This is a genomic window from Flavobacterium branchiophilum NBRC 15030 = ATCC 35035 (assembly GCF_002217205.1).
Taxonomy (GTDB): domain Bacteria; phylum Bacteroidota; class Bacteroidia; order Flavobacteriales; family Flavobacteriaceae; genus Flavobacterium; species Flavobacterium branchiophilum.
The window spans coordinates 1-57,671 of record NZ_MUGT01000047.1; the positions used below are offsets into that span (position 1 = coordinate 1).

Consider the following 57,671-nt stretch of genomic DNA (forward strand, 5'->3'; position numbering starts at 1 on the left):
TATATTTGGTATTATTAATTCATGAAAATATAACGTAAAATTTATTAATTTATTTAACATTTATTTGAAGTAGTTATCTTGACATTATTCAATCAATTGCTCCAAAAAAGGGGCAATTAAAAGGATATCGCCTCTATCCCTAACGCAGTTTACGGTAAGTTGGGGATTTCAGTAAAAAAGTTAAAAAAAAACAATTTATTAAAATGTTTGTTATTTAAAACAAAATGTTTAATTTTGTACAGAATAACAATCATTATGCAATGGATACTAAAAAACAAACCATTTTTCCAAAGTACAATTTACTACTTGTAAAAATGGGAGAAAACATAAAGCTAGCCCGTAAAAGACGTAAGTTAACCATGATCCAAGTTGCGGAGCGTGCTGACATTTCTCGCTCCACATTATATTTAATTGAATCTGGGAATTCAGGTGTGGCTATGGGGGCTTACTTTAATGTATTGAGAGTATTAGGGCTTCAAGACGACTTTTTAAAATTAGCCGCCGATGATGTATTAGGTAGAAAACTCCAAGACCTTGAACTTTTAAAATAATACAATATGGCACTAAATAATACAAACATCTATGTTTATGCTGATTGGGTTGGAATGATAGAACCAAAACTAATTGGAATACTAACCGCTCAACAAGCAAAAGGTAAAAAAGCCTTTAGTTTTGAGTATGATGCTATTTGGCTTAAAACAGAACAAAAATTTTTATTAGATCCAGACATAAGTTTGTTTACGGGTTCGCAATATCCAAATCAAAAAGAAAATTTTGGTATTTTTTTAGATAGTATGCCCGATACTTGGGGAAGAACACTTATGAAACGAAGAGCAGCACAATGGGCAAAAGAAAATAATACCAAGACACCAACACTTTATGATATTGATTTTCTTTTAGGCGTTTTCGATGAAAGCAGAATGGGTGCGTTACGCTTTAAAACCGACCCAAATGGTGCTTTTTTAGATAATAACAAAACGGCTTCAACACCACCTTGGTCGTCCATCAGAGAACTTCAAAACGCAGCAGAGAACATTGAAAATGATAAAGATAATGATGAAATAAGAAAATGGCTTTCCATATTAATTGCACCCGGTTCTTCTTTAGGAGGTGCCAGACCCAAAGCCAATATCTTGGATACTGATAAAAGTTTATGGATAGCTAAATTTCCATCCAAGTCAGATACAATAGATAAAGCAGCATGGGAATATTTAGCCTATAAATTAGCCATTCAAGCTGGAATTGATATGGCTCCATGCAAAATAGAAAAAATAATGGGTACTTATAATACCTTTTTTACAAAACGTTTTGATAGAGAAAATGGAAAAAGAATTCATTTTGCATCTGCAATGACGATGACTGGAAATAATGAAGAAACAATAAAAGAGAATCATCCCAGTTACTTAGAAATAGCCGAATTTATTAGTAACTACGGGGTTGCTATTGAAGAAAATTTACATCAATTATGGCGAAGAATCGTATTTAATATAGCTATTTCAAATACCGATGACCATTTACGCAATCATGGCTTTATTTTAACCAATGAAGGGTGGATTTTGTCACCAGCTTATGATTTAAATCCTTCAATTGATAAAGACGGTTTATCATTAAATATCGATATGGATAACTATGCATTAGATTTTGAAATAGCAATAAGTGTTGGTGCCTATTTTAGACTTAACAAAAATCAGATGGTTTCTATCATTGAAGAGGTAAAAAGCGCTGTAAGTAAATGGGAAGAAGTGGCTAATAAAATTGGAATCTCAAGAAGTGAACAACAAATAATGGGCAACGCTTTTAATTATTAATTTCAAACATATTTGGGCGTTCCCCCAATTGCCAGAAATCTAGCATGCACATAGCTGGCAATTGGGGTCGGGCTATCGGCTTTATCTTTTACTTGCCCCAAAAAAGGGCAAGTAAAAGGATACCGCCTCTATCCCTAACGCGGTTTACGGAACAAAAGATATTTTGTTTTTCAATTCAAATTTTGTTAAAAATTTATTAGTTAAATTTAATTGTGAAAATATCTCATTATTTTTAATAATTATTATTTTTTTAATATTTATTGTGAGCCACTTTTGACCAAGGATTTACTACGGTTGAATATTTAGCAGCATCGTTGTTAGACATGGAATACCACACACAAAAACAAGCGATTACAACAGATGCCGCTACTTTTGAAAGTACAGCAATGCAAAAAATCGGGTTGATTGATGCTATAATTCCACGATACAAATCCACTTATTTCAATCATATATTTGCAGGAGGCTATTCAGCGGGATATTACAGTTACATTTGGTCAGGTGTATTGGATACCGATGCTTTTGAAGTGTTCAAAACCACGAGTTTATTCAATCCCGAGAAAGCATTATCCTTTAGAAAAAACATATTAGAAAAAGGAGGCACTGAAGAACCAATGGAATTATACAAACGATTCCGAGGCACCGAGCCAAGCGTTCAACCCCTATTAAAAAAACGAGGATTAAGCAAAAACTAACAAAAAAAAGCCAGTAACAAAAATTACTGGTTTTTTTATTAAATTAAAGTGGTTGAATTATTTACTAATAATAGACAAATAGCGTTCCATACATTCTTTTTCAACTTGAGCAACAAACATAATAAAATCTTCTTTGTTGTGGTTAGTTTGAGCGGTTTCTAATGTTTGATAATATTTCATTCGTGTATCATAATCTCCTTTTATATTTGCAATTACATAACCGTGTTGCAATAAGATAAAATTCATTATCAACCGAGAAGTTCTACCATTACCATCAATAAAAGGGTGAATGGTTACCAATCTTTCGTGCATTTCTGCAGCTAAAACAACAGGATGCAATTTGTTTTTTTGTTGTTCCATCCAAATAAAATAATCTTCCATTTGCTTGGCAACAAGATACGGTTGTGGTGGCAAATGGCTGCTCCCCTTAATCATGACTTGAACATTTCTATACCGACCCGCATCTTCTGGCATAATACCTCTCAAGATTAAATTGTGAACCGATAACAGCTCTCGTTCATTTATATAAAAATTTCTTTCCACCAATTGCTTTATATACGCTATTGCCTCCACATGATTGATGGCTTCTAAATGTTCACGCATACTTTTACCCGAAACCGTAAGTCCTTCATTAATAACTAAATCGGTCTCGCGCAGCGTTAAAGTATTGCCTTCAATACGATTACTTTCAAAAATGTATTCTAATTCTAGTGCCTGAGAAATTCTATAACTGTCAAATTCTCGATATTTGTTTAGTTTTTCTTTTAACACATCAATTTCATCCAAAATAGCTTGAAGATTGTTTGAAATTGTTATTTTTTGTACAGAATAGTAGTTTTCAATTTCTTCACGAACCAAATCCATTGCACGGATTGTTAAATCATCGGAACCTATTTCGTATAAAATTTTTTCTTTTAGCCAAGCAACCATTAAAGTATCATAATCTAATTCTAGCAATTGAGCAAGTTTGAATACTTGTTCGCGGGTTGGCTTTCTTGTACCGTTTTCAAACTTGCTAATAAGTGCTTGGTCAATTTGCATTAATTGAGCTAACTCTCTGGTTTTGATGCCTTTTTGTTCTCTAGCGGTTTTTAGTAATATTTTCATTCGTAATGATGACTTTTAATTTCTTGACAAATTTAGTCATATTTTTATTCAAAAAAAAGTTTTTCTAATATTTAACTAAATTCTTTTTTAATTCTAGCCAAGTCTCGTTTGGTATCTTGTTCTTTTAGTGATTCTCGTTTGTCGTAGGTTTTTTTACCACGGCATAAACCAATTTCTAGTTTTGCCAACCCTTTTTCGTTGGTAAATAATCGAAGAGGCACTATAGTAAGACCTTTGGTTTCTACGCTTCTGGCAAGAGATTTTAGTTCTCTTTTGTTTAATAATAGTTTTCTTTCACTTCTTGCTTTGTGATTAAATTGGTTACCAAAAGCATATTCCTCTATGTATGTGTTGATTGCAAATAATTCACCATTACTAAATTCGCAAAAACTTTCGGCAATTTGTGCCTTTCCTAGTCTGATGGATTTTATTTCTGTACCTGTTAAAACTATTCCAGCCGAAAAGGTTTCGATAATTTCAAAATCGAAGCGAGCTCTTTTATTTAATATGTTGGCGGTTTTTATCATAATATTGGATTGCAAAAGTACTACAAAAAGAAAAAAAAGAACAAAGTAAACTTCATTTTTTTTGTAGAAAGAAAAGAAAAGAAAAAAAGAGTAAATTTGTGCCATGGAAAAAAGAGCAACAAAAGACCCATTGCACGGCATTACACTTAAAAAAATAGTAGAGCAATTAGTTGATTTGTATGGATTTGAAAGTTTGGGAGATCAAATAAAAATAAAATGTTTTATAGAAAATCCATCCATAAAATCGAGTTTAACTTTTTTGCGAAAAACCGATTGGGCTCGCAAAAAAGTAGAAGAGTTGTATGTGAAATCATTGACAAAAAGAAATTAAACTTTGTTTTTTGTCTCAGATTTCAAAAATTTTATTTGATATTATTTTCGTCTAATTTTTTATTAGATTCTTTGTGAATTTCAATTTCAAAAATTAATTTAAATTCCTCTTTGAATTTTAAAACTAAAGTATCCCCTTTACCCCTTACTTGTCCAACAAAATTAATATAACCTTCTAAGCGGTTCATGAATTGTGATGAGTATCTTTTGTCAATTTTGTTAAGTTTAAAATGGCGTTGGGCTGCTTTTTCTATGCCGTTTATAGAAACGTCATGAAGCATGGCTCGTATTTTTTTTAGTAGTTTTTTGTCCACGTTTACCTTTTGGTTCACTGTTAATCCTGTAACGATTTGCTTTCTATTTTGTGTTTTTAAATGAATTTTTTTTGAGTTTATTTCAAAGAAATTCTTTTTAATCAAGTTTATGATGTCAAGAGTGATGTCATGTGAAATTTTAAAGTTAGACGAAAAGGTTAAATCGTCTGCATAGCGGGTAAAAGTTAAATCATTTTCGGCACTAAAACGAAGCAAATCATCATCAAGTTCGTGGCAAATAAAATTGGATAGTACTGGTGATGTAGGTGCACCGATTGGTAGTTTGCCTTTGTAGGTAGTAAGCAAGGTTAATGCTATTGCAATGGGTTCACTGAAGTTAAAGAAGTGTGAAGAGAAAATGTCTTTTACCTGGTTTGCAGTTATGCTATGGAAAAAATCTTTAAGATCAATGTTTAAGACAAAGTTTTTTGAAACATGAACTTTTGCGTTCTCCACAATATTGCAAGAAGTTCCTAGATAATGTGGGTTTATAACAAAGCCATGCACATGATGTGGTTTTAACCATAAATAGTAGGCCTGTAAAAAATAATTCAGCCTTTTTTGAATCCCTTTTAGCGAATTTTCGGGTGCAAAAATCTGTCTTGTGCCACCCCTTTTCTTTTGGATGGTGAAATGCTTGTATGGTGGATTATTAAGTAGTTCTTCTAAATGATAGATTGGTGTTGTAAGGAATTTGGCTAATTCAAATGGCTCTTCGATGGAAAGAAGACATAGCGCGTTTAATTCATGCTTCTTAAAATCCTGCAAAGCAAGATTAGTAAGATAAAAATCATCAGAAAAATATTTTTTAAATTCTTTTTTATGTCTTTGAACGAGTTGCTGAATTTCAGGTACTGTCATCCTATTTTTATTTAAAAAGAGCCGTTGTAAATTATCTTTGGTTTTCTTGCTATTTATGAGAAGCGGAACGCAGTGAGCATCGCAATAAATAGCAATATTTTCTTGCTTACAGCTCGATTTGGGTTGCAGGAACACAACCGCAATGTTGTAAATGTTTGACATCATAATTTTTAAAACAACGGCTCAATATCTTCATTTTTAAAAGGGAGTATTATCTGCATCTAAATTAAAGTCATTAACCAAATTTATTAAATTTGGGTTTTGGTCATATAACTCTTTTAGTCTTTCTTTTGAAAACGTAAATTCATTTTTGTTTGGGTCAAAAGCTTGAAAACTTGTGAAGTTTTCGTCTCTTAGAAGATGTACCGTGCCTAAAACGCCATTTTTGTTTTTTGCAAGGATTAATTCCATCCTTCTATCGGTGCTTTCCCCTTCCTCATCTTCATCAATTTTATAATATTCGGCTCTGTAAACAAAGAGTACTTTATCGGCATCTTGTTCAATGGCTCCACTATCCCGCAAGTCAGAAAGTTGCGGTCGTTTTGAACCACTCCTTGTTTCTAAAGCTCTACTTAATTGACTTGATATTATAATACAAACATTAAATGTTTTAGCTATATTTTTTAATTCTCTGCTAATATAGCTTATTTCATACTCGCGATTGTGTCGGTATTTGTTGGTACCCATCAACTGTAAATAATCAATAACAATTACTTTTATGTGGTTTTCTTTAATTTGATTTTCACAAAGTGCTTTGAATGCGGAGATAGAGTGGTAACAACTGTCGTTAAAAAACAGTTGGTGGTTTTTAAAATTACTTTCAAAAGAGGCTACTTTTTGTTTTTCATCATCGCTAAGTTTGTTTTGCATGATTTTTTCAACGGCTATGCCAGAAACACACGAAAGAAAACGGCTACTTAGTGAAAATTCAGATAAGTCAAAACTAAAATAAAGCAAGTGCATTTTTTGGGAAATATGCAAAGATAGATTCACTAATAATTGCGTTTTGCCCATGGCAGGTCGCCCACCTATGACCACGATTTCACCCAGCTCAAACCCTCCAAAATTAGTATCTAATTGTGTAAAGCCCGTTTTGACGGAGGTGTATTTTTTAGTATTATCTTGAATTTGTTTGATGTTTTCCGAAATTAGCGTTGCCATACTTTTTGAATTTCTGGCTGTATTTTGCTGAAAATCGGCTTCATACAAAACTTGTTTAAGCTTGTAAATAATTTCTGAATCATCCATAGTATGAAGAAGAATGTTTTCAATTTTATTTTTAATATTTAAGTTCATGCCCTAAAGTTAATTTTTTTTTAGATGTTGTGAATATTATTTATGAAATATTTTAAACCGTAATTTTTCTTTTTATGAAATTATCGAATTACATTTCTGGGTTATTAAATCGTTCCCAATCCTATTTAAAAGTATTGATTTGCCTATAGTGAACCAACTTTTGTATAGCATAACTTCAATTTTAAAATGCAAAGTGCCTACTATTTGCTAGAAATTAAAAAGGTAAAATATCTTCATTATCAGGTTCCACGTCTATTATTGTATCACTATCTGAAGTATTTGAATGGTTAGGTGTTGTGCTATTTATAACCTCAACTTTCCAAGCTTTGAGGTCGGTGTACCATTTGCCATTAAATTCCCTGCTTTCTATATCAAATTCAAGGTTTAGCACATTACCAATTTGTAACTGGTTGTTGTTTATTTTGTCTCCCCAAACAGAAACACATATCTTTTTTGGATATTGACCGTCTGTTTCTACAATGATGTCTTGTTTTTTCCACTCCCCATTTTTTCCGATTCCTGTTTGAAGCGGTAATACTTGAACCAATTTTGCTGTTATAGTCATCTTTATTTTTTTTGCAAATTTATAGTTTATGTATGCAGTTTTGGTGCGTAGTTAATTGAAAATATTGTTTTATAATCGTATTTGATTTTTAAAATAAGTTATTATTATTGGTATGATTTTTTTAAAGTTAAAGAATGAGTTATTTATATTAAGTTATTGATAAATTTGAATAATTCTTTATCTACATTTTTTGTTAATATTTTCTTATTTTTCTTATTTAATATTGCCTTTAATTCGCTATAGCTATATTCTTCGTCTCCAAAAAAAGATTTTAACGCATTTTTATTTGTTTTTGATACGGCTTCACATGATAAATACCATTCTTTTATTTCTCTTATGGTTTTAGTTTTTGATATTTCTTCTTTATCTTCTGGTTCTATTTTTTGTTTCTTTAAACTTGTAATTGATAATTCTTTTGAATTATAATAAATATCTTTGAATTTTATAGTACCAAAAAACATTCCTACTAGATATAATGCAATTGTAGTCTCTTTTGGTGTGTTGTTGTGAAACTTCTTGATTATTTTTTTAATTATTTCATCTCTTAAATTAGAAGTATTTCTAAACAAATATCTGAATTTTTGATAATAGGCTATTATCAAAATATTATTTATTGAATTATCATTATCAACAAAATTTAGATCTTGATTTAATTTTTTTAATTTTTCGTTTTTACAATACTCAGTTAAAAAATTAGACCAAATTTTGTCGTCTTTTACACTTTGTAGGTATTTTGAAAAAGCTATTATTTCTTCTATATATTCGAATTTAGCAATGTCCTTATCTTTTATTAAATTACGGGTTCTAATATCCTCTTCCGTAATGTTAAATCTAGACATTGTAATTCCTCCTACATCATAGAGAAAACCAATATCGCTTATGGGATAAGGTTTAGACCTTTCATAAAAAACTAAACTATCCATTAATGTATCAAGTTCGGAATTTAAATCATCAGAATATTTAGCCAATGATATAAAAAAATCATTTTGATATGTGTCTAAAATATTAATTTTTGGAATATCAAATGATGCCAACAACCTGTTTGCTCCATTAATTGATAACTCATTATTTCTTTCATCAAATAATAATTTTGAAAATTTAGTGTCTATTGGATTAGAAATCTTAAATTCAGGTAATTTTTTTGATAAACTATTCTTTCCTTTTTCTGTCAGCGGTATAATATTTAATACTTCAATAAATGATAATTTTAAAAAATGGTTATTTTCATCCAATAAATCATTTGAAATTTCTAAAAAGAAAACATCAAAATCCTCTTCAAAAAAACCTGTTTTTTCAAGTAATTCTTTTCCATTTAACGTGTTGTTTAACGTGTCAATTACTAATTCTCTATTAATAAATTTATAACCAAACTTATAAAAATCTGTAAAATCAAAAATATTTGTTGTTATTAATTTCATTTCATTACTTTTTTAGAATACTATTAACGGTTCGTCGTTGTCATTTTCTATACTTATTGGATTAGACAAACGGTTTATTTCATCAGTTGCATTTAATTTATGGAAATTTGTTTCGGGAATTAGATTTAAATAATCGTGTTTTGTTTGTCCAGAGTAAGATAAGAATAATTGCTCTCTACTTCTTGTGAGGGCTACAAAAAATAAAGTTCTTGCTCGTGTTTCAAAATTACGCCAAATTTCTAATGATGGTGTCAAAAATGGGACAAAAACGGCTTTAAAATCTAATCCTTTAGCACTATGGTAAGTCATAATTGTCGCTAAAGAATATTTTGAAGCATCTTCAAAAGAACCAGCACCATTGCCTAAATATTGAAATTTTAAACCATTCGTTTTTAAGTGGTCATTTATTTTGATATAATTCTCTTTGCAATTTACTTTATAATCATCAGGCATTAGAGGTTTGTTCTCTATGCTCAACAATGTTTGAATAAAATCAAAAATATAAACATGCTTAGGAATTAAAATTGATGGAGCATATCCAGATTTAGCATACTCTTTTGCGTTTAATAATATATACTTACATTCTTCTAAATATGAATTTGCTTTTATTAACCTTGGTGGAAGTTCCACCAAACGACCTAATGCCGCTGAATTAAAACCATCTCTGTCAGTACAAAAAAACTGTGCAACTTGCCTTATCCTTCTACTAATTCTGTGTATTATCTCTAAAGAAACGGATTTGCTTGATAAAATAGAAGCTATTTCATCGGTGTTACAAACATTATCATAAATAGATTGATTTACATCACCAGCTACAATAATTCTATTCCCATTAGACTTAATTTTTCTTATTGTACTTTCTCTCAAGTCTTGAACCTCATCTACTAAAACTAAATCCCAAATATCATGCATTCCTATAAATTGATGATAGGTAACAACTTTAATATCTTTATATTCATTAGGAATACCTGCTTTAATCATATCAACTAAAGCTAAAGTATATAAGACTATAATAATTTTTGCTTTTGGATTTTTTTCTTTTTCCTTTAACAAACAATGTATTAATAATACTGATTTTCCACTCCCAGCATAACCTTTTATCCAAAAATTATCTAATTTATTGTTCTCAACATTTTGTAAAAAAGCGAGTTGCTCTTTATCGAGTTGAGTTTTGGTGATGAACCATGCCATAATTATTCATTTATTTCGGGTAAGTAAATTTTGTTGTCTGAGGCAAGATTATCCTCGTTATACCATTGAACAGAGTTTTCTTGTTTGATTTTATCAAAATCTAATTTTACTTTTTCTGAAATTTCAAACTTTCCTAGTAAACTAGCAACCTTTACTAATCTCATATAATTGTTTTTATTCAAAATATTAATTTTGTATTCATTATACCATTTGTCAAAAGCGTTTTGTAAAAGCAAATTAGCTTTTTCTTTATCTCTATTTAATAGATACTCACCATAACTCAAAAAAGCAGCATCTAATTTACGATCAACGGCGATTTCCATTAATTCTTCATATTTTTTAAAATCACCATTATTTTCTTTTATAAGTGCAAGATTGTAAGCGTTTGTACCGTTTGGATTTTTCTCAAAAGCAATTTTAGCCCATTTATCAGATTGATTTTTCATATTTGCCTTATCATAGTGAAAGCAAATTGAAGTTTCGTATCTATTAATTGGGTCTAAAGATTGAACTGTTTCAAAAGTTTCAGCAGCCTTTTGGTGTTTATTAACCTTTACATAATAATTTGCTAATTCTTTTAGGAGATTTACTGGAGGCCTTCCTCCATTATTTTTTGATGCTTCATTCAGGCTTTTTAATATTTTCTTTTCTGCAATTTGTTCCGTAGTTAATGCTGTATTTGAAAAAGGATTCAAAGGTTCAACTTTTATTTCTATATCTTTGATATAGGCACGGAAATGGATCAATTTATCATGTGAAATTTCACAATGTATTTGTATTTCATCTTCTTTGTTAAATCCTTCGGGTGTCTCAATTGTTATTATTGATAAAATTTTTTCTTTACTACTAACACAAATTGGAATTTCTATTTTAGTTTGTTTGTCTTTTCTTGGGAATAATCCATTAACGCTTATATCTTTATATGGAATTTCAGTACCATCTTTAACTAAGATTCTGGAGGTATTATTTTCTAAAATAATGAGTATTGGTTCGCTAATAATAGGCTTTATCATATCAACATTTAATCCATTTTGCAAAAATGAATTAACAGCAGCGCCAGTTGAAACATGAGATTGCAAATCTCTAGGAATTTCAATCTCAGATTGTGTAAAATATTTGTATAAAGATGTTTGAATATATGGATTATAGGAGCTTCCACCAATCAATAAAACTAAATCAATATCTTCATTTTCAATATTTCCTTTTTTTAGTGCTGAATTAATAACTGAATAAATGCTTTTTAATTCAGGAGTGTCATTACTATTTAATTCTGAACTAGTATTTGTAAACTTATCTATTATATCATTAAATTCATTAAATGAAAGCGAAGGATTTTCAAATAAAAGTCTATATTTTGGTAGTAATATTTGAAATGATTGTTCAAGTACAATATTTTTGTTTGAAGATGCGATTGACGGAAGTTCACGCCCCACTAAATTACTTGCAACAGTTTTACAAATTTTAATTTTTAAATTTTCTGCAATAGGTTGCAATTTTGGAAGAATAATTTTATTGTATTCGGGTGTTTTTATATCATCAGCTTCTAATCCGTTTTGATTAAGAAGTTGTGGAAAAAGAATTTCCTTTACAATTTGCTTATCTATGTCGTCACCTCCAAGTTGTTCAAATTTTGAAATTGCAACATTTTTTGAATATAATTTTCCGTTTTTCCTACCGATTTCCAATATAGATATGTCGCATGTACCTGCTCCAAAATCAAAAACTAAAATATGTAATGGACTATCAATCGGTATGTTGTAATTTCCTAAATTATTTGAATTCACTTCTATTAAATAACTTAAAAATGCTGCATTTGGCTCATCAATGAATAAGCTGTCCTGAAAAGGTATATTTGCAAAATCTAAAGCTTCTTTCAAGTCTTTCCTTTGGTTTGCTTCAAAAGATGCTGGAATACTAATTGAATAATAAGAAGCAAAAGGTAACTCGTTAGTTTTTATAAAATTGTCAATTTCATTTTTTAAATATTTAAAAAAAACCTTTGTTGCATCAAGAGGATTTTCTATTGAAGCACTATTATGTTCTTTAGTTAATTCAGATGAAAAATAAACAGGGCCGTTGTCCACTCCTAATTTCATTTTAAATGAATACCATAAATTACGTCCATAAGTCAATTTGCTTTTTAGCTGTTTTGCTGTTTTACCAATAAATAATTTATTTTCAAACCAAGCAATACAAGATGGAACTATATGATTTTCAGTATAACTGCCATCGTGATTTAGCTGTTTAATGGGCATAACATCTGTTATGATTGGTTGTAAATCTTTACCGAAAACTGTATAACTAACGACTGTAGTTGATGTACCGAAATCAATACCAATAAAAGTACTATTTCTTAATTTATCTTGAACTATTTCTTGGTTTGAAATAGATGGTATTAGATTATGTAGGGTTAATTCATTATTCATTTTCCTCAATTCGTTAAAGTTTTTCTTTTTTAATTAATTTTTATCTACCAATAAAAACATATCGCACCCAAATCAACCCCAAAACATTTTGATTGTTTCAATAATTCATTTGATTTCTGAAAAGGGTATATAATATTAGCCATAGTTTCTCAATTTCTTGCAAAAATAGTTAAATTTTATATGGGTTGGGTGGGTTAGTTGATTTTTGTTACAAGCAGTTCAATAAAGTTAAAAAGCTCTATAAAACCATCTTTTGTATAAATCTTACCATCGGGTGTGACGGGTTTCCCGTCTTTATAGGTTGGTTTTGGGTGGATGAAATAATTTCTTCTAGCAATGACGCTATTCACTGTCAAAAGAATTTCATTTGTCTGTTCTATTTCTAATTTTTGTATGGCAATTCCAAGAATTTTATTTGCTTCGGATCTATATTTTTCATCTGTATCATCAAAATCAATTGCATGATCTATTTTCCTCCATTTCTTTATCTTTTCACCATCAATGCACCAGTTTTTTTCTTCGTCTTCTTTGGCATATTCTTTATTTATAATTTCAATTATCATATAAAGGGTAACATAAGCATAAGCAAATTGTTTTTCTGTTTTGGCGTAATCATGCATTTCAATAGCTTGATTTAACAAAACCAAAATTTCTTCTATAAAATCTCCATTTTGCTCTGTTTTTTTAATAGTCAAGATAGAAATAAGATTGTCTATTCTTGAATAAATGGTTTTCAAATAGGAACGGTTAAAACTAAATGCCACATTTTTTTTGAAGGATTGATAATTGTTTTGTGAGATTTCTTTTGAAAATAAATATTCAGGTGATTCTTTTACATAAAACGCATCGGCGCCAAAATCCAATAATGGCTTTATGTTCCAAACTTTATTTGATGCTGTAAATACAATGATTTGATTGCCTTTGTTTTGTTTTTTTATTTTTGAAATAACATCATATCCAGAAAATTTCTCTATTGGTAAATTATCATCTTCATCAACTCCATTTAACCTTAAATCAATTAGAAATAAATCAATTTCTTCCTCAAAAATCATTTTTTTTGAGGCTTCAGATAAATCTTCAAAAGACTTTATTTTTTCATTAATAACCTTAAAATCAGCGTTTTTAAATAATTTTCCTAAAACTAAACCCCATCCTTTTTCGGCTTCGTCGTCTATCAAAACAATTTTTTTGTCATTGGATTCAATTAAATCGGCTTTTTCTACATTAATATACCCTTTGATGTGTGATTTTTTGTTTAATGTTTCCAAATCAAATTGAAGCGCTTGTATATATTTGAAATACAGTTTGTGAAACATCTGTTTTAAGTTTTCGTTGCTTTTCAAAACTTCGGTATGTGCTGCTTTATCGAGAGAAAACGCACCCCATTCATTTGCAATAGAATGTTTGCCAATGCTTTCGTCGGGTCGAATAGCAATTTTATTTAAAAATGAATTTTTATAGGAACTTTCGTTTAAAACTTCCACATGTTGCACATCATGCTTTACTAATTTTAGCTCTGTAAAATAAATACTGCCCGTAGCAATAATTTGATACCAAATATCACTTAATTTGATGATACTCTCTAAACTTTGAGTTGTGAGAAATACAATGGGTATAAGAGTTTTTTCTTTAAGTTCGGCTAACGACAATCGAATATGAAGAGAAAGTTTCAAACTTTGAATTAGGTTTTTATTCAGATCGAAAACAATTACGTGAATGTCGTTATTTGCAAAAATACTAGTGATGTAGTTGTGATATTCTGTGTCGTTTTCATGCAAAATTGGTAAATCTAAGTTTTTAAAACCTAAATAATTTACTTGTTCTTGGCTAAAGCCAACCGTATATATTTTTTCCATATTTTGTAAAGCTGTTATTTATAGTGTTTAAATTGTCAATAAATTTCAAAACCGTAATCGGATTGTCTTCTAATTCCTCCAGCAATTCATCAAAGCTAATTGAAATAGAAGCCATTTCTATAATTTCCTTAAAGGCAGTAAGATTAATGTCTCTTAATTTCAAAATCTCATTTTGGTCTTTGAATTGTAGCATTTCAATTAATAGATTTGATTTTCTTACTATTTTAATGGATTTATAATGCTTTCCATTCAATAGTATTTCAAATTCAAATTCTTTATTTTCTCTGTAATGAATCAAAAAATCATATAAATTAGAATAAAACAATGATTTTTTTAAATCAATTCGTTTGTTGCTAATTGGTTCTAAATTTGGTTTGGTGTTTCCTTCACTAAAGGTTACCAAAGGTATTTTATCGCCGTTTTCACAAATAGTTTCCATAATTTTTATTACGTTACTTTTGGATCCATCAATAAATTCACCATTAAGCACATCAGCAGTTGTTGCATGAATTAATATACAACTTGCTTCATTTAAAAAACTTAAATCTTGGTTTTTTTCTAGCTTATCAATATATATCAGAATATCTGAAAACGTATTGTTTTTGATATAATGTATTCCATAATTATTTACGTGTTGGTTGTGTCTGTTATCGTCAATTAAATAAATCATTTTAATCTGAAGTTTTATAATAAAAAGTTAAAGTATGTATCGTTCCAATACTATTTTCGGTTGCTAGTTTTTCAAATTCGGGTTCATCATTCCCACTTAAAAGATTAATTTTAAAGCAACCATTCTCAAATTTAGTCTCTATCGACCAATCGCAATATCCAAAAAGTTTTTTTCTTATGCTCCCAATTGTGCCTTTTTCAGTTTTCCATTCTGGAAGTAATTGGTTAAAATCTTTAGAAGGAAAGGAATTATAGTGGGTTATAATTAGATTTATTTCATAATAGTTACCTACTAATTTCCCTTTAAAAGTCATGTCAAATTTATTAATAGGCAGTATTTTTCCTTTATCTCGAATGATTTCAAAAATACTCTTTAAGGCTAATTTGAATTCTTTTGTGTTGGTATAAAAATCAGCATTCTCTAATCTTTTCAATGTGTATTCAATTTTTGAATCTAAAAATACGTTTTCAATAATTTCTTCCACATCCATTTTCAAATCAGGAGATTGTATTCTTGTTAAGTTTCTAAATTCATCAATCACTTTAATGAATTCAGGATTTCTAAATGGTGATAATTTATATTCTTTTGACCAATTTTTCCATTTATTACATGAAAACCCTTCGTTCATACCGTTTCCCCAATTTGGATTTTCATTAAATGAAAATTCATTTACAATGCTATACAAATAAGATGGTATTTTTAGTTTTTTAGTTTCTCTCTCAAAAACTTTCTTTGTGTTTTCTAAAAATAGTTCTATATCGAAATCCTTTTGTTGGTCAAAATCATGTGTAAGATATTTTAGTCCATTTGGATTGTTAAATAAATACATGAAATTGGCAACATCTTTTGGTTTGTGTTTTTTCACAACTATTTTTTTTTCAACTTTCTTCGCTCCCCCCAATACTTCACCCAAACCGCTCTTCTTCTCCAACCCCTCCACTTTTTCATTGATGTTTTTCAACTGCTTGTCTAAGGTTTTTATTAATTCCGAATCGGTTTTCATAAAGTTGCTTGAAAGCTGAAAAACCCGCTCTTTTTGGGCGATTGTTAATTTTTTATCGGCTAATAAATGATGGACTAAATCAAATGAATCTTGTATCATTTTATAAGATTTTATTATTTATATTCATTTCTCATTGAAAACAGCATCTAATTCTTCATTAGGGGCTATCTTTTTTGATTTTTTTCCAAAATTATAAAATGAAATCGCTGCCTCAACTCCTTCTTTTTCCCAAACGTCTAGCAACTGATCAATTTTGTTTACTCTTCCTGATAATTTTTCAAATCTGGTTTTTAACCCTATATAAGTACTGTCCTCTGCACCTTTTACCATCTTTAAATATAACAATTTCCCTTCTAAAACATGGGTCATATTGGGTTTTTTTGAAACTAAATGCCCTTTTTCTGCCATATAATTTTGTGTGAAAAAAGTACTTGCTTTGTCAAATCCATAGGATTCCCAATAATATAACCATTTTCTTAACTGCTTGATATAATCTCTAGAAACATTCAACTTTTCGTTTACCGTTATACCTGTAACTTCTTGTTTTACATTTTTTACCTGCAATCGAACTTTACTTTCGTTTATACGAAAATTTTGATCTGTAATTATTCTTCTAACTTCTGTATCAAAAATACTATTTTTTTTATATATTTTTTCAAATTTTCCTTTTGCATACTCACAAGCATTGTGGTTGCTACTAAAGGTAATATCGTCTGCATATCTAGAATATTGCAAACCAAATCGTTTGGCTACACCTGCTAGTCGAATGTCCATTTTTTCGCAAATAGCATTTGTTAATGTCGGAGATGTTGGTGCACCTTGTGGCAAAACCGATGTCAAAATAGTATGACTAACACCATCTTTAATTCGTTCTACTTCAAGTTTTGTACAACAAATAGAGGCAATCATGTTGGCTATTTTAATACCTTTGGGACTGTTTTTTAAATTAAACGGAGCTATTAAAAGTCTTCCCCAAACTCTTGATTTATCAATACTCGGAAAAAAATCTTTCAAATCAAGATTGTAAACATATTTTTGGTTGACATGTTTCTTGGCATTATCTACAATTGATTTGCCCACCACAAATCCAGTTGCATTGGGATGAGGTAGATATACACATTGAAAAATATAATTCAAGGCTTCTTGAACTTCTTTTAATTTTGGATGTGGTGCATGTATAGTCCTAATACCCCCAGATTTCTTTTTTATTTCAAATTGATGATAAAAAACAGAAGTTGAGTTTTCTAAATTGAACTCTTTCGCATCTTTTAAAATGAGGTGTTGTAATAATTTAGGTTTAAAGTTTGAGGCTTTTGATCCATGAATATGTTTTTTGGCTACATTGATTAAATGCCATAAATCAGCTTCTTTTTTCATATTCTGAAATAATTCTTTAATCTCAGTTTGTTGATCTACATTTGTTTTCATGGTAACTTACATTGTTTTATATGTTTTGAAAAACCGTAGTGTATATTCTTTTTCTTCATCAACAAATTTTTCATCAATAAATACTAGAAGTTAGGGTCTTGATTAGTATCCAACATAAAATAATAAATATATTATAATTAGTTGATTACTAAACATTCCATTATAACTTGCGTTATAGAACTTGCCGATTTGATATTTTGTTTACAACATATTGGAAACAAAAAATCCAGCAAGCAAGCCCGTTATAAAAACGAGCGATTCAATATTTTAACTACGGTTTTCAAAGAACTTATTTTGATGCTGCAAATTTATATTCCATCTCTGCATTTTTGCTGCATAGCAAAATATTTTTTATATTGCACCAAAATTCAAGCAAAATTAAACCATTTTTTTAATATGGCAATTACAAAAAATCCTTTTATAAGATATAAAATTTTAGACTCTTTTTTTCGTCATCCGTTTAAGATTTATACTATTGATGTTTTACTTCAAGAGTTAAACGATAAATTATTTGAAATTTTTGACAATCACAAGAACGCCATAAAGTTAAGACAACTACAAGAAGATATTGCCTTTATGAAATCTACTGAAGGTTGGGGTATAGAATTTGCAGATTTAAGTGATGGTAAAAAAAAAAATTACCGCTACGAAAACATTAATTTTTCTATCAACAACTTAGCTTTAAATGATATAGAAACCAACGAATTTCAAGCTGCATTATTAACTTTAAGCCATTTTGAGGGAATGCCTCAATTTGAAGGGATTTCTGAAATTATTGCAAAACTAGATATGAAATTTAAAAATAATATTATAGAAAAACCATTTATTGGGTTTGAACAAAATGCAGATTTGAAGGGTATAGACAATTTTGGTATGTTGTTTCAGGCAGTGAAAGATAAACTAACATTAGAAATTGAATATAAAGATTTTTCGTTTCCAGAGTCTTATAAATTTGAATTCCACCCATATTATTTAAAACAATATAACAACAGATGGTTTATTTTGGGTTTAAATCCTTCCAAAAATAAGTATGATTGGAATATTGCGTTGGATAGAATTGTAAGTTACAAATGTATTGATAAGGGTTTTATAGAAAATGAAAAAATTGATTTTAAGGAATATTTTTCAGACATGATTGGTGTTTCTAAACCCGAAAATTCAATTATTGAAACTGTAATCCTGCATTTTGAACCCTTAACGGCTAAATATATGATGAATAAGCCAATTCATGAAACTCAAAAAAATAAATGGATTGATGAAAATACTTTAGAAATTAAGCTAAATATAATAATTAATTACGAATTAGTAAGGTTTATTTTGAGTTATGCCGATAGTGTAAAAGTAATTGCACCGCTTCATTTGGTGGATTTAATTATAAATAAAATAAATGGTGCCCAAAATTTATACAAATTATAATTCAGTAGTTATGATATCATTATCAAAAAAACAGTACATTTGTCTGCTAAAATCAACACTTATTTAAACAATTTTATATGCAGGTTAATTTAAAAAATGGAATCGATTCCTTAATTTTTGGCATGAAAGAAGCTGATGTAATGGCAAAATATGGAAAGCCAGATTTGTCGTTTTTGGATGATGATCAAAACAGAATTTATTTATATAATCAATACAAAATAAGGTTAACTTTTTATGAAGAGGAAGACTATAAGTTAGGTTATTTGGTGGCATCTAGCCAAGATTTAACTCTTTTTGGCGAAAAAATAATGGGAAGAAAAATAAGTGACGTAAAAAAAATTTTAGCTTCAAAAAAAATCAATCATTTTGCTGAAGAACAAGTGGACTCTTTCCACAATTTTTTTAATGAAGACAATTGGTTGTTGTTTCAGGTAGAGTTTGACGAAGTAGTCAAGTTGGAATTGGGTGCTATGATTAAAAATGAAAACGAATTTGATTGGAAGTTTAAGGGGTAGTGTACAATATATTTAAGATTTTAGTTAAAATTTGAATCATAACTTATTATTTTTACTATATTTTTAAAAATTTGATTTTATTGATTTAGGTTTTGTATTGGTTTTAAATTATTTGTTTATATTTGACACTTCAATTATTGAATCAATTATAATTATTTAAAAATGAAATTACTAGAAGGGAAAACGGCCATTATTACAGGTGCCAGCAGAGGAATTGGAAAAGGAATTGCGGAAATATTTGCAAAAAATGGAGCAAATATAGCTTTTACTTATAGTTCATCGGCAGCATCTGCTCAAGAATTAGAAAATGAATTGAACCAATTGGGCATAAAAGCAAAAGGGTATCAATCTAATGCCGCTGATTTTAATGAGGCTCAAACTTTTGTAGAAGCCGTTTTGGCAGAGTTTGGAAACATAGATATTTTGATTAATAATGCAGGAATTACAAAGGATAATTTGTTGATGCGAATGACCGAAAATGATTTTGATCAAGTTATAGATGTCAATTTGAAATCTGTTTTTAATATGACCAAAGCCGTTCAAAAAACATTCTTAAAAAACCGTAAAGGCTCTATTATCAATATGAGTAGTGTAGTGGGAGTCAAAGGCAATGCTGGACAAACCAATTATGCAGCTTCAAAAGCGGGAGTTATTGGTTTTACAAAATCGATTGCCTTAGAATTGGGGTCAAGAAACATTCGCTGTAATGCCATTGCACCAGGTTTTATTGAAACAGAAATGACTGCAAAATTAAACGAAGATGTGGTTCAGGGATGGCGAGATGGCATTCCATTGAAACGTGGCGGCACTACAGAAGATGTAGCCAATGCTTGCTTGTTTTTTGCTTCGGATATGAGCAGTTTTGTTACTGGTCAGGTGTTGAATGTTTGCGGAGGTATGCTTACTTAATTTGAAGTTATAAGTTGTAATTTAAGGTAAAAACCCCAATATATTAATGAATACTACTACAATATTGCTCATTTTTTTAGCTGTACTTATAGCAATTGGGATTGCTTTTTACCAATACATATATAAAAATACAAACAAGTCAAAAACCATTTTGTTTTTGGCTTGTTTGCGTTTTTTTAGTGTTTTTATCCTCCTTTTATTGTTAATAAATCCAGTAATTTCAAGAAATACTTTTGAAATTGTCAAAACTCCTTTGGCAATTGTTATGGATAATTCTAGCTCTATTAAAAATTTATTTGCACAAAAAACAGCTACAGACGTTTACCAACAATTAGCTCAAAACGCTGATTTGAAAACCAAATTTGATGTGCAATTTTTGAAATTTGATGACAAAACCGAAATGTCGCAACAAATTGATTTCAAAGGTACTAAAACTAATATTGATGGAGTTGGTATATATTTAAAAAATATTTTAAAAAATAATTATTTTCCTACGGTTATTATTACAGATGGAAATCAAACATCTGGCAATGATTATACATTTAGTTTTCCAAAACACGCTCAAATTTTGCCCATAGTTATTGGCGATACGACTACTTTTTTAGATTTGAAAATCAATCAACTGAATGTCAATAAGTATGCTTTTTATAAAAATAAATTTCCTGTTGAGGTATTTTTACAATACTCTGGGAATAAGTCAGTTCATGCTAATTTTAGTATTACAAATGGCAACAATACATTAGTCAAACAAGCCATTTCATTTTCAAAAAACAAAAAATCGGCAGTTCTACAAGTACTTTTGCCAGCAGATAAAATGGGCCTTCAAATATATAAAGCTCAAATAATTTCTTCAGAAAAAGAACATAATATACATAATAACATTAAGAATTTTGCTATTGATATTATTGATCAAAAAACCAATATTGCCTTGGTTTCTGCAATCAGCCATCCTGATTTAGGAGCTATAAAAAGGGCCATTGAAACCAATAATCAAAGAAAAGTTACCATCCTAAAACCCACAGCCATCCAATCGTTGCAGGATTTTAATGTGCTACTTTTATATCAACCAAACGAAAGTTTTAAAAATATTTTTGATTTAAAGGCAAAAATAAAATTAAATGCCTTGATTATTACGGGTTTACATACCGATTTTAATTTTTTGAATCAAAACCAAACTGATTTTGTGTTTCAAATGACTACTCAAAAAGAGGATTATCTCGCTGCTTTTGAAGATCAATTTAATTTATTTGCCATAGAGCCCCACGTTTTTAACGAGTTACCACCATTACAAAATCCTTTTGGAAAAATTATTTCAAAAGCACCAAATCAAGTACTTTTGAATGCTAAAATAAGGAATATTAATACGCAGCAACCTTTGCTCACCTTTGTATCCTATACAGCCCAGCGAAATGCCTACCTCTTTGGAGAAAATATTTGGAAATGGCGTTTGCAAGAACATCTAAATCAAAAAAGTTTTGAAAAATTTGATCAATTTTTAGACAAAACCATCCAATTTTTAGCTTCAAACGACCGAAAAAAATCGTTAATTGTTCATCATGAACATTTTTATAATGCCTCTGATTTGATTGAGATTACGGCAGAATTTTTTAATAAAAATTATGAGTTTGACGAAAAAGCAAAGTTGACTATTTCGATAATAAATAAAGACAATAAAAAACAAATTAAATATGATTTCTTAAAAAACAACAATAGTTTTAAAGTAAATTTAGAAGGTTTGGAAGCAGGCCATTATCAGTTTATTGTCAAAGAAATTAATACAAATGCTGTATATAATAGTTTTTTTGAAATTGCTCCTTTTGATATTGAAAAGCAATTTGTAAATCCAGAGGTGCTCAAGTTGCAACAACTCGCTAAAAATTATGGAGGAAAATGCTTTTATCCAACGCAAACACCTGCATTAATCAAACAATTATTGGATAACCCCAATTATAAACCTACCGAAAAAGCAATTGTCAAAAAAACACCGTTAATTGATTGGGAGTGGCTTTTGGCATTATTAGCGTTTGTATTGTCTGTAGAATGGTTTGTTCGTAAGTATAATGGTTTATTATAGATTTTATGAAAAATAAAACATTTATTTTTTTAATACTAGTAGTTATTTTTTTAGCTTCTGTTAATTTTGTACCGTTTTTAAATCAAAATTATAATACCATTGCACATCGTTTTCCTGTGCCTCAGGGTTTTGTTAGAACTCAAGAAAGCCCCAATTCTTTTGCAAATTATTTGAGAAATTTAAAATTAAAACCTCAAAATAGTCTTGTTAAATATTATAATGGGACTTATAAAAATAAAGCCAATGTGTATGTAGCCGTTATAGATTTGCCAATTGGCAATAAAGATTTACACCAATGTGCTGATGCTGTTATGCGATTGAGGGCTGATTATTTGTACCAAAAAAAGGACTTTAATGCCATTCATTTTAACTTTACAAATGGTTTTAGAGTTGATTTTTCGGAATGGATTAAAGGAAAAAGAATTGTTTTGCAAGGCAACAAAACTTATTGGAAAAAAGCCACTGTTCCAGCAGCAGATCAAAATGTATATTGGCAATATTTGGAACAAATTTTTCAATATGCGGGCACAGCCTCATTAGAAAAAGAATTGAAAACCATTGCTGTTAAAGATATTCAAATTGGCGATGTTTTTATAAAGGGCGGTTTTCCAGGACATGCAGTAATAGTTGTAGATAAAGCAGTAAATATTCAAAATAATCATACGATATTTATGTTAGCACAAAGCTATATGCCCGCTCAAGAATTACAAGTTTTACAAAATCCCAATCGGACCAACGAAAGTCCTTGGTACGATTTGGATTTTGGAACCACATTGGAAACTCCAGAATGGCGTTTTGATTCATCGCAACTCAAAAGGTTTTAAATATGAAATTAATCATTATATCAATACTAATTACGATGTCAAATATATTGATGGGCCAACAACCACCCCCTCAAGTATTGAAGTTGATGCAAGCCTATCCTGATCAAATTATTGAATTTCGAGATAATAAACTTTTTTTTGCAGACAAATCATTTTTGATTTATGATGATTTTAAAACTAAAAACAGTCAAGAATTATTGGACAATCCAGATGTCGAAGATCAATTTGCTTATCGATATGATACCTCCAAAACAGATCATAACGATGCAGGAAGGGTTAGAAATGAACTTTTTTTTAAAAAAATGTATGGAGACTCTGAAAATAAGGTTCGTAAGAATTTAGTTAGCATCACATGGTGTCCTAAATTGGTTGGTCAAAAATTGTTGGTTAGTCGTATAAATGGTGTTGCCGAAAAAATGCAAAATATTTCAAAAGCATTAGATGAACACCCAGAATGGAAAACGTATCTGACCAATATTGCGGGCACCTTTGTATGGCGAAAAATAGCGGGTACAAACCGTTTAAGCAATCATAGTTTTGGAATAACAATAGATATTAATATAAAAAATGCCCATTATTGGCAATGGGATTGTAAGTGTAAAAATGAATTTACAAAACTAAAATACCGAAATGCCATACCAATGGGGTTGGTTCAAATTTTTGAAAAAAATGGTTTTATTTGGGGCGGAAGGTGGAAACATTATGATACAATGCACTTTGAATACCGCCCCGAATTGTTTTAAAGTGCTTCTTTTTCTAAAATACTCAAACCGATTCTGATTTTTTCATAAGGAATTTTTTCTTCAAAATAGTCAAAATAGGTTTTAAGTTGTGCTGGATTTTCCAAAATTTCTTTGGCATTTTTTATCAATTCTATTTCGGATTTATCAATAAATTGATGGATATTGATTGCATTTCCGTCTAAATATAGCTTGGCCAAATGCGACATAATAGTTGCAGGATTGAGTTCTCTTTTGGCTGCAATGGACGCAACACTTTCGCCTGCTTGAAACATTTCTAATGTAATTTTGTATGTATTTTCTTTTTTAGGTTTTTCAATTTTATCACTTTGAAATTGTCTAATGGCTTCAATAAACATAGTGCCATATTTTTCGAGTTTGGCTCTACCAACACCGTCAATGGCCAAAAATGATTCATCGCTCATGGGTCTTTCAGCTTCAATCTGTCTCAAAGTAGCATCGTTAAATACAGCATAAGCTGGAATTGATTCTTCCTGAGCTAAATCGGTTCTTAATTTTCTTAAAATGTCAAATAAAGATTGAGTATTTGTAATTTTTTTAACTGCTTTTTCTTTACTTTTTGGCGTTTCAAATTTTACTTTTTGAACATTGGTTAGCAATACTTTTTCATTTTCAAAAAGCACATTTTTTGCATTAGATGTTAGTTTTAGTTGGTTATTTTGATGAAATGCTATTTCGCAATAACCTAAATTTACCAATTGAATAAGGTATTGGCTCCAATCAAACCAAGCGATATCGGTACCCACTCCATAAGTTTTTAAGTTTTGGTATGATTTGTCATAGATGTTTGCATTTTTTGACCCTTTCAAAAAATCGACAACTACTCCAATGGGTTCTGATTCTTTTAAACGGTAAATAGCAGATAATGCTTTTTGGGCAATTATGGTGCCATCAATAAAAGCAGGAGGGTTTTTGCACACATCGCAATTGCCACAATTTTCAGAAACGAGCTCACCAAAATAGGATAATAATATTTTGCGACGACAACTTTGAGCATCGGCAAATTGTTTCATTCTATCTAGTTTAGCTATTTGAATTTCAGCATTTTGGGCTTCAAGTGCAAATTTTTGAAGCTGAATGACATCGCCATAACTTTGAAATAAGATTGTTTCTGCGGGTTGTCCATCTCGGCCGGCACGGCCAATTTCTTGGTAATACCCTTCGATATTTTTGGGCAAATTATAATGTATCACCCATCTTACATTGGACTTATCAATGCCCATACCAAAGGCAACTGTGGCACAAACTACCTGGCAAGTATCATTAATAAACGCATCTTGCACTTTTGTTCGGTTGTGGTTGTCTAAACCAGCATGATAGGCCATAGCCGAAATACCTTTTGATTGTAATTTTTCTGATAATTCTTCGGTAGTTTTACGACTTAAACAATAAATAATACCAGCTTCATCGGCTTTTTTATCAATAAATTGTACAATTTGTTTCACCCTATCGAGGGCTGGTCTTACTTCGAGACTTAGGTTTTTTCTGTCGAATGAGGCTACAAAAACTTGAGGGTTTTGCAAATTCAGTTGATCGCAAATGTCTTGTCTGGTAGCTTTATCGGCAGTGGCTGTTAAAGCCAAAATGGGTGTTTTTGCAAACTTATTTTTTAAGTACCCTAAATTGCAATATGCGGGTCTAAAGTCATGTCCCCAGGCCGAAATGCAATGGGCTTCGTCTATGGCTATAAGGCTCACTTGGATGCTGGCAAATAGGGGTTCTAAATAGTTCAAACTTTCGGGCGCTACATATACCAATTTGATGTTGCCGTTGTGAATTTGTTCTAAATAATAATGTTGCTCCATGGCCTGTTGCGAACTATTAATAAAGCAAGCGTTGATGCCGTTGGCTTTAAGGCTATCTACCTGGTCTTTCATCAAGGCAATTAAGGGCGAAACTACAATGGTTAGCCCCTGAAAAATGAGGGCTGGAAGCTGAAAACAAATCGATTTTCCACCTCCTGTAGGCATTATCGCTACGGTGTCTTGTCCGTTGAGTACAGATTGGATAATGGCTTCTTGGTTGGGGCGAAAATTTTCAAATCCAAAATGATCTTTTAGTTTTTGTTTTAGTGTTATTGTTTGCATGGCTTTATTATATAGGGTTATTTTCTAACGGCTTCAGGTACAAGAAGTTCATAGTGGCCTCCATTCCGTAAAACATCTCTTACGATACTGGAACTGATGAACGACGTTTTGGCAGCTGTAAGTAAAAATACAGTTTCAATTTTAGCCAACTTCCTGTTGGTGTGTGCAATAGCTTTTTCAAATTCAAAATCGGCGGGGTTTCGTAAGCCCCTCAAAATAAATGAGGCATGTAGTTTTTTGCACAAATCTATGGTGAGTCCTTCGTATGTAATTACTGAAATTTTTGGTTCTTTTTCAAATGTTTTTTTGATAAAACTCAAACGTTCTTCTAAGCTGAACATGTATTTTTTATCGGCATTTACACCAATGGCAATAACAATTTCGTCAAATAACGGCAGACTTCTGTTGATGATGTCTTCGTGTCCCAGCGTAATTGGGTCGAATGATCCTGGAAATATGGCTTTTCTGGTCATAGATGTTGTATTTATGCAAATGTAAATTTTATTTTTTGATTTTAATATAAATTTATAATAACAAATTATATTTTTTTGTAAATAATAGTTAAAAATTAATGATTTGACAAATTTACAATAAGTTTGGTTGATTATGGTGTAATTATTTCAATTATAATGCCAATTCGATAGCGTTTGTAAATAAATCTTGTAATGAAATTCCTGCTTCACGGGCTTGTTGTGGCAATAAACTTTCGGTGGTAAGTCCAGGAATGGTGTTCATTTCGAGCATATAAGGTTCGTTGTTTACAATAATAAATTCGCTTCTAGAAAAGCCTTTCATTTTTAGAATGTCATACGCTTTTTTGGCTGTTTCGGCAATTTTTTGCGTAAGCTCTTCAGAAATTCTGGCTGGAGTAATTTCTTTTGATTTGCCTTGGTATTTGGCTTCGTAATCAAAAAAGTCGTTTTCTGAAATAATTTCTGTGATGGGCAATACGGTTGTAACTCCTTGATAATTAATTACTCCAACAGAAACCTCGGTACCATCTAAAAAACTTTCGATGATAATTTCGTTGTCTTCTCTATAAGCCATTTCGATGGCTATTGGGAGTTCGGCAGCGGTTTTTACTTTAGAAATGCCAAAACTAGATCCAGATTTATTGGGTTTTACAAAACAGGGTAAACCTACTTTTTCGACAATTTTTTGGGTTTCAATCAGGTCGCCTTTATTTAGATAATAGGAAGTGGCTGTTTTGATTCCATAAGGTTTTAAGACAGAGAGCAAATCTCTTTTATTAAAAGTAAGTGCAGCTTGATAATAATCGCAAGAAGTTTGAGGGAGTCCGATGAGTTGAAAATAAGCTTGCATCAAACCGTCTTCGCCAGGAGTGCCATGTATGGCATTAAAAACGCAATCAAAAGTAATTTTGTTGTTATCGACAGTTGTAGAAAAGTCGTTTTTATCTATGGGAAATTCTTGGTCTTGAGGATCTACATATACCCATTTGTCTTTAAAAATATGGATTCTGTAGGCGTTAAATTTTGATTTATCTATATAATTATATACAACGTTTCCGCTTATTAAAGAAATTTTGTATTCGGAGGAATAACCTCCCATGATGATGGCAATGTTTTTCATGGTTGTTTTGCTGTTATGAATTTTATTTTATAAAAAATGTTGCTTTTGAAAAGGATTGCCCTAGCCCAGATAGTAGTGGAAATCCTTTTGTGCCAGGGTTTGGCACAAAAGATTGCAACGGATAGCTGGAAATGGCTCCTAATAAAAATTTAAACAAAATTATCATTTTTTTTGAAAAGAAATGCACATAGTATTTTATATATTTGCGATAAAATTAATATTGAGTTATGAGTTTAAGAAAATATTTAACAAGTAAGGTTTTTTTTGTCCAAATATGGAGTGCTATTGGCATTTTTGCGGTGATTGGATTTTTGTTTATGTATTGGTTGGAATATGCTACAAAACATGGAGAAGTGGTTGTTGTACCTAATTTGTCGAAATTGAGTGAGGAGCAGGTAGAAGAAAAATTGGATCGATTGAATTTGGAATATGTCCTATTGGATACGATGGATTATAATCCTGATTATCCAAAATTGAGTGTTTTGGAGCAGGATCCTGTTGCGGGTATGCAGGTAAAAGAGGGCAGAAAAGTGTATATTCGGATAAATGATAATGGCTATACGATGGTTAGGATTCCGAATTTGATTCAGCAAACGTATCGACAAGCCGTTCCTACGTTGCGAGCTATGGGATTGAGCGAGGGAACCAAAACGTATGTGCCAGATATTGGAAAAGACATGGTTTTGGAAATGCGATTGAATGGCAAAGTGTTGCGACCAGGCGACAAGGTATTGAAATCGTCAAAAATTGATTTGTTTGTTGGGGACGGGAAATCCCTTTTTGACGAAAGTGAACTGGATAGTACAAAAGTAGAAACTACAGAAAAACCTGCAGATGAACAATAATATGGCCGTTTTTGAGCCTGAGGATGAGTTATTTGAGCATTTTAAATTTGAAGTGCCAAAGGGGCAATTGCTGTTGCGGATAGATAAATTTTTGATGAATTTGATTCCAAATGCCACCCGAAATAAGATACAAACAGCAGCAACTTCGGGTAATATTTATGTAAATGGAAAAATTGTAAAATCGAATTACAAGGTAAAGCCATTGGATTTGGTTCAAATCATGTTGTCGCATCCACCATTTGAAAACAGGGTAGATCCAGAGGATATTCCGCTAGATATTGTATATGAAGATGAAGCGTTGTTGCTTATCAATAAGCCTGCTGGCTTGGTGGTACACCCAGGACATGGCAATTATACGGGTACGTTGGTGAATGCCTTGGCTTTTCATTTTCAGAATTTACCTTTGAATAGTAGTGAACGGCCAGGATTGGTCCATCGGATAGACAAAGATACTTCGGGCTTGTTAGTGATTGCAAAAACCGAGGCAGCCATGACCCATTTGGCCAAACAATTTGAACAAAAAACATCTGAAAGGGAATATATAGCTATGGTTTGGGGAAATTTGAAAGAAGATTTTGGGACTATAGAAGGAAATATAGCCCGTCATTTGAAAGATAGAATGCAAATGGCCGTTTTTGACGATCCAGATGTTGGTAAGCCAGCAATTACACATTATAAAGTTTTGGAAAGATTTGGTTATGTTACTTTAATATCTTGTAAGTTGGAAACAGGAAGAACCCATCAAATTAGGGTTCATTTAAAACATATAGGACATCCGTTGTTTAATGACGCAAGATATGGCGGCGATTTGATATTGAAAGGGACTACTTTTACAAAATACAAGCAATTTATAGACAATTGTTTTAAAATATTGCCAAGACAGGCTTTGCATGCCAAAACATTAGGTTTTGTTCATCCGACTACCAATGAAATGATGCGGTTTGACACTGCATTGCCCATTGATATGAAAAATTGTATTGAAAAATGGCGACAATATTCTAATAACCACATAGTTGAAGACGAAATATAACACAAAAAAAATATGAAGACCTCCATTATAAACCCAATAGATCAAAATTTTGAAGGAACCATTATTATGCCCTTTTTTGAAGTATCTGAAGAGCAACATATTGTTTATCAGGATATTAAAGTTAATAAAAAATTATTTTCAGGAAAAAAAGATACTCAATATTGTATAGAAACCCCTCAAAATATTGTATTATTAGTTGGAGTAGGAGTGGGGCAAGAATATGACAGTTTACGCAAAATTTTTCGTAATGTTTCTCGAAAAAATAAAACCTTATTTGAGGAAAAAACCCTTTTGGTTTTGCCAGATTCTATGAATGACAATCAAATAGAAGCTATTTTAATTGGATTGTATTGGGGTACTTATGATTTGGGATTTTATAAAAATAATCCATTACATCCATTTTTGGAACCCAGCTTTGTACTGAACATTAATGCTAAAAATGCTAATACAAGTGTTATTGAAAAGAGTATAAAAATAGCAAAAGCCCAAATAGACACCATGAAATTGGTTGATTTACCGCCCAATGTAGTAACACCAAAATATTTAACACAACATGTTCAGGAACTGTCAGACAAAGTTGGTTTTACAACAACAGTTTTAGGATTTGATGCCTGTAAAACAGCGGGTTTAGAGGCTTTTTTATCTGTTGGAAAAGGAAGTCAGCACGAGCCTCAATTTATCATCATGGAATATGTTCCAAAAACTTTTAGTAAAAAAACAAAACACATTGGACTTGTAGGTAAAGGGATTACATTTGATACGGGCGGCTTGAATATCAAAACAGCTGCAATGGTACAAATGAAAACAGATATGGCAGGAGGTGCTGCCGTTATTGGAGCTATGCAATTGATTGCTGATTTGGGATTGGATGTTTGTGTAACTGCCATTGTGCCTGCGTGTGAAAATGCGGTAGATGCAAAATCATTTTTGCCAAGCGATATTATCAATAGTTACAGCGGTCATACTATCGAAATAGTAGATACCGATGCGGAAGGCAGGTTGATTTTGGCAGATGGTTTATCCTATTTGATTCAAAATTATAAACCCGAAATTATTATAGATTTGGCCACCTTAACAGGCAGTTGCATTGGTACTTTTGGGTTTGAAACAGCAGCATTATTTTCAAACAATAAAGAAATACTAGCAAATTTGCAAGAAATAGGACAGTCTATTAATGAAAAATTATGGCCATTGCCACTATGGGATTGTTATCAATCTGATATAGAAAGCGAATTTGCAGATGTAAAAAATTATTCAGGAAAACCATTTGCTGGAGCAATTTCGGCAGCAAAATTTCTGGAATTTTTTACAGAAAAGCACCCAGCATGGGCTCATATCGATATTGCTGGTGTAAGTTTTGTGGATGATGAATTTGCGAAAACAAAACACGCTACGGCATTTGGAGTACAATTATTGTTAAATTTTATTGAAAAAACAATAGAAAATGCCAATTCATAAAAAATATTTTTACTTTTTTTTTATTTTTATAGGTTTGACGTTGAGCGCTTTTGCACAACAAAATCAAATTATTGAAGCCTATAATTTAAGATTTATAGATAGTTCTAAATCTATACAATTACAACAAAAAATTTATAAAGAAGCAGTTTCAACATCAAATACAGAAACTGAATTGATGTCAAATTGCTTTTTGTCATTAACATATTTGAGGTTTAAAAAACTTCCTTTGTCTCAAAAACATATAGAAAATGCAAGTTTAATATTGCCAAAAGTTACTAATATCACCGTTTTAGGATATTATTATTACGCATTGTATAGATATAAACTGTATATAGATGTACTAGGTTATGAAAATGATTTGTTGAAAGCCTTAGATTTATTTGAAAAATCTAAAAATTATGATTTTGCTGCATTAGCGGCTTTGGGTATTGCCAATTCTGGTGCTACAATTGATGTGCATTTTTTGGAGAAAGCCACCCAGTTTTCAAAATTAACTACAAATAATGATATTCAATTAGAAACCCAAATTTGTCATGCTACTTATTTGAAAGAAAAATACCAAGCTCCTAATTCAAAATTACAAATCAATCAGGTTTTTGAGGCTTATCAAAAAGCTATAGTACTTGCTCAAAAACCAACATATAATAAAATGAATGTAGCGGTTTCCTATTTGAACTACGCAAATTTTTTGGCATCTACTCATCAAAAAACGAACGAAATTTTACCATTAATACAAAAAGCCTTATATTATGCTGAAAAATTTGGCATAGTAAGTGTTGTATGAAATTGTTATGGCATTAGGGGGCTATATTTATTAGAACAAAAAAAATATGACCAAGCAGCACTTTCGTTTAAAGAAGGAATTCAATATTTAAAAAAACTCCCATTTAAAGACTATCCAACAGAAAAAAAGTTTTATCAGGATTTGAAATTAATAGCTATGTATAATAATAATTACAAACAATATTATGAATATGATCTATTATTTCAAGAAGCTACTACATTAGCAAATGAAAGTGAAAGAGAAAGCTTGATTCAAAATGCAACTGCCAAGTATGATTTAAAATCAAAAGAAGAGAAAATCACATTATTATCTAAAGAAAATCAACTAAAAGATGCCTTGATAATAGCCTCACTATTGGCTATTTTGCTAGGTGCAGGTATGTTTTTTTATTATTATAAAAACATAAAAATGAGTCAAAAATATTTTGAACAAAATAGGATAAAGTTAGAAAAAGAAAAACAACAAACCCAAAAAGAGTTGATGAACAGTGTATTGCATTTAGAAAAGAAAAATGAAATTTTAAATGAACTCAAGGATAAATTATTAATTCAAAATAAAGAGCAAAATGCTACTATAAATAATGTTATCTTTAAAACAATAGATGAAGGATTGGTGATTGATGATGATTTTCAGAAATTTAAAAATAATTTTAACACTATTTACCCAGAATTTTTTGATAAATTACAACAAAAAGCTTCAAATAATCTTACTCAATTGGATTTAAAATATTGTGGTTTTATTTTAATGAAAGTTACAAACAAAGAAATGGCTTCGCAAATGAATGTAGAACCCAAAAGTATAAGAATGGCAAGATACAGAATTAAACAAAAATTAAATTTATCGAAAGAGGAAGATTTAGATGAATTTATTCAAAATACGATTGAATAAAGTTTTTTTATGTTGGAGCCTAAAAACAATTTCATTTTTTTTTTAATATTATAATTCTTGTTAATTAATTACTATCAAAATTGGGTTTTAAATCATTATATTTATTTTTTTGTTACTACAAAATGGAATCAATTATTTTATTAATTTTTTCCATATTTTTTTAAATCAAAAAAACAATTGCTACTTTTTGTTGTTTTTTTAAATAACTGTTAATCAGCAACTTAATTTTTTGTAGTCGCCTAATAGACACTCAAAAGTTATAATTGAATTTTAGTTTTATTATTGAAACCGAAAACTAACCTACATTTGCAATATACAAACAACATTGAAAGCAATAAAACTTTGCCCCAAAATTTGCTTTGAATTTCTCATTTATTAATTTTTAATATTAAAATTATTAAAATTGTTTTGTAGAATTTTCAATTGTATAATTGATTTATAAATTAATAAATGAGACGACCTACGGAATAACCCCTCTTAATATCCTGTTTTGTATAATATGAATTATTAAATTTTATCTTATAAATATTTTTATATTATAATATTATTTAATTTATTCAAACAAATGGTATTAACAATATGATTTGTTGAAAATACTAATTCTTTCAATTTACTCCTCAAATGAAATTCATTGTCAACTATAATGAACAATGTTTAAAATTCAGAAATACTTCATTTATATATTTTTTTATTTTCAAATACTATTATTAACTTACTAATTTTAATGAAATTAAAGTATGTATTTCATAAGTTTATATGAAGAAATCATTTATCATTAAATAAATTTTTTTTAATGTTTTAATTGATTATTAATAAAGCTGTTTGAATTTATTAATATTATATAAATTTCATTTGGTATTACAAAATGTAACTTTCTGATTTTCAAATACAAATTAGTATGTAGTCGCCAAATAGACAATGGTTCTATTAGCATAGACACACAATAGACTAAAGAAAAACAGTAAAATTCTAAAGTATTCATAGTTTTGGCAAAACATTTTTGATGATGTTCAAAAATGTAATTGTGAATTAATTTAAAGTTAATTCTAATTTTAATTAAAATCAAAACTTTATGAAAGCTCCTTTTATCGAAATTATCGAAGCCACCACTCCCGACCCGAATCTTTTGATGTGGAAATATGAAGACGAAGACAAAGAAATTAAAAATGGCGCAAAACTAACCGTTAGAGAAACCCAACACGCTATGTTCCTCAATGAAGGGCAATTGGCAGATGTTTTTGGACCAGGTTTACACACCCTTTCTACCGAAAATATTCCGCTTTTAAGTCAATTAAAAGGCTGGAAATATGGTTTTGAAAGTCCGTTTAAAGCCGATATTTATTTCTTCAATACCCATCAATTCATCAATAACAAATGGGGTACACCCGCCCCAATCTTGATGAAAGACCCCGAGTTTGGACAAGTGCGCATTCGTGCTTTTGGAAGTTTTGACTTCAAAATAGCCGATGTTGCTACTTTTTTCCGTCAATATTGTGGCACTTATTTTCAGTTGACTTTATTTGAATTGCAATCGCAATTGCGTGATTTTGTTGCACCAAAATTTGGCGAAGTTTTGGCCAATCAAAACCTAGCAGTCACGGATGTTGCAGGCAATATTTCAGATTTGAGCAAAAGAGTAGAACCGGAGCTAAAAACCTATTTTTCACAATTGGGAATTGAACTGACACAATTCATCATCACCAGTGTAACGCTACCCGAAGAAGTTACAGCTCATTATGACAAAATGACCAATATTAATATGGTGAAAGACATGGATAAGTTTACCCAATTTAACACCGCTACCGCTATTGGCGACGGTAAAAGTGGGCTTAATGACGCCGTACAACAAGGAGCCATGCTCAATATGATGATGCAACAAATGCAACAAAATCAACCAGTTACTACTCAAACCGAAGATATTCCGGCAAAATTAAAACAACTGAAAGATTTGTTTGATGCAGGAATTATTGAGGAAGATGATTTTAAAGCAAAAAAAGCCGATTTATTAAGCAAACTTTAATCAGTCATGGAGGATAAAAAACCACTTTCATTTGTAGAAAAAATGAAATTAAAAGCCCAAAATCAAAAAACCTACGGCATTGACGAAAATAATGCGTTTAAAGAAGCAAAAATGGATGCCGCCGATTGCCCAAATTGTGGCGCAGGTAGAGCAAAACAAGATGGATTGACGCACTGTGCTTACTGCGGTCACGAGTTTTTAGCTGTCAAACTTAACGATGGAATTTTTATCAAAAAAGAAGACAATTCCAATTCTTAAATTCATAAAAAATTAAAAATTATGATTGGATTATTCAACAAAAAAGACAATTCAGCTTCCCATTCGCAATCGAGTGAATGGCTGCCCCAAATTCAAGAAAACCAACAACGTTTTTTTGATTTTTTGGACAAAATGGAAGTTCGGATGCAAGAACTTACCGATGCGGCCATTCCCGAATTGACTGAAATGAGAAACAGCACTGAAGAAAGCTTCAAAATGGATTTTCATCGGATGAAATCAGGTATAGACGGGCAATTAGAGAATATTCGTAAGAAAGTTTATGACGTTCACGACGAAAAAATATTGGATTTGTACCAAGAAATCAAGCACGATTATTCGCCAAAAGACAAAGATAGAGAGGTACTTGACGCTTTTAGAAATGAATGTAGAAGTCGATACAATCTCTTTGAAGAGAAATTCCAAAAAGCAAGCAATGCCGTGAATGCCACCGATTATGAAGATTATGAAATTGCATATCAAAAAGTGCTTGCCGAATATGCTGCCATAAAAGATAAATTTCATTGCAAACAATGCGGAAGCCCTATTTCTATTGAGAAAATATTTTTTATCAACGTGCATTTGGCTTGTTCCGCCTGTCAAACTCAAAATACCTTTGAGCCGAGTACTCAAGCCAGAATGGTACAACATTTTGCACAAGATTTAGCCCACCAACGGGCGGTTGATTTATATGAAAAATACAAAATCGAATCCGAAAAAGAACGTTTGTTTTATTACGAAATGCACCCCCTGAAATTGAGTTTAAATTTTGAAAAAGATGCAAAAATAAAGTCCGAAACCGAAGTAAAAATTGCCGATTTGGAAGCTAAAAGACAAGAATCTATTCAAAATACCCCCATTTTTCACAAAGACTATTTGCATAAAAAATATGCCGAATGGAAAAAAATAACCCCCGATATGGAAGCCCATCTCGAAACCAGATTACAAAACGATTTATCAAATATTTAATTCATTAACCCCTAAAATTTTATTATTATGTTCAAAAAACTATTTAGCTCTATTACAGGCAACGAAGAAAAAGAAGTGCAAAACACTCAAAATCAAGAATTTGAAAACACCCAAAATGAATCTTATGAGGACGAAGATTATGAAGAATATGACCCAGAAACCCTCCACGGAACGCATTATGAGGTAGAAGATTTTGATGCAGAAGTAGAACGTTTATCCCAAGCTTGGATTGAACAAGAAGGCATTACCAGCCAATCTGAAATCAACAATGTGTATCATAACTATCGAAGAGACGTTTATATGGCTTGGAATGAATGTGACTCCGACCAATATATCCGTTTTGACAACCGAAATTCATTGGCACACCACGGCGTTGCACAAATGGGCAACAACATGCAAGAGGACGAAAACAACCCACTTTTAGCGCCTGTTCACGGCATTTCACTTAGAGATTATTCGGCTATTTGTGCCAAATTAGGATCGGGTGTAGCTGAAGAAGACATCTACAAAGCTTTCGGAATTGATGCCACAATTTGGGGCGAGTTAAATACGATTTGGCCAGCTCGTATGGCGGAAGATACCACTTTTAGCGTTTCGGTTTTGTTTGGACAATATTATGCTGAAGCCGACCAACATCCTAAACTTCAAGGAGTTAAAACCAATTTGTCTGAAGAAGGAGAGGCCAATTTGGAACGTTTGAAAAATGACATCTATTTTTATTACGAACTAACTGGTGCTCGCCAAGCCGCTTATGAATATGGCATGGACGGTGCACAATGGATTTTGGATAATTATGGCATTGGATTGGGCGATTTTCAAGGCGTAGCTATGAAATATATGGAACAACAAAACCAAAATTTCAACTCAAACGACATCCATCATTATCTAGATTATCAAAACCAAAAACAAGCCGAATATGCCAAAATTTTCGCAGCAGAACAAGGCGGAAATGTGGCCGATGACGTAGAGTTTTAATTGTTTTTGGGCGTTACCACAAGGGTCGGGCTGTCCGTTTCAATCTTTTTTTTATGGTTGTAGTTTTCAGTTGAATGATTTCGATAAAAACAAAAATCATTTTTTCAAAACAAATTCAAACAACCATAAAAAAAAGGATTTCCACTTCCATCCCTAACGCAGCTTACGGTAAAAGGATATATTTTGCCAAAAGAAAAAAACAACTTATCTTTAAACCATTTTCTATTTCAACTTTTATTTTTAGATACAAACCTAATAAACCTATATAAATGAACGACTTAGCATTTGATTTTAAAACCAATTCCACCCTTAACAAACAAAAAGGGGTGCATAATTTGGTTCTTGCTCACCAATCGGAGTTGCAAGAGGTGAACAATATTCCTTGTTTTTTCTGGGGAAATTTGGTGCAACCCTATTTAACTGCCAAATGCTGGAGCACGATTGCCAAAGTAGTACGATCGAGTTTTGGTCCCATACCTGCGAGTTTGCGTGACCCTATTGTTACGGCAGGCGAAAAACAAATTCGATTTGAAGGATTTTCATCATGCAATGGCGTGTATGTACGCTTAGACATGAAACCCGAAGCCATTGATGGGGAATTTATTGCGAGTGGCACTACAAATGTTGATTTCAATGAACCTATGCTTAATGCGTTGAATGCCATCCAAAAGTCGGAGAAAGTTACCCTTGCAGTGGGTCAAAACGACATGCAAGTCATCACGAGCAAAGCCAAAGTTACCGAACGAAAAGTTACGCTACCCATCCGATGGATTAAGGGTTTGACTAGTGTGCAATTGTATTTAGCAGACATGGAACAAAAATATGAATTGAACAAATTGCAAACCATTCAATTGTTCAATTCCTTGCCAAAAGGAAATGTAAAAGGCGATTTTTACATATCCAAACGAGCAGGAAAAATGATGTTTTCTACTTTGTTGAGTGCCGATTGTGTTCGTATAGGTGGGGTGCAACGTTTGCGCTTATTGGAAGGCGTTTTGCCGCTATTGGATAAAGTATTCATCTATGAATCATCGGATAAAGAGACCTGTGCTTTGGTGTGTGAGTTTGGGAGTATGCAATTACTAATGGCGTTTTCACCGGATAATTATAGAGGGTTTTCAGGAGAAGGAAAGGCATTGGAACAGATGACCGAAAACTTGCCTTTGGAATGGGTGTATGGTTTAAATTCCTTGTTGAAAGCCAACGAAACCTTCAACCCTACTTTGTTATCCATTGAAAATGATATTGATTTCGGGACAATGGACAATCTTAGCGCTAGTTTGTCATCAATGGGGCTTTTGGGTTTTGATGTACTAGATAATTCTCATTTTTACAGGCGATTGCCATTCAAAACAGAACGCATCTTGAGCTTGAATCCACGTTTAAAAAATGCTAAAAAACTTATTGAAAATAATGATATTCAATTTATTACAAAAAACAGCTTTTTAATTGAAGCTTTTGTGAAAGGGACAGGTGTGCAACACAAAGTGGTAATTCAAAATGGAGAAGCAAGATGCACCTGTGATTGGTTTTCTTCTTATCAAGGAAAAAGAGGGATTTGCAAACACATTTTAGCAGTTAATCTTATGGACAAGGGAACTATAAATTAAAAAATAAGGTACAACTATAGCAAGATTGCATTAGGGATTGCAGCGGCATCCTCTTTTTTTTAGGGTTTAAAGTGGTTCAATTCGCTTTTGGTTTTAGTAACTAAATACTTGAACTGAAACACACAACCCTAAAAAAAGAGATATAGCGGAAAGCCCGACCTGAAAGGGAATGCCCAAATATAAAACACACCCATTATGAAAAAACATTTAAAATATATTGACGGAACATCGGATAAATTTTGGCAAATTGAAGCACAAGGGATTCAATTTACGGTAACTTATGGCAAAAATGGCACTTCTGGCACTTCGCAAACCAAAAGTTTTTCCACCGAAGCCGAATGCTTGAAAATGGCAGAGAAATTAGTCGCTGAAAAAGTGAAAAAAGGCTATTCCGAATCGGGAGAAGTTATTGTGGACAGTAGTAGTAAAGCAGGAAAAGCCAAAACGGCACTTCAAGAAATCACAGCGGAATATGACCAGCTCATCAAAGATAAAAGAATTGAAGCGTTGTTGCCTTTTTTGCAAGAAAAAGTAAAAGGAAATGTAGCCGAGTTTAAAAAACATTTAAAAAAATGTAAAAAATATTGGTGTGATTATGCCGATTTGACCAATGAACCGCAATTTAGAAAGGGCAATCAATATAATTGGGGGCGACGAGGCGATGAAATCCAATCCAAAATCATCAATTTGACAGCAATGGCAGTAGTGGACAAAACCGAAATCAATGCTTTTGATGGGATTGTTTCGTATTTGGAAGCCATGACAACCGATGTTATAATTAAAGAGCTAATTTTTTGGGCTAAACCCAACTGGATTGCCGAGTATGTGTTGAATTTGGTAAAAAGAAACGAATGGGCTTCCATTTCCTATTACACCTTGCGCTATTTGGAACAAGAAAAATTAATAGCATTTCATGCGGAATTGTATGCGATTAGTTTGGCACAATACAACGAATATCAAGTTAAGGATTCAGCACAAAATTTCATCAAAAAATTGGCACAAGATGCGCTTGCATTGGAACGCGATGTGCCTTTGTTGTTTGAATATGAGACCGCAATAAACAATGTCTATTTCCGAACCAATAATGACCAACCCTATAATCAATACAAGCTGTGGCACGTTGCTTTATTGCAATTTGTGAATGACGGCAACTTGAAAAGAGCAACCGTTATTGAAAATGGTTTGTTGATACAGACCAAAGAATGGAATAATGGAATCAAATCCTTCTTTAAAAAAATAGTTGAAGAAATTAAACCTACGACAGAAGAATTGATTGCTAACCAAAATGTTATCTTTACTTTTTTGCAAAATGCCTATTCTCCCATAATTACGTTTGGAGTGGATTTATGCAAACTAATATTTGAAGAAAAAAAGTTCAAAACTAACGATTTTTTGGAATGGTTGGAACCTTTGTTTTATAGAGAAGACGCCAAAGGAAGCATCAAAAAACTATTGCCAATCTTGGAGAAGATTGCAAAAACCAATACCAAAACCAGCACAAAAATTGCCTATCTAGTGAGCAACGTTTTTGTGATTCCCGATTTGACTTTGCAAGAAAGAGCGGTAAAAACCCTACTGAAAACTGCCAATAAAAAAGATAAAACGATAAAAGAAAAACTATTGGAATATGTGGGTCAAATGCAAGGTTCCGTAAAATTGCAATTGGGCGAATTTTTAGGCAATGAAACGGATGAAAATGCCGTTTTTGAAGTTGATAATTACGAATACAAACCTTTAAAAGTAAACAAATTAGTAACTGAAGTGCATTTACCAAAAGATTGGAACGAAATTTTGTTTCAATTTGGAAAATTCATCAATAATGAGGGCATTTTGGATACTGAAATTTTGTTGCATTCGTTTGTGTTGCAGCGGCATTTGTTTCCAGCGGATTATCAAAAACAATTAGAGCCTTATGAAAAACAACTGCATAAAACCTATTTTAGTTGTGTAGCAAAAGATTTTGTAAAAGGCTATTTGTTACAAAAAATAATGCATTTGGATAAAAAAGCCGATACTAAATTTAAAAGTTATAATACGGTGAAAACGATGTATTTCTATATATCCATTTTAGAATGCATCGATGAAAAAATCCAAACGAAACGTGCGTTGCCCTTATTGAGTTTTCCAACCCACGAACCCCATTGGGTAGCACCAAAAACGCTTTTGGAACGCCTAATTGCTTATCAAAACGCAAATGAAACTATCGATTTTAATGATTTATCCTTGGCAATTTGTAGAATGCCTTTGGAACAGGTTGAAGATGCGATACCGCTACTTTCCCAATTGGAAACCGAGATGAAAAATTTGTTTGAATTTTGTTTTGGGATGCACAAAGAGATAAAAATTCCGAAAGAAGGCATTTTGAATACTTTATTTCAAAAAGCGGGAGGCGAAACATTGCAATCAAAATATACTGCACTTTGGGCAGTGGCGGCACAAACATTTTATCCGCATGAAGCCTTTGAAGCCTTTGAGAAAACGACTATTGCAGGAGTTGCATTTGCGGGGAAACCCTTTCAAAATCCGATCAATTTTGTTGAAAAACACAATGAATGGGTGGATTATCGCACCAAAGAAAAAATGCGTCATTCTTGGATGGAATTGGCTGTGGAACTGCCAGGTTATAAAAAAATTCCAAATCATTTGTTATATAGTTTGGATTGCTATTATGTTGGGAAAAACAGTTGGTATCACCATTTGTATGGGGGCGATTCGGTTTACTATTGGAACGATTTGATGCCACAAAACAAAGAGCCACTAGCACTGAAGTTATTGCTTGCTGGCTGTGTGAATACCAGTTCTGGTTCCGATATACTTACTGCCTTTTTGCATTTGGCAAACCGAACCGATTTTGTGTTTTCAAATTATTGTAGTACTGTTTTTGCCTGTTGTTTTTTTATGGATAAAAAAGACGTTCGGCTTTTGGCATCGGAAGTGATGTATCAAAAAATTGAAAATCAAACCCTTCCAATGGAACAGTTGCGTTTGGTATTTGCCTATTTAATTTCAAATAATTATGGGGTGTTTGGACGGTTTTCCGATGCGGTTTTGAGCATTAAAGACAGTTCGCCTTTGCACAATCAGGCGTTGTTTTTACTAATGGATGCCGTGCTTGGAGCATTTGGAACTTTAGAAAAATTGCCAACCAATTTTAAAAAATTCATCGAGAATTATTATGATTTGGCAACAAAATTAAACCAAAAACCTTCCGAAAAAACGTTGCTTTTCTTGAAAACATTAGAAAATAACGCCAGTTTGAAGAAGCTAATCAAGTTACTAACAAATTAAATTCAAATAATTTAAACCATGTCGCAAGCCGCAGGACTAGTTTCCAAAATAAAAATAAGTGAAAATGCGTATAAAAAGTTCATAAAACAAGAAGCAGCCACTTTTGCTGAAGAATTATTTATTTCTTTTTGGCATAAAAGTGCCACGATTTATAAATTGAACTATAATAAAAAGCTAGCCACGCTTTATGTTTATGCCTATTATCACTATGGCTCAAGCGAAACCTTGCAAGAAAGCCTTTTTTATAAAGCAATTACCAAAATTATACCCTTTTTGGATGCGGATAGCGAGGGATATTGCCTCACTACATTAGATTGTTTGAGTTTTTCAAATTTTGATGTGCAACTACAAATAGAAAAAGGCATTTGGAAAGAACAACCTTTCTCAACGGCAGAGCGACAAGCCATTTATAAAGAAACACAAAAGCAATTTTTCAATAAAATTGAAAATGTTTCGGATTATACTGCTTTTTTTAATGCCAATAGGACGTTTTTAGATGCCACAGTGCTCAAACAATTTGAAATTTTGAGAGAAGAAGCAAGAATTAAAACCATAAAAGAAGGCTTGCACCTGGCAACTGCTTTGCAACCTTTAGAATTGTTTAAAGGTTATTTCTATAATGGAACAAAATTTTACCATTGCAATGGAAGGGATGCTATTACTTATTTTGAAAATTGCAACCTGCAAGATTTAGTGGAAACCAGTTATGGTTTAACTGATGGAAATTCTATTATTATTGGGAACAAACAATTAATTGCCGACCCTAAATCCTTCAAAAAGCTGCATAAATTTTACACAACCTTCTATGTAACCGCAACAAATGTGTATGATGAACAGCTAAATGAGATGGAAGGTGCCGATGCCAAGACTTTTAAATTAGCAACTTACAAAAGAGAAATTTCAAATGTGTATTATGGCGAAGATGCGAACCACATTTATTTTCTAGGAAAGACAATTTCTAAAGAAGCATTGGGAACTTTTTCGTTTTCCAACTCTCTTTTTTACGATGAAATCTTATTAATAGGAACAAAGAAAATCTATTTGGGAGCAACGCTATTAGATGAAATTGATGCTCCCACTTATGAAAAATTAAGATTAGAAAACACCGCTATTTATGACATTGGGAAAAATACTGTTGCCGAATCAACCACTTATGCAGGTAGTATGAAAGCATTTATTTCGTATGGAAAAGACAAAAATGGGGAATTTTTCCTCTTCAAACCTTATGTTAATGCGGCAGAATGGTGTTTTGTTGCCACTTCTTTTGGATTTAAGAACAATGAAGTTGTAGTGTTGCGAAAAAATGAAGCTGAATTTTTGGAATTTTATGAAAAATATAAAAAAGAAGTCGCAGCGAATGCACTCCCTTTTTTGAATAGCATTTTACCTGAAAATAATTTGGATAGTGCGGCCTATTTTACTCAATTTCAAGCCTTTTTTGAATCCAAGCATTTTGATAAATTGGTTGAAGAAAATAAATATGTGCCTGATTTTTTGACAAAATTCAATAATTATTTGCACCATTGTTGGCAATTGTATATCCATTCCAATAAAAAAGAACTTCATTATTTAGAAACGGGTTTGAGGGCTTATAAAAAATTAGCGCATCATTATATAGCAGAACTCAATCCATATATTTTTCATCATTTGACGTGTTTTTCGGTGGTTTTGAAGCAACATGATTATGCCGTTTCTTATTTTTTGAAGGCTTTTTATTATGGCTACTCGCAATTTCATTTAATGTTAAAAGATGCTGATTTGCAAGCTTTATTCCATGATCCTAAAATTGTGGATATCAAAAATTGGTTTGAAGAAAATGAAATTGCTCCTTACAAGGAAACTAACGATTGGCGTTGGTATCCCAATTTATATGGCTATCCACAAATCAGTGCCTTGGTTTTTGATTTGTTAGAACAATTGCCAGATACTATAAAGCAAGGAGCAAAGCACAATTATCATCAAATTGATTATGTAAGTTATATTATGAATACCTATTTGTTCTTTGAATATAATGATGGAACTGAAGAAGGTGCTTTTTTGGATGAAATGCTCATAAAATTTGCACCTTATTTTAATAAGTATTTACAAAACACGATGGATTTGAGTTGGCAAGAACATTGTGCCTATTTTTTCTATCAAGACTATGCCATCACGAATGCAAAAACCCATTTGGTTCGGTTGGAATATTTGTTTTTCAAAGCCCACAATGAATATGGTTTTAATGAAATGAATGAAGAAAATCTTAGCGATTTAGTGAATCGGATACAGTTAAAATATCAAGAAGCAAGTGAGGCGGACAAAGGATATATTGACCAATCAAAAGTAATGGAGTTGCTTTCTAATACGGATTTTGTTCAAAAAAACAACTAAAACCAAACCTTTATAATAAATTACTAATATACAATGGAAAATTTATCAAAAAAATACATCGAGGGCTTAAAAAAAGCCTATTATGAAAGAGAAGGGCAAGAGATTTGGGATCATTTGGAGTCCATCAAACACGGAATTCATAAAGAAGATGAAGAACGATTGAAGCAGGCTTTTCCACAAATTCCAGATAGTTTGATAGAATTGTTACAATTTGTTGATGGTACGTATTGGAGCGAATTTCAAAATGAGAAAATTGCCTTCTTTTTTTTAGGTTCGGATATGTTTGAATATCCGTATTATTTAATGAGTGTGCAACAAATTTTGGAAAGCAATTCATCTAGTTATTTAGCAGATTATATCGACAGAGTTTATGATGAAGTGGAGGTAGATAATGGCATTATTTCGGATTCCAAAGCACTCAATTGGCTTCATTTTTCGGATTGTATGAACAATGGAGGTACATCTCAATTGTATATAGATTTTTCTCCTTCTGCAAATGGAAAAGTGGGACAAATTGTTCGCTACACCCACGATCCCGATGAATTGGTCGTTATTGCGGATAGTTTTGATGCTTATTTGCAACTGCTTATTGAGGCTGATTTTCAGTTTATTGTGGATTATATGATGGAGTAATTATAAAAAACAACTATTCGAAAATTTAAACCATTAAGAAATTAAGGTAATTAAGACTTAATGAAACTTAATATCTTAATGGTTCAAAAACAAAATTTAATAAATTTAAATTGGATCCCCACGTAAAAGGTGGTTGAGCCAAAAATGGAATAAATAGGAATACAATTCGAATAGATACACTTAAAAATCAGGTTGTTTTTTGATTCATTTTAAAAAATAAAACAAAATTATGCTAGAAGAAAAATATCTTAAAACATACCAAAACAAAATGGGGCCAATCCTTTATAAAGCATTTAAAAATGTAACGCTGGACGACGGTATTGGTTTTTTGGAAGCCAATGCAATGGACGATTATTTTTCTCCAGAAAGTCAAGAATATCAGGAAGAAAGAGCCAAAGATGAAAGAACAGATTGGCGAAAAGTAGCAGCAATGATTAGTGCCTTGGATGAAAATTATAATAGTGTTGCCTATTGTTTTATGGATGTAAAGGGATTACGATTCTTCTTGCCCGTTTTGCTCTCTTTGGGGCATTTTGGAGCAATAGAAATCTGGATGGAATATATTGTAGAAGAACCGAAAACTACAACAAATGAAAAGTATAAAGAAATGTGGAATGGGCTTTCTTTTGAGCAAAAAATTTGCTTTTTAGAATGTATGGAACAAAATTTTCTATTAGAAGCTGATTTTATTTTTGAATATAAAAATTCGATTTGTGCTAGTTGTGGTAAATTTAGAAATAAAAATTTTACCAAAGAAGATGCAAAACAATATGTATATGATGGAAATGCTGAATTTTATCAATTAGTATTAAAATTAAAAGAAATAACCATAAAAAATGAAAAAGCAGGAAGCAAAGCATTCTCGTTTTTTTATTCTTTATTGGAAAAAATTATAAAGTAGAAAAAACTAAACATGAACATCACAGGAATATATAACATTGACAACCAAGTCATTCTGAAACGATTTTACAAAAAAGGATTTCATGAATTGGGTTCACATCTTTTTTATTTACCCGAAATGCCTTCTGACGATGAAGTGGAAAAATTAAAAAATGAAATTTTTCTAAAAGAGGATCAATTAGATATTTCAGGAGTTGGGTTGGAGGTGATTCATCAGTATTTTGTGGAGGACAATTTGAATTCGTATTGTGCTTGGGTAAAAAACAAAAATTATCTTTATTACATTTCAATTTCATACAAGACTAAAAGCTTTGGTGAAGTGGTCATAAAAAAAACAAGTTTGAAACCCAAATTTTTCGATGAAATTGAAGTGATTGACAAAGATTTCATTAAAACAAAAAGCGAAGTATTTTATCTCGGAAAAAAAATAGTTGGTGCTGATGGAGTAAGTTTTAAGAATACAATTAGTGAATTTTTTTATGAAGATAAAAACCGAATCTATTCTTTTTTGAATTTCAGAATCCATATTCTTGAAAAACAACAGGACACAAACTATTTCTTCATTCCTTACTGCGATTGCTTTGCAAGTGAACAGGCTATTTATAGACTAGATAACTGGACAGATAAAATGGAGCAGGTATCAGGGGATTTTACGGGAACTCTATTTTACAATAATTTAGAAATCATCTTTTCCATTTTATATCCCGAACTTTCAGAAAGGGAATGTATTGATTTGCGTGAAAAAGTGGGCTATATGAAAAATTATGAGACCATTTTTCAAACTATTTTCCCTGATGTAAAAGCAGTGTGGAATAAACAATAAAACCAATAAATATGTCACACACCCTTTCTTGTATTATTTGCCAAAAAACATTAAATAAAAGTACTATTGAACAAGTACTCAATTGCCAATTGCGCAGTATTGAAAACGCATTTGCTAGCTGGGTTGCAGAAACAGGAACGCTACTGCATATTAAGACGAGAAAAGGCACGTTCCTTATCAAACCTTTTGAACACACTCTGGTGAAAAATCCAATAAAGGATGAAATTATTGAATTTTCTTGCTGTGAGGCATCAGACGAATTTTATTTATATCAATACAAAAATTATAAAACGGTATTAGAATATGAATCATTTCAAGGAGAAGAAAATATACGAGGAAGTATTTTTTGGGATGATTATATCCTAGATGCTATCTGGGATTTGTTGGACACTTTTTGTGGAGAGGACTTGTCTGACTCTATTGATGAATGGGAATTTGAGGCTTATGAAATACTTGACGAAAAAGAAGGAGTCAGAAAAAATGATGTTTCGGAGGAAGTACTTTCTCAAACAGACGAAAATTGCAGTCCCGAGGAATTTATAGAAGCCATGAAAATTACCATCAAGCTTTTTCGAGAAAATAAGCTTCCAGATGCTTTTATCAAACAGAAACTAGAAGAAATGATACGCAATTATTACGGCTGTTTAGACAACGAAGCCATCAATATAATGCAAATGATACTAAACAATTCAGAATTAAAATCTTAAATCTTAAAAATATGACCCAATTAAACGAACTTCTTGAACAAGGTAAATTTGCGGAAGCGGTTGCTTTTTGCGAAAACGAATTGACTACCAATCCATCATCTGATAACCAATATAATTTGGCATTGTCTAATTATAATCTTGGCTTTCAACAGCAAGGGGAAGAACGAAAGAAGGCCCTTGAAGCTTCAAAATCTATTTTTGAAAACCTAATTCCTACGTATCAAAAGGAAGAAAATACCATTGCTAATAAACATAAAAATGTTTTTGATGTGTGTATGTATTTGGTTGAAATTCATTTTGATTTGGAGCAAAAACCAGAAGCTTTGGATTATATTCAACTGGCTTTTGATAGTTATCCTTACAATCACAATGCCAATTATCGTTTGGCTAGTATTGCTATCGAATTGGGGAATCTCACTCTTGGTGGTAAAATTGCTTCTCAATATTTTAGTTTCTGTTCCCTTGAGGGGGACTTGGATCAGGGCGAATTAATGGAAACAATGTACCAATTGTATGAAAATAAACAACATACCGAAGAGCTACTTTATGCTTTGTCTTTGACGTTTAACAACAGTCAATTCAGTCGTGTGCATTCCCATCAAGAAAAAGTGGATGAAATGATTGTTTTTTTGGCAAAATATCCACAGAGTATTTTGTTGCAAGGTGCAATAGGAAATTTGTTTTTTTATGAAGGAGATTATGCTACTGCTATGACTTATTTTGAGAAAACACTCGGACATCCAAAAGCTGTAACCAACTGGTATGCCCGTTATATTGTGGCACATATTATGCAAGTTGGCACAGCACCAAATAATTTACCAGCAATAACTCAAACCGATGCCGTAGATGTGTATAGTGGTGCTTCTACTTTACTTAATAATGCGGGAAATTTTGAAAATACGCCTGTTTATGACGCTATTATTGATTACAGAGAACAAATGCTTTCTCAAAGTTACCAGCTTTTTGAAGATTATTTCACCCAAGGAAAAGGAAGTTCTTTTTGTTTAAACGAACATTGGTTTTCAATGTGTTGCAATGATTACGGTATTGTTTTAAGAGAAAAAGAGGAAACACAACTAGCATTGAATATTCATAAAATTGGCTTCCATTATTCGGTTTTTCCAGCGCAATTAATGAGTTCACTCCGCTGTGCCAATGACTTAAAAAATGCCGATGAAATTTCTGAAATTTACCAATGGTACGATGAAAATTATGGTATTTCAACAGACTCTATTGGAGTGCTTTTTTACTTTGAAGCCAAGGTTTATCTCATTGACGCTCTGAAATATAGCGAAAGTGATTTAGCTTTTAGAAAACAAGTCATAGAAGATTTTTTAGGAGAAATAGAAGCCAACCAATATACTTTTTATGAAGCACATAGCACTACGAATAAACAGTTTTTTGATGAATCTATTGACGATTTGAAAGCACAATTAGTTGCCATAGATGCCAATATGCAGGTGTCGCCAGAGGACAGTTTTGCGATGCAAGAAGCCCTGAAAATAGCCGAACAAAGTCCGAATAATTATTCCAATTGGTATGTGCTTTTTCAGATGCAACACAAAATCGGGAACTATCACGAATGCATTCATTCGGCAAATGAGTACGAACGCAGTGCTTATGAAATGAGTGTGAATGTATGGGAAAATGAAAAATTCACCTTGAAATATCGCAAAGGATCTGCCTTGGTTCGCACAGGAAAAGCGGCTGAGGGAATACCATTATTGAAAGATGCAGAGCAAATAGATGCCAATGACTATTGGGTAAAACACGATTTGGCATTAGGCTATTTTGATCTCGACCAAACTGAGAACGGTCTGAAATATATGGATTTTTGTATCCAATATTACAAAAAAGAAAATCTACATTGGGACGATGAAATTGATGTATTAAGCCGAAAAGCCATAGCCCTAATGAATGAAAAAGGCAATAAAAAATGGATAGTGAAATTAGCAAACTTTATTTTAGAAAATGTTCCAAATGATATAGAAATCAAGGAATTAAAAAAGAAAAATACTAATTTGTTTGGGTTTTAATAATTAAAAAAGATGCAATGAATTTTGAAAAAATAGATTTTATAATTCGAATGACCAGTGTTGGCATCATTTGCCTTTTTGGTTCAATAGCTTTTATTTTCTGGCTTATTGGGTTAGAACATAATTTGGTTTGGAATCCAAAGTCATGCAGTTATTGGGCTTTGGGGTTGGGTATAATATTGATTTCATTAGGAATTGGTTTACTTGCATTGTATCCCACAAAAACAGAAACCTTTTTTCCTTATTTTTATACAAAAATTCTTATTCGGATTCCTGTTTATGGTATTGCAGGAGCAGGGATATTTCTCTTTTTTAGAAAATTAGTTCATTTGAAATAAAACAATAATTTTAATTTTGTGTAAGCTAAAACTATAAAAATCATGTGTACAAAAAAACAAATAACTCAATTATCGTATCAAATAGTAGGATATGCAATCAAAGTTCACCAAGAATTAGGGCCAGGGCTTTTAGAAAGTGTGTATGAAAAATGTTTGAAATACGAATTAGAAAAAAATGGATATGAAGTAAAACAACAACTTTCTGTAGCTATTCAATATGATGAATTAGAAATTGAGGCTGATTTGAAAGTAGATTTGTTAGTTAATGATTTGGTTATAATTGAATTAAAAGCAGTTGAAAATATGAATCCTGTTTACGAAGCCCAACTTTTAACCTATATGAAATTATTGCAAGTGCCACAAGGTTTATTGATTATTTTTTTTACAAACAATATCACAAAGACAACGAAACCATTTGTAAATGAATATTTTAGCGAATTACCCGATTATTAAAAACTTTAAAAAATGAAAAATAACTTTGACTTAATGAACCTTAATACCTTACTATTTAAATTGAATTTTCACCATTAAGAAATTAAGGGATTAAGAAAATTAAGCGTTACTGACTTAATGAACCTTAATGCCTTAATGTTTGAAAAGGATAAACCATTAAGAAATTAAGGAATTTAGAACTTTAAGAAACTTAATGAATCTTAATGCCTTAATGTTTAAAAAAAAATTACCATTAAGGAATTAAGAAAATTAAGTGTTACTAACTTAATGAACCTTAATGTCTTAATGTTTAAAAAGGAAACCATTAAGAAATTATGAGATTAAAAATGTTAAGCAACTTAATGAACCTTAATGCCTTAATGTTTAAAAATAAAAAAATGTTTAAAGAAAAATAAATGTTCAAATTATAATAAAATATGCAAAACCTATCCCAACTCTTCACCAATTGGATTGATTTAATCCATAAAATCGTTCCAGAACACAATCCGTATTTCAACTTGACTTCTGGTATTTCGGAAATGGAAATTGAAGCACATAAAACCCTTGAAAATGGACTTGAAATTCCTGTTGAATTAATCCATTTATACAAAATTTATAATGTTAAATACCATCCTGTTACGGCTGCTTTTCAATTTTTTATCAATGATTTTGAATATGATTTAATTCCATTTGAAAACATTAAAACAGAATGGGAAGGCATTCAGAATTTGTATTTTGGAGACAGCCTCGAGGAGGGTAATTTAGAAAATTTTGACCCAAAAGTCAATGCCGACGACTATGCCAATCCACGTTGGATTCCTTTTGCAGATGGGAAAAATGGTGATTACCTTCTTTTTGATACCGACCCAAGTGAATTAGGCACTTACGGGCAAATTATCGAACTCCAAAATGAATCTTGGGAACGCAATGTAGTAGCCAACTCACTTGAAGAATTGTTTCAAAATCAAATCGATATACTGCAATCGGGCAATCCTAATTTGTTTGAATTTATCTTAAAAAATGAAACCACAACAAATATCCAATTTCCTCCTGCTTCCGAACTCAAAAACCTGCTAAAAACTGTTCCATTTGACGAAGTAAAGCATCTTGTACCTGAGGATTCTTGGTTATACAAAGAATGTTCAAAAGCTACTGAAAACGAGATGATGGTTCATTTTTTTGAGGGCGATTTAGAAATAGACTATATCGATTTGGCACAACCGCTTATCGAATATGAACGTCGAAATGAAGATTATGAAACCTACTTGAGAGAACAAACGGGAATGTTTCTATTAATAACGGGCGATTTAAAAGCCAAAAATCTCTTTTCGAGCAATGATGATGGCGCTTTTGGTTTGGTCGTTTTGGGAGATGTCGAAGTACAAAATATGGTCATTGGCGGAAGCGAAATTCATATTTTGCAAGACCTCAAGGTGTCCGATTTACTTTGGGGAAATTACAATCATGGCAGTTTATACGTTGATTTAGAAATTTCTGCTAGGGTCATTATTTTCAGTGAAGAATACCATTTTGATGAAGAGCAATCGTCATACACTTCGGAATTTTATTTCAACGAAGACAGTGAAGATTATGAAGACGACACCGAATATTATATCGAAGTTGCCGAAAGTTTGTTTGAACCCGAACATTTATATTATTCCATCACAACTATAACCGATGAAGACATGGAAGAAATTGTGTTTTGGGGCAATATCGTAAATCGAGATTCCATTATTGAAAGCTTGAAACAAGATAAAAATGTACTGAAAACGGTTTTTGATGGACATAAATCTCATGCTGAAAAAACGCCTTTAGATATGCTCAAAGCTACTTTGAAAGAAATGGTTCCCATTTGCATCAAGAATAGTGAAATGAAAACCAGTCTATATCAAAGGATTCAAAACTTTGAAATCGAAGAAGCTATTTTGGATAATCCGCAGGAAGTTTTGGATGCTATTTGTGAGTATTTAGATGATGAATGTTCCAATCTTTTCCTCGTAATAGACCACAAATTGTCTGTTGATGATGTTTCATATAACATTGAAAAAGCTTTAAAAGAGAACTTTGGCCTTCATGGTTTTACACTGCCAAAAGAGTCCGATTACAAAGGTATTCCTTATTTATTGAAGGATATTTGGGCTGATTTTGAATTGGCTTTAAAAGGGATTGATTCCCGCCTACAATTGACTTTTTTAGAAACCAATACCGATTCGTATTTTATAGTTTTGCATCATGAATTAGATAAATGGTCGGTGGTAAGCATCCTGAAAACCCTTGGATTTGATAGTTATTTTCACGATTCGGACTTTTTGGAAGCGCACAACCATAAAAATATTCCGATTCTATTTGAAAACAAAGAACTTACTCTTGAAAATTACAATCGCTTTTTTGAAAATTATCAGGAAGAATATCATAATGAAGTGGCTATCATTTTACCACTTTCAAGAGCCAATGTGTTTGTAAACAAGCCGCATCAAAGAGCATCGGATGGTGCCGATGTACCACAAAGTATCTTTTTTTTATTGGATAATGGGTCAGAAATTTATATTTGGATTTCACCAAAAAAATTGTTGCAAAAACTCTTTTCAAAAACAGATCATTTTGATATTTTATACAAAAATACAGATGAAAATATCTATGAATTTAAACCGATTCAAGAGGTGCCAAATGCTTTAGAATGTTTTACACCAATTTGGTTTGAATTTTTAATTCAAGTGGAAAGAAGTCATTATTATTTCACTCAATTACAGCAAATTGCAACTCCTGAACGCATTAGAAATATCCTAAATTTGGAAGTGGTTCAGGACAAATACAACGATTACGAAGATGCCGACAAAATGCCTTGGCTGAGCGATTACAATTTGGCTTTCAATTGGTCGGAATCGGATTATGTAACCTTCAGGATTTCTGAAGAAATAGAAAGCACCACTGATTTTGATGCCAAACATTTTTACTTTGATACCTTTGCGAATGATGTTTCTCGCTTTCGGTATTGGTCAAGCCAAAACCAAGCAACCGATGATTTTTATACGAATGACAACAAAGCCATTCAATTTTTGGATTATGATTTAATAAAAAAAGCGACCAAAAATTTTATAGAGTGCGAGCAATTAATTCAAAAAGATAATGAAAAATATCTACTCAAAAATATAGAAGGAAAATACCATAGCTACTATCAAGAAAAGCCTTTTTCAGATGAAAAACAAGCCCAATTGACTTATGAAAACGTTCAAATTGTAGATGATTTTTGTCAACTTCAAAACCGAAAAAATACATACGATTTTTTCACAATAATTAGGAAATATCATTGGATTTCCGTTAAATCCAAAAAAGCAGATAACAATAATGCTATTCGATTGGCTATTTTGGACGAACCTTTTGGAAACGATACCAATGAAGAAAACTATGCTGCGTTGAAATATGCTATCGAAATTGACGAAACCAATTATGTAACCTTATGGCATAATTCCAAACAGGATTTTGATCCTAATAAAACCTTATCTTTTTTGCTTTTCAAACTGATAAATTTTGTACAAAAAGAGAAAAAAAGATTGGAAAAAGAAGCCAAAAAACAACAAAAATCTTTAGAAAAAGAAAAGCAACGAAAAGCCAATCAAATTGCTAATTATGTGGTTCAAAAACCTGTTGAAACCGTTACCATTCAAGGGCAAGTTTTACAGGTGATTGACCGTAAAGAAGCCGAAGTTTATCTGAATCAATGCACTGATTTTGAAGGAAATGAATTGTATGATGCTTTTTACATGTTTTCTACTGATGGCGATGCGGAAAGCATGAAAAATGGATTCTTCCTATTGGCTGATAACGAGATGGAACTCGAAAGTTTGTATCTCGACACCGTAATCGATCCAATTGATATGGATGAATTATATATTTTGGGCTATATTTTCAAAGAGAAACTAACCATCAAAAAACACCTAAGTGCCTATGATCTAGACTTTTCGCCACCGATTATTTGCCTTGCCGATGCTGATATTTTCAGTATGTATCTAAGTGGAAATACCCATTATTTCGATAAAAATTTAGATGCTGAATTCCTGCATGGGCATTACAATCACGGCGATTTGTATGTAAAAGGCACCGCCAGCATCAATCTGATTTATGCAGATGATTTCCGAATGAATTTCTTTAAAATAGTCTGTTGGGCACTGGTTTGTGATCAATATGATGTAACGTCTTCAGACACGATTATTAACGAAAAAAATGAAACTATAGAAGTAAGAAATCGCTACTTGGCGACCCATAATTTAGAAGATGTGCTTCTCGACCGCTTTTTATTTGAAGATGAATATGGTTTCAAAATAAAGGATCATGGCTACCTTCGAGAAAATCAATATGGCGAAGACGAAGAAACTTTTGTAGAGTTTATTGAGAAAGGCGGAAGCCCCATGGATTATGACAAACTCAATGCGGTAAACGATGAACTTGTGGATAATTTTGAGTCCCGAATCCAATCCATTTTGGACCAAACCGAAATAAAAAACTTAAATGTAAATGATATATTGTACAAAGGTTTAGAAGGAGAAGATTATTATTACTTCAAAGCAGATAATTATTTCCAAATAGGCAAATGGTTTCTGAATCAGCACATTGCAGTTTACATTTCACATTATTATGAAGAAGAAACCTTGCTCAATGTCAATTATTATCAAGACGACAACAGCACTTTGAAATATTCCTTTGAAACCAAATTAGAAGACGATTACATCACGACATTGGTTGCCAAACGCATTTTTCGGGAGGCTGAGAAGTGGGTTTTGTAATTAATAAAAATAAATGTAAATTTGAAAAAAAAATATGCGATTAAAATTATCTAAAAACAAGGCAGAAGAAGTATTAATTAATCTTTTAATGGAGGGTTATTCAATAAGACAAAAAGTAGATACAAATTATTCAATAAATTTTAAAAATAGGGAATTTGAAAACAACAGAATTTCTATAAATAACGAAATTAATACATGGAATAAAAAAGTATATAAAGATTTACAAAATATATTTCCAACTCTTTTACAATGCTATTACTTTAACAGTCCTCCGGAAGAGGGTTCAGTAATTGGAAAATTAAATGGAGATGCAGGATGGGATAATATGGTTAGCTTTATGTTAAAAAAAATCAACGCCTTGCACCGATTTTTAGAAATTGATATTAAACAATATACTGATTTACCAATTGGTAAAAGATTATATATAGAAGACATTGATAGCTTTAAAAATGTAAGAGATATAAATCCTAGTTTGGTAGATTGTGTATTGGAAAATGGTTATTTTGACAAGAGTGAAGACGAAGTTCAAATGGTATTTGAACAAATTATTAATGAATCTTTTCATAAAAAAGATTGGGGTGGTGAGGAAAATGATTTATATACATCAAATATATTAATAAATGGCAGAAGAACTAGCTCTGCATTTTTGCTAAAAGGGAATGGATTACGAAATAAAACTATGGAAATAAAAAATTGTGGAAAAAATGGAGATCAAATAATTAGACTATTACAAGCTCCTGCAGAACTCTTTATTATACAATTCGTGGGTAATATTAGTGAAAATGTAATTAAAGATATTGAAGGAAAAATAAACGAAAAGAATCTAAAAGGACAAAATGCCTATTATTGCATAATTAATGGTCAAGATACTGCACGAATATTTAAAGCATATAATAAATTATAATTTTTCTTTGAAACCAAATTAGAAGACGATTACATCACGACTTTGATTGCCAAACGCATTTTTCGGGAGGCGGAGAAGTTGGTTTTGTAATTACTTTTGAATGATTTTTTTCTTTTTAATATAAATTTTTCAACTGAAAACGGGTTTTCTAGCCCCGATTGAAGTGTAAAGCCCGGAACAAAAAAAGGGAGTGGTTCTTGGCAAAAAAAAGCGACCAAAGAAGCTCTTTTTTTGCCTTAGAACCACCCCTTTTTTTGTGAGGACTTGAAACGAAAAGCGGGAATAGCTTCAAATAAAAATACTTTGATACTGTACTACAAAAGTGTGTAAATTTTTTTATATCAATTTATGATATTGAGGCATAAAACTTACTGGACGCTTTTAGTACCATCTTTTTTTATTCTGTTTAGAGCCAGCAGATTTTCTTGATTTGTGAGCACCGCCGCTTCGATTGCTGTTTTTTGGTGCAGTTTCGGGCACACTTTTTGGGCTACCACTATGCCAAGGGTAAGGATGATCGGTTACGATGGCAACATCAACTTTGATTAATTTTTGGATGTCTTTCCAGTATGGTTCTTCATCTTTGCTGCAAAAAGAGATGGCTATTCCACCATTTCCGGCCCGGCCAGTTCTACCAATTCTATGTACATACGTTTCGGGAATATTAGGCAAATCAAAATTGATAACAAACGGCAATTGGTCGATATCTATACCTCTTGCAGCAATATCGGTGGCAACCAAAACACCAATTTCTTTATTTTTAAATGCTTCTAAAACCCTTTGACGGGCATTTTGCGATTTGTCTCCATGAATAGCTTCTGCAGGAATATTGTTTTTTCTGAGCGCTTTGACAACATTGTCTGCCCCGTGTTTGGTTCTTGAAAAAATTAACACGTCAGAAATGTTTTCATTTTTTATTAAATGATATAATAAATTTCTTTTTTCTGTTTTATCTACAAAATATATTTTTTGCGATACTTTTTCTGCGGTAGAAGATACAGGCGACACCGTTACAGATTCGGGATTGTTTAAAAACATTTCGGCTAATTCCCGAATTGCAATAGGCATAGTGGCTGAAAAAAGTAAGGTTTGTCGGTTTTTTGGTGTTAATTTAACAATTTTTTTTACATCGTTTACAAATCCCATATCCAGCATTTGGTCTGCTTCGTCCAATACAAGGGTGTGCAAATCATGCAAATGTATAAAGCCTTGTTTGTGCAAATCTAATAATCGCCCAGGCGTTGCTATCAAAACATCTACTCCTTTTTTTAAGGTTTCAACTTGTGGCAACTGCGACACCCCGCCAAAAATGGTGAGTTGCGTTAGGTTGGTGTATTGAGCATAGCTATCAAAATTTTGACCAATTTGTACTGCCAATTCACGTGTTGGAGTTACAACTAGTGCTCTTATCACTTTTGGTTTTTTTGACGAACCCACAATTCGATGTAGTTGATGGATGATAGGAATGGCAAAAGCTGCAGTTTTTCCTGTACCTGTTTGAGCACATCCAACCAAATCGTTTCCTGCTAATATAATGGGTATCGATTGTTCTTGAATGGGAGTTGCAGTGGTATAGCCTTGCTCGACAATGGCTTTTTGAATACTTTTTGATAGTGAAAATGCTTCGAATAACATGGTGTCTGATTAAGATTTTTAAGTATATTACTTAAATTATGGGCAAATATAGTGATTTTTAAACAAAAGAAGGTGTTGATTTTAAGGACACTTATTGATTTGAATGGTTTTATGGAATTTTAATTGTTTATTTCAAGCAAAAAAACTAATTTTGCCTTAAATTTATTAAGATTATGGTTTTATTATTTATAAAAAAATACAGATGGTTTTTTATTATATTGTTTGTTTTTTCTACACTTACCATAGGGGCTTTTTATATGGCTTTGAAACCCAAAAAACACTTAACAGTTTATAACCCAGATATGGTAAATCCTGAATT

Annotated in this window: 47 protein-coding genes and 1 pseudogene (1 of these 48 running past the window's edge); 32 read left to right on the plus strand and 16 right to left on the minus strand. The window is 31.6% G+C overall.

Annotated features, from left to right (window positions below; genetic code table 11):
* Positions 1-224: 224 nt before the first annotated feature.
* The 3 genes and pseudogenes from B0A58_RS06340 to B0A58_RS06350 form a co-directional block, all read left to right on the plus strand.
* Positions 225-551 (plus strand): helix-turn-helix domain-containing protein, encoded by a 327-nt coding sequence (locus B0A58_RS06340; protein ID WP_243389457.1) that lies wholly within the window; start codon positions 225-227, stop codon positions 549-551.
* Positions 552-557: 6 nt separating this feature from the next.
* Positions 558-1,808: a type II toxin-antitoxin system HipA family toxin gene (locus tag B0A58_RS06345; protein WP_089080341.1), complete on the plus strand. Its 1,251-nt coding sequence runs from the start codon at positions 558-560 to the stop codon at positions 1,806-1,808.
* A 284-nt stretch (positions 1,809-2,092) separates the two neighbouring features.
* Positions 2,093-2,500: pseudogene (locus B0A58_RS06350) on the plus strand (M3 family metallopeptidase); the annotation flags it as partial.
* Between the two features lie 57 nt (positions 2,501-2,557).
* Here the strand turns inward: B0A58_RS06350 and B0A58_RS06355 are convergent.
* Together B0A58_RS06355 and smpB are read right to left on the minus strand one after the other, a co-directional pair.
* On the minus strand, positions 2,558-3,607 hold the full coding sequence (locus B0A58_RS06355; protein ID WP_089080342.1) for a Fic family protein: 1,050 nt from the start codon (positions 3,605-3,607) through the stop codon (positions 2,558-2,560).
* A 71-nt stretch (positions 3,608-3,678) separates the two neighbouring features.
* Positions 3,679-4,134, minus strand: a complete 456-nt coding sequence (gene smpB / locus B0A58_RS06360) for an SsrA-binding protein SmpB (protein ID WP_089080420.1) — start codon at positions 4,132-4,134, stop codon at positions 3,679-3,681.
* 103 nt (positions 4,135-4,237) lie between these two features.
* On the opposite strand from smpB, the gene B0A58_RS06365 reads away from it, so the two are divergent.
* A complete protein-coding gene (locus B0A58_RS06365) occupies positions 4,238-4,465 on the plus strand; it encodes a VF530 family protein (RefSeq protein ID WP_089080343.1) in 228 nt (75 codons plus the stop codon).
* A 31-nt stretch (positions 4,466-4,496) separates the two neighbouring features.
* Here B0A58_RS06365 and B0A58_RS06370 read toward each other — a convergent pair whose 3' ends face one another.
* The 10 genes from B0A58_RS06370 to B0A58_RS06415 form a co-directional block, all read right to left on the minus strand.
* Complete coding sequence (locus tag B0A58_RS06370; protein ID WP_165766304.1) at positions 4,497-5,639, minus strand: reverse transcriptase family protein; 1,143 nt, start codon at positions 5,637-5,639, stop codon at positions 4,497-4,499.
* Positions 5,640-5,837: 198 nt separating this feature from the next.
* Complete coding sequence (locus B0A58_RS06375; RefSeq protein ID WP_089080345.1) at positions 5,838-6,935, minus strand: replicative DNA helicase; 1,098 nt, start codon at positions 6,933-6,935, stop codon at positions 5,838-5,840.
* 214 nt (positions 6,936-7,149) lie between these two features.
* Entirely contained in the window at positions 7,150-7,500 is a 351-nt protein-coding gene (locus B0A58_RS06380) for a DUF3127 domain-containing protein (protein WP_089080346.1), read from the minus strand.
* Between the two features lie 143 nt (positions 7,501-7,643).
* Complete coding sequence (locus tag B0A58_RS06385) at positions 7,644-8,918, minus strand: hypothetical protein (RefSeq protein ID WP_089080347.1); 1,275 nt, start codon at positions 8,916-8,918, stop codon at positions 7,644-7,646.
* A gap of 12 nt (positions 8,919-8,930) precedes the next feature.
* Positions 8,931-10,109 carry a 3'-5' exonuclease gene (locus tag B0A58_RS06390; RefSeq protein ID WP_089080348.1) on the minus strand — a complete coding sequence of 393 codons (1,179 nt, stop codon included), beginning with the start codon at positions 10,107-10,109 and terminating at the stop codon, positions 8,931-8,933.
* Between the two features lie 2 nt (positions 10,110-10,111).
* Complete coding sequence (locus tag B0A58_RS06395) at positions 10,112-12,535, minus strand: Hsp70 family protein (protein WP_089080349.1); 2,424 nt, start codon at positions 12,533-12,535, stop codon at positions 10,112-10,114.
* 194 nt (positions 12,536-12,729) lie between these two features.
* A complete protein-coding gene (locus B0A58_RS06400; protein WP_089080350.1) occupies positions 12,730-14,391 on the minus strand; it encodes a response regulator transcription factor in 1,662 nt (553 codons plus the stop codon).
* A complete protein-coding gene (locus B0A58_RS06405; protein ID WP_089080351.1) occupies positions 14,363-15,061 on the minus strand; it encodes a hypothetical protein in 699 nt (232 codons plus the stop codon). Before B0A58_RS06405 ends, B0A58_RS06400 begins: the two co-directional genes overlap by 29 nt.
* A 1-nt stretch (position 15,062) precedes the next feature.
* Positions 15,063-16,163, minus strand: coding sequence for a hypothetical protein (locus B0A58_RS06410; protein WP_089080352.1), 1,101 nt, complete (start codon positions 16,161-16,163; stop codon positions 15,063-15,065).
* Between the two features lie 24 nt (positions 16,164-16,187).
* Positions 16,188-17,492 carry a reverse transcriptase domain-containing protein gene (locus B0A58_RS06415; protein WP_089080353.1) on the minus strand — a complete coding sequence of 435 codons (1,305 nt, stop codon included), beginning with the start codon at positions 17,490-17,492 and terminating at the stop codon, positions 16,188-16,190.
* Between the two features lie 396 nt (positions 17,493-17,888).
* Between B0A58_RS06415 and B0A58_RS06420 the strand changes: the two genes are divergently transcribed.
* From B0A58_RS06420 to B0A58_RS06445, 6 genes are all read left to right on the plus strand, one after another.
* On the plus strand, positions 17,889-18,908 hold the full coding sequence (locus B0A58_RS06420) for a helix-turn-helix transcriptional regulator (RefSeq protein ID WP_089080421.1): 1,020 nt from the start codon (positions 17,889-17,891) through the stop codon (positions 18,906-18,908).
* A gap of 77 nt (positions 18,909-18,985) precedes the next feature.
* Positions 18,986-19,423 carry a hypothetical protein gene (locus tag B0A58_RS06425; RefSeq protein ID WP_089080354.1) on the plus strand — a complete coding sequence of 146 codons (438 nt, stop codon included), beginning with the start codon at positions 18,986-18,988 and terminating at the stop codon, positions 19,421-19,423.
* A 162-nt stretch (positions 19,424-19,585) separates the two neighbouring features.
* Entirely contained in the window at positions 19,586-20,332 is a 747-nt protein-coding gene (fabG, locus tag B0A58_RS06430; RefSeq protein WP_014084260.1) for a 3-oxoacyl-[acyl-carrier-protein] reductase, read from the plus strand.
* A 46-nt stretch (positions 20,333-20,378) separates the two neighbouring features.
* A complete protein-coding gene (locus B0A58_RS06435; RefSeq protein ID WP_089080355.1) occupies positions 20,379-22,406 on the plus strand; it encodes a hypothetical protein in 2,028 nt (675 codons plus the stop codon).
* 5 nt (positions 22,407-22,411) lie between these two features.
* Complete coding sequence (locus B0A58_RS06440) at positions 22,412-23,230, plus strand: DUF4846 domain-containing protein (RefSeq protein WP_089080356.1); 819 nt, start codon at positions 22,412-22,414, stop codon at positions 23,228-23,230.
* Positions 23,231-23,232: 2 nt separating this feature from the next.
* Positions 23,233-23,973, plus strand: a complete 741-nt coding sequence (locus B0A58_RS06445; RefSeq protein WP_089080357.1) for a M15 family metallopeptidase — start codon at positions 23,233-23,235, stop codon at positions 23,971-23,973.
* Here the strand turns inward: B0A58_RS06445 and recQ are convergent.
* The 3 genes from recQ to B0A58_RS06460 all read right to left on the minus strand — a co-directional run bounded on the left by recQ (position 23,970) and on the right by B0A58_RS06460 (position 27,671).
* Entirely contained in the window at positions 23,970-26,078 is a 2,109-nt protein-coding gene (gene recQ, locus B0A58_RS06450; protein ID WP_089080358.1) for a DNA helicase RecQ, read from the minus strand. The genes B0A58_RS06445 and recQ overlap by 4 nt on opposite strands.
* Positions 26,079-26,095: 17 nt before the next feature.
* On the minus strand, positions 26,096-26,551 hold the full coding sequence (gene coaD, locus B0A58_RS06455; RefSeq protein WP_089080359.1) for a pantetheine-phosphate adenylyltransferase: 456 nt from the start codon (positions 26,549-26,551) through the stop codon (positions 26,096-26,098).
* Positions 26,552-26,702: 151 nt separating this feature from the next.
* The gene (locus tag B0A58_RS06460; RefSeq protein WP_089080360.1) at positions 26,703-27,671 is read right to left on the minus strand and encodes a D-alanine--D-alanine ligase; all 969 of its coding nucleotides are present in this window, start codon (positions 27,669-27,671) and stop codon (positions 26,703-26,705) included.
* 227 nt (positions 27,672-27,898) lie between these two features.
* Between B0A58_RS06460 and B0A58_RS06465 the strand changes: the two genes are divergently transcribed.
* The 21 genes from B0A58_RS06465 to B0A58_RS06570 all read left to right on the plus strand — a co-directional run bounded on the left by B0A58_RS06465 (position 27,899) and on the right by B0A58_RS06570 (position 55,717).
* Positions 27,899-28,516, plus strand: a complete 618-nt coding sequence (locus B0A58_RS06465) for a PASTA domain-containing protein (RefSeq protein WP_014084253.1) — start codon at positions 27,899-27,901, stop codon at positions 28,514-28,516.
* Positions 28,506-29,546: an RluA family pseudouridine synthase gene (locus B0A58_RS06470; RefSeq protein WP_089080361.1), complete on the plus strand. Its 1,041-nt coding sequence runs from the start codon at positions 28,506-28,508 to the stop codon at positions 29,544-29,546. Before B0A58_RS06465 ends, B0A58_RS06470 begins: the two co-directional genes overlap by 11 nt.
* Before the next feature lie 12 nt (positions 29,547-29,558).
* Positions 29,559-31,004 carry a leucyl aminopeptidase family protein gene (locus tag B0A58_RS06475; RefSeq protein ID WP_089080362.1) on the plus strand — a complete coding sequence of 482 codons (1,446 nt, stop codon included), beginning with the start codon at positions 29,559-29,561 and terminating at the stop codon, positions 31,002-31,004.
* Complete coding sequence (locus tag B0A58_RS06480) at positions 30,991-31,788, plus strand: hypothetical protein (protein WP_089080363.1); 798 nt, start codon at positions 30,991-30,993, stop codon at positions 31,786-31,788. The genes B0A58_RS06475 and B0A58_RS06480 overlap by 14 nt, the downstream gene beginning before the upstream one ends.
* 141 nt (positions 31,789-31,929) lie before the next feature.
* Positions 31,930-32,676 (plus strand): helix-turn-helix transcriptional regulator, encoded by a 747-nt coding sequence (locus B0A58_RS06485; protein WP_133063080.1) that lies wholly within the window; start codon positions 31,930-31,932, stop codon positions 32,674-32,676.
* A gap of 1,072 nt (positions 32,677-33,748) precedes the next feature.
* On the plus strand, positions 33,749-34,696 hold the full coding sequence (locus tag B0A58_RS06490) for an SPFH domain-containing protein (protein ID WP_089080365.1): 948 nt from the start codon (positions 33,749-33,751) through the stop codon (positions 34,694-34,696).
* Positions 34,697-34,702: 6 nt separating this feature from the next.
* The gene (locus B0A58_RS06495) at positions 34,703-34,954 is read left to right on the plus strand and encodes a hypothetical protein (protein WP_089080366.1); all 252 of its coding nucleotides are present in this window, start codon (positions 34,703-34,705) and stop codon (positions 34,952-34,954) included.
* Between the two features lie 21 nt (positions 34,955-34,975).
* Positions 34,976-35,920: a hypothetical protein gene (locus B0A58_RS06500; RefSeq protein WP_089080367.1), complete on the plus strand. Its 945-nt coding sequence runs from the start codon at positions 34,976-34,978 to the stop codon at positions 35,918-35,920.
* 27 nt (positions 35,921-35,947) lie between these two features.
* Complete coding sequence (locus B0A58_RS06505; RefSeq protein ID WP_089080368.1) at positions 35,948-36,895, plus strand: DUF6620 family protein; 948 nt, start codon at positions 35,948-35,950, stop codon at positions 36,893-36,895.
* 269 nt (positions 36,896-37,164) lie between these two features.
* Positions 37,165-38,505, plus strand: a complete 1,341-nt coding sequence (locus B0A58_RS06515) for an SWIM zinc finger family protein (protein WP_089080370.1) — start codon at positions 37,165-37,167, stop codon at positions 38,503-38,505.
* A gap of 195 nt (positions 38,506-38,700) precedes the next feature.
* Complete coding sequence (locus B0A58_RS06520; RefSeq protein WP_089080371.1) at positions 38,701-41,793, plus strand: DUF6493 family protein; 3,093 nt, start codon at positions 38,701-38,703, stop codon at positions 41,791-41,793.
* Between the two features lie 18 nt (positions 41,794-41,811).
* The gene (locus B0A58_RS06525; protein WP_089080372.1) at positions 41,812-44,163 is read left to right on the plus strand and encodes a hypothetical protein; all 2,352 of its coding nucleotides are present in this window, start codon (positions 41,812-41,814) and stop codon (positions 44,161-44,163) included.
* A 33-nt stretch (positions 44,164-44,196) separates the two neighbouring features.
* Complete coding sequence (locus B0A58_RS06530; protein ID WP_089080373.1) at positions 44,197-44,796, plus strand: SMI1/KNR4 family protein; 600 nt, start codon at positions 44,197-44,199, stop codon at positions 44,794-44,796.
* 229 nt (positions 44,797-45,025) lie between these two features.
* A complete protein-coding gene (locus B0A58_RS06535) occupies positions 45,026-45,697 on the plus strand; it encodes a DUF6714 family protein (RefSeq protein ID WP_089080374.1) in 672 nt (223 codons plus the stop codon).
* 12 nt (positions 45,698-45,709) lie between these two features.
* Complete coding sequence (locus B0A58_RS06540) at positions 45,710-46,519, plus strand: DKNYY domain-containing protein (protein ID WP_089080375.1); 810 nt, start codon at positions 45,710-45,712, stop codon at positions 46,517-46,519.
* Positions 46,520-46,530: 11 nt separating this feature from the next.
* A complete protein-coding gene (locus B0A58_RS06545) occupies positions 46,531-47,226 on the plus strand; it encodes a hypothetical protein (RefSeq protein ID WP_089080376.1) in 696 nt (231 codons plus the stop codon).
* 11 nt (positions 47,227-47,237) lie between these two features.
* Entirely contained in the window at positions 47,238-49,262 is a 2,025-nt protein-coding gene (locus B0A58_RS06550) for a tetratricopeptide repeat protein (protein WP_089080377.1), read from the plus strand.
* A 17-nt stretch (positions 49,263-49,279) separates the two neighbouring features.
* Entirely contained in the window at positions 49,280-49,600 is a 321-nt protein-coding gene (locus B0A58_RS06555) for a hypothetical protein (RefSeq protein WP_089080378.1), read from the plus strand.
* A 42-nt stretch (positions 49,601-49,642) separates the two neighbouring features.
* On the plus strand, positions 49,643-50,053 hold the full coding sequence (locus B0A58_RS06560) for a GxxExxY protein (protein WP_089080379.1): 411 nt from the start codon (positions 49,643-49,645) through the stop codon (positions 50,051-50,053).
* A gap of 416 nt (positions 50,054-50,469) precedes the next feature.
* A complete protein-coding gene (locus B0A58_RS06565; protein ID WP_089080380.1) occupies positions 50,470-54,813 on the plus strand; it encodes an SMI1/KNR4 family protein in 4,344 nt (1,447 codons plus the stop codon).
* Between the two features lie 34 nt (positions 54,814-54,847).
* Positions 54,848-55,717 (plus strand): hypothetical protein, encoded by an 870-nt coding sequence (locus B0A58_RS06570; protein WP_089080381.1) that lies wholly within the window; start codon positions 54,848-54,850, stop codon positions 55,715-55,717.
* Between the two features lie 381 nt (positions 55,718-56,098).
* Here B0A58_RS06570 and B0A58_RS06575 read toward each other — a convergent pair whose 3' ends face one another.
* The gene (locus B0A58_RS06575) at positions 56,099-57,352 is read right to left on the minus strand and encodes a DEAD/DEAH box helicase (RefSeq protein WP_014084241.1); all 1,254 of its coding nucleotides are present in this window, start codon (positions 57,350-57,352) and stop codon (positions 56,099-56,101) included.
* Between the two features lie 173 nt (positions 57,353-57,525).
* On the opposite strand from B0A58_RS06575, the gene B0A58_RS06580 reads away from it, so the two are divergent.
* Positions 57,526-57,671, plus strand: the beginning of a protein-coding gene (locus B0A58_RS06580; protein ID WP_089080382.1) for an SCO family protein. It continues 529 nt past the right edge of the window; only the first 146 of its 675 coding nucleotides appear in the window; its start codon is at positions 57,526-57,528; its stop codon lies beyond the right edge, outside the window.

What these genes read in the sequence shown, in the direction of transcription:
- B0A58_RS06480 (WP_089080363.1), top strand. Translation starts at nt 30,991, where the DNA reads ATGCCAATTCATAAAAAATATTTTTACTTTTTTTTTATTTTTATAGGT.
- fabG (WP_014084260.1), top strand. Translation starts at nt 19,586, where the DNA reads ATGAAATTACTAGAAGGGAAAACGGCCATTATTACAGGTGCCAGCAGA.
- B0A58_RS06520 (WP_089080371.1), top strand. Translation starts at nt 38,701, where the DNA reads ATGAAAAAACATTTAAAATATATTGACGGAACATCGGATAAATTTTGG.
- B0A58_RS06535 (WP_089080374.1), top strand. Translation starts at nt 45,026, where the DNA reads ATGCTAGAAGAAAAATATCTTAAAACATACCAAAACAAAATGGGGCCA.
- B0A58_RS06525 (WP_089080372.1), top strand. Translation starts at nt 41,812, where the DNA reads ATGTCGCAAGCCGCAGGACTAGTTTCCAAAATAAAAATAAGTGAAAAT.
- B0A58_RS06395 (WP_089080349.1), bottom strand. Translation starts at nt 12,535, where the DNA reads ATGAATAATGAATTAACCCTACATAATCTAATACCATCTATTTCAAAC.
- recQ (WP_089080358.1), bottom strand. Translation starts at nt 26,078, where the DNA reads ATGCAAACAATAACACTAAAACAAAAACTAAAAGATCATTTTGGATTT.
- B0A58_RS06410 (WP_089080352.1), bottom strand. Translation starts at nt 16,163, where the DNA reads ATGATACAAGATTCATTTGATTTAGTCCATCATTTATTAGCCGATAAA.
- B0A58_RS06390 (WP_089080348.1), bottom strand. Translation starts at nt 10,109, where the DNA reads ATGGCATGGTTCATCACCAAAACTCAACTCGATAAAGAGCAACTCGCT.
- B0A58_RS06530 (WP_089080373.1), top strand. Translation starts at nt 44,197, where the DNA reads ATGGAAAATTTATCAAAAAAATACATCGAGGGCTTAAAAAAAGCCTAT.
- B0A58_RS06565 (WP_089080380.1), top strand. Translation starts at nt 50,470, where the DNA reads ATGCAAAACCTATCCCAACTCTTCACCAATTGGATTGATTTAATCCAT.
- B0A58_RS06550 (WP_089080377.1), top strand. Translation starts at nt 47,238, where the DNA reads ATGACCCAATTAAACGAACTTCTTGAACAAGGTAAATTTGCGGAAGCG.
- B0A58_RS06515 (WP_089080370.1), top strand. Translation starts at nt 37,165, where the DNA reads ATGAACGACTTAGCATTTGATTTTAAAACCAATTCCACCCTTAACAAA.
- B0A58_RS06405 (WP_089080351.1), bottom strand. Translation starts at nt 15,061, where the DNA reads ATGATTTATTTAATTGACGATAACAGACACAACCAACACGTAAATAAT.
- B0A58_RS06435 (WP_089080355.1), top strand. Translation starts at nt 20,379, where the DNA reads ATGAATACTACTACAATATTGCTCATTTTTTTAGCTGTACTTATAGCA.
- B0A58_RS06495 (WP_089080366.1), top strand. Translation starts at nt 34,703, where the DNA reads ATGGAGGATAAAAAACCACTTTCATTTGTAGAAAAAATGAAATTAAAA.
- B0A58_RS06505 (WP_089080368.1), top strand. Translation starts at nt 35,948, where the DNA reads ATGTTCAAAAAACTATTTAGCTCTATTACAGGCAACGAAGAAAAAGAA.
- B0A58_RS06490 (WP_089080365.1), top strand. Translation starts at nt 33,749, where the DNA reads ATGAAAGCTCCTTTTATCGAAATTATCGAAGCCACCACTCCCGACCCG.
- B0A58_RS06400 (WP_089080350.1), bottom strand. Translation starts at nt 14,391, where the DNA reads ATGGAAAAAATATATACGGTTGGCTTTAGCCAAGAACAAGTAAATTAT.
- B0A58_RS06375 (WP_089080345.1), bottom strand. Translation starts at nt 6,935, where the DNA reads ATGAACTTAAATATTAAAAATAAAATTGAAAACATTCTTCTTCATACT.
- coaD (WP_089080359.1), bottom strand. Translation starts at nt 26,551, where the DNA reads ATGACCAGAAAAGCCATATTTCCAGGATCATTCGACCCAATTACGCTG.
- B0A58_RS06415 (WP_089080353.1), bottom strand. Translation starts at nt 17,492, where the DNA reads ATGAAAACAAATGTAGATCAACAAACTGAGATTAAAGAATTATTTCAG.
- B0A58_RS06385 (WP_089080347.1), bottom strand. Translation starts at nt 8,918, where the DNA reads ATGAAATTAATAACAACAAATATTTTTGATTTTACAGATTTTTATAAG.
- B0A58_RS06555 (WP_089080378.1), top strand. Translation starts at nt 49,280, where the DNA reads ATGAATTTTGAAAAAATAGATTTTATAATTCGAATGACCAGTGTTGGC.
- B0A58_RS06425 (WP_089080354.1), top strand. Translation starts at nt 18,986, where the DNA reads ATGCAGGTTAATTTAAAAAATGGAATCGATTCCTTAATTTTTGGCATG.
- B0A58_RS06345 (WP_089080341.1), top strand. Translation starts at nt 558, where the DNA reads ATGGCACTAAATAATACAAACATCTATGTTTATGCTGATTGGGTTGGA.
- B0A58_RS06570 (WP_089080381.1), top strand. Translation starts at nt 54,848, where the DNA reads ATGCGATTAAAATTATCTAAAAACAAGGCAGAAGAAGTATTAATTAAT.
- B0A58_RS06370 (WP_165766304.1), bottom strand. Translation starts at nt 5,639, where the DNA reads ATGACAGTACCTGAAATTCAGCAACTCGTTCAAAGACATAAAAAAGAA.
- B0A58_RS06440 (WP_089080356.1), top strand. Translation starts at nt 22,412, where the DNA reads ATGAAAAATAAAACATTTATTTTTTTAATACTAGTAGTTATTTTTTTA.
- B0A58_RS06365 (WP_089080343.1), top strand. Translation starts at nt 4,238, where the DNA reads ATGGAAAAAAGAGCAACAAAAGACCCATTGCACGGCATTACACTTAAA.
- B0A58_RS06445 (WP_089080357.1), top strand. Translation starts at nt 23,233, where the DNA reads ATGAAATTAATCATTATATCAATACTAATTACGATGTCAAATATATTG.
- B0A58_RS06500 (WP_089080367.1), top strand. Translation starts at nt 34,976, where the DNA reads ATGATTGGATTATTCAACAAAAAAGACAATTCAGCTTCCCATTCGCAA.
- B0A58_RS06460 (WP_089080360.1), bottom strand. Translation starts at nt 27,671, where the DNA reads ATGAAAAACATTGCCATCATCATGGGAGGTTATTCCTCCGAATACAAA.
- B0A58_RS06340 (WP_243389457.1), top strand. Translation starts at nt 225, where the DNA reads ATGTTTAATTTTGTACAGAATAACAATCATTATGCAATGGATACTAAA.
- B0A58_RS06545 (WP_089080376.1), top strand. Translation starts at nt 46,531, where the DNA reads ATGTCACACACCCTTTCTTGTATTATTTGCCAAAAAACATTAAATAAA.
- B0A58_RS06380 (WP_089080346.1), bottom strand. Translation starts at nt 7,500, where the DNA reads ATGACTATAACAGCAAAATTGGTTCAAGTATTACCGCTTCAAACAGGA.
- B0A58_RS06355 (WP_089080342.1), bottom strand. Translation starts at nt 3,607, where the DNA reads ATGAAAATATTACTAAAAACCGCTAGAGAACAAAAAGGCATCAAAACC.
- B0A58_RS06575 (WP_014084241.1), bottom strand. Translation starts at nt 57,352, where the DNA reads ATGTTATTCGAAGCATTTTCACTATCAAAAAGTATTCAAAAAGCCATT.
- B0A58_RS06470 (WP_089080361.1), top strand. Translation starts at nt 28,506, where the DNA reads ATGAACAATAATATGGCCGTTTTTGAGCCTGAGGATGAGTTATTTGAG.
- B0A58_RS06465 (WP_014084253.1), top strand. Translation starts at nt 27,899, where the DNA reads ATGAGTTTAAGAAAATATTTAACAAGTAAGGTTTTTTTTGTCCAAATA.
- smpB (WP_089080420.1), bottom strand. Translation starts at nt 4,134, where the DNA reads ATGATAAAAACCGCCAACATATTAAATAAAAGAGCTCGCTTCGATTTT.
- B0A58_RS06420 (WP_089080421.1), top strand. Translation starts at nt 17,889, where the DNA reads ATGGCAATTACAAAAAATCCTTTTATAAGATATAAAATTTTAGACTCT.
- B0A58_RS06540 (WP_089080375.1), top strand. Translation starts at nt 45,710, where the DNA reads ATGAACATCACAGGAATATATAACATTGACAACCAAGTCATTCTGAAA.
- B0A58_RS06475 (WP_089080362.1), top strand. Translation starts at nt 29,559, where the DNA reads ATGAAGACCTCCATTATAAACCCAATAGATCAAAATTTTGAAGGAACC.
- B0A58_RS06560 (WP_089080379.1), top strand. Translation starts at nt 49,643, where the DNA reads ATGTGTACAAAAAAACAAATAACTCAATTATCGTATCAAATAGTAGGA.